This window comes from Desulfonatronum zhilinae (assembly GCF_900182865.1).
GTDB classification, from domain to species: domain Bacteria; phylum Desulfobacterota; class Desulfovibrionia; order Desulfovibrionales; family Desulfonatronaceae; genus Desulfonatronum; species Desulfonatronum lacustre.
Map to the genome: position 1 here is coordinate 57,672 of NZ_FXUJ01000001.1, position 57,671 is coordinate 115,342.

At 57.4% G+C, this 57,671-nt stretch carries 50 protein-coding genes and 1 pseudogene (2 of these 51 cut by a window edge); 24 read left to right on the plus strand and 27 right to left on the minus strand.

The features are described from left to right. From AC559A_RS00275 to AC559A_RS00285, 3 genes are all read left to right on the plus strand, one after another. Window positions 1-260, plus strand: the 3' portion of a protein-coding gene (locus tag AC559A_RS00275) for a hypothetical protein (RefSeq protein WP_028572905.1). The gene continues 13 nt to the left of window position 1, outside the view; the window shows 260 of its 273 coding nt (coding positions 14-273); its start codon lies off the left edge, out of view; it ends in the stop codon at window positions 258-260. A gap of 104 nt (window positions 261-364) precedes the next feature. Next, window positions 365-1,588 (plus strand): efflux RND transporter periplasmic adaptor subunit, encoded by a 1,224-nt coding sequence (locus AC559A_RS00280; protein WP_498815475.1) that lies wholly within the window; start codon window positions 365-367, stop codon window positions 1,586-1,588. After that, window positions 1,588-4,725, plus strand: a complete 3,138-nt coding sequence (locus AC559A_RS00285) for an efflux RND transporter permease subunit (RefSeq protein WP_498815476.1) — start codon at window positions 1,588-1,590, stop codon at window positions 4,723-4,725. The genes AC559A_RS00280 and AC559A_RS00285 overlap by 1 nt, the downstream gene beginning before the upstream one ends. A 405-nt stretch (window positions 4,726-5,130) precedes the next feature. Here the strand turns inward: AC559A_RS00285 and glnQ are convergent, their stop codons facing one another. The 3 genes from glnQ to glnH all read right to left on the minus strand — a co-directional run bounded on the left by glnQ (window position 5,131) and on the right by glnH (window position 7,400). Beyond that, complete coding sequence (glnQ, locus tag AC559A_RS00290; protein ID WP_498816043.1) at window positions 5,131-5,853, minus strand: glutamine ABC transporter ATP-binding protein GlnQ; 723 nt, start codon at window positions 5,851-5,853, stop codon at window positions 5,131-5,133. A 2-nt stretch (window positions 5,854-5,855) separates the two neighbouring features. Continuing rightward, complete coding sequence (glnP, locus tag AC559A_RS00295) at window positions 5,856-6,512, minus strand: glutamine ABC transporter permease GlnP (RefSeq protein WP_028572908.1); 657 nt, start codon at window positions 6,510-6,512, stop codon at window positions 5,856-5,858. 132 nt (window positions 6,513-6,644) lie between these two features. Further along, on the minus strand, window positions 6,645-7,400 hold the full coding sequence (gene glnH, locus AC559A_RS00300) for a glutamine ABC transporter substrate-binding protein GlnH (protein ID WP_498815478.1): 756 nt from the start codon (window positions 7,398-7,400) through the stop codon (window positions 6,645-6,647). 431 nt (window positions 7,401-7,831) lie between these two features. Here glnH and AC559A_RS00305 point away from each other — a divergent pair, with 431 nt between their 5' ends. From AC559A_RS00305 to selB, 8 genes are all read left to right on the plus strand, one after another. Further along, entirely contained in the window at window positions 7,832-8,848 is a 1,017-nt protein-coding gene (locus tag AC559A_RS00305; RefSeq protein ID WP_498815480.1) for a 4Fe-4S dicluster domain-containing protein, read from the plus strand. After that, window positions 8,841-9,317, plus strand: a complete 477-nt coding sequence (locus tag AC559A_RS00310) for a FeS-binding protein (protein ID WP_498815481.1) — start codon at window positions 8,841-8,843, stop codon at window positions 9,315-9,317. The genes AC559A_RS00305 and AC559A_RS00310 overlap by 8 nt, the downstream gene beginning before the upstream one ends. A 192-nt stretch (window positions 9,318-9,509) precedes the next feature. Continuing rightward, a complete protein-coding gene (locus AC559A_RS00315; RefSeq protein WP_498815483.1) occupies window positions 9,510-9,917 on the plus strand; it encodes a secondary thiamine-phosphate synthase enzyme YjbQ in 408 nt (135 codons plus the stop codon). Between the two features lie 24 nt (window positions 9,918-9,941). Then, a complete protein-coding gene (locus AC559A_RS00320) occupies window positions 9,942-10,832 on the plus strand; it encodes a hypothetical protein (protein WP_051434691.1) in 891 nt (296 codons plus the stop codon). Further along, a complete protein-coding gene (mrtJ, locus tag AC559A_RS00325; protein ID WP_156932970.1) occupies window positions 10,820-11,224 on the plus strand; it encodes a JDVT-CTERM system glutamic-type intramembrane protease MrtJ in 405 nt (134 codons plus the stop codon). Before AC559A_RS00320 ends, mrtJ begins: the two co-directional genes overlap by 13 nt. A 21-nt stretch (window positions 11,225-11,245) precedes the next feature. Further along, window positions 11,246-12,052, plus strand: coding sequence for a glutaminyl-peptide cyclotransferase (locus tag AC559A_RS00330; protein WP_051434693.1), 807 nt, complete (start codon window positions 11,246-11,248; stop codon window positions 12,050-12,052). 2 nt (window positions 12,053-12,054) lie between these two features. After that, window positions 12,055-12,519, plus strand: a complete 465-nt coding sequence (locus AC559A_RS00335; RefSeq protein WP_028572912.1) for a metallophosphoesterase family protein — start codon at window positions 12,055-12,057, stop codon at window positions 12,517-12,519. 47 nt (window positions 12,520-12,566) lie between these two features. Beyond that, the gene (selB, locus tag AC559A_RS00340; RefSeq protein WP_498815486.1) at window positions 12,567-14,468 is read left to right on the plus strand and encodes a selenocysteine-specific translation elongation factor; all 1,902 of its coding nucleotides are present in this window, start codon (window positions 12,567-12,569) and stop codon (window positions 14,466-14,468) included. A gap of 163 nt (window positions 14,469-14,631) precedes the next feature. Here the strand turns inward: selB and AC559A_RS00345 are convergent, their stop codons facing one another. The 13 genes and pseudogenes from AC559A_RS00345 to AC559A_RS00405 form a co-directional block, all read right to left on the minus strand. After that, complete coding sequence (locus tag AC559A_RS00345; RefSeq protein ID WP_051434694.1) at window positions 14,632-15,189, minus strand: hypothetical protein; 558 nt, start codon at window positions 15,187-15,189, stop codon at window positions 14,632-14,634. A 107-nt stretch (window positions 15,190-15,296) separates the two neighbouring features. Beyond that, on the minus strand, window positions 15,297-16,517 hold the full coding sequence (locus AC559A_RS00350) for a PAS domain S-box protein (protein ID WP_498815488.1): 1,221 nt from the start codon (window positions 16,515-16,517) through the stop codon (window positions 15,297-15,299). 134 nt (window positions 16,518-16,651) lie between these two features. Further along, window positions 16,652-17,338 carry a Vat family streptogramin A O-acetyltransferase gene (locus AC559A_RS00355; protein WP_498815490.1) on the minus strand — a complete coding sequence of 229 codons (687 nt, stop codon included), beginning with the start codon at window positions 17,336-17,338 and terminating at the stop codon, window positions 16,652-16,654. A 68-nt stretch (window positions 17,339-17,406) separates the two neighbouring features. Further along, complete coding sequence (locus AC559A_RS00360; RefSeq protein WP_498815492.1) at window positions 17,407-18,303, minus strand: alpha/beta fold hydrolase; 897 nt, start codon at window positions 18,301-18,303, stop codon at window positions 17,407-17,409. A gap of 151 nt (window positions 18,304-18,454) precedes the next feature. Further along, window positions 18,455-18,657: pseudogene (locus AC559A_RS00365) on the minus strand (chloramphenicol acetyltransferase); the annotation flags it as partial. Window positions 18,658-18,799: 142 nt separating this feature from the next. Continuing rightward, the gene (locus tag AC559A_RS00370; protein WP_498815493.1) at window positions 18,800-19,684 is read right to left on the minus strand and encodes a hypothetical protein; all 885 of its coding nucleotides are present in this window, start codon (window positions 19,682-19,684) and stop codon (window positions 18,800-18,802) included. 16 nt (window positions 19,685-19,700) lie between these two features. Next, window positions 19,701-20,363 (minus strand): hypothetical protein, encoded by a 663-nt coding sequence (locus AC559A_RS00375; protein ID WP_498815495.1) that lies wholly within the window; start codon window positions 20,361-20,363, stop codon window positions 19,701-19,703. A gap of 79 nt (window positions 20,364-20,442) precedes the next feature. Further along, window positions 20,443-21,114, minus strand: coding sequence for a hypothetical protein (locus AC559A_RS00380; RefSeq protein ID WP_498815497.1), 672 nt, complete (start codon window positions 21,112-21,114; stop codon window positions 20,443-20,445). After that, entirely contained in the window at window positions 21,081-21,473 is a 393-nt protein-coding gene (locus tag AC559A_RS00385; RefSeq protein ID WP_498815499.1) for a hypothetical protein, read from the minus strand. The genes AC559A_RS00380 and AC559A_RS00385 overlap by 34 nt, the downstream gene beginning before the upstream one ends. Continuing rightward, the gene (locus AC559A_RS00390; RefSeq protein WP_498815501.1) at window positions 21,454-23,694 is read right to left on the minus strand and encodes a DUF1156 domain-containing protein; all 2,241 of its coding nucleotides are present in this window, start codon (window positions 23,692-23,694) and stop codon (window positions 21,454-21,456) included. Before AC559A_RS00390 ends, AC559A_RS00385 begins: the two co-directional genes overlap by 20 nt. A 398-nt stretch (window positions 23,695-24,092) precedes the next feature. Next, window positions 24,093-26,573 carry a radical SAM protein gene (locus AC559A_RS00395; RefSeq protein WP_498815503.1) on the minus strand — a complete coding sequence of 827 codons (2,481 nt, stop codon included), beginning with the start codon at window positions 26,571-26,573 and terminating at the stop codon, window positions 24,093-24,095. 547 nt (window positions 26,574-27,120) lie between these two features. Beyond that, complete coding sequence (locus AC559A_RS00400) at window positions 27,121-28,344, minus strand: MFS transporter (RefSeq protein ID WP_498815504.1); 1,224 nt, start codon at window positions 28,342-28,344, stop codon at window positions 27,121-27,123. 125 nt (window positions 28,345-28,469) lie between these two features. Beyond that, window positions 28,470-28,859: a hypothetical protein gene (locus AC559A_RS00405; protein ID WP_498815506.1), complete on the minus strand. Its 390-nt coding sequence runs from the start codon at window positions 28,857-28,859 to the stop codon at window positions 28,470-28,472. Window positions 28,860-29,098: 239 nt separating this feature from the next. On the opposite strand from AC559A_RS00405, the gene AC559A_RS00410 reads away from it, so the two are divergent. Beyond that, window positions 29,099-29,521, plus strand: coding sequence for a hypothetical protein (locus AC559A_RS00410; protein WP_028572924.1), 423 nt, complete (start codon window positions 29,099-29,101; stop codon window positions 29,519-29,521). 25 nt (window positions 29,522-29,546) lie between these two features. On the opposite strand, the gene AC559A_RS00415 is transcribed toward AC559A_RS00410, so the two are convergent. The 3 genes from AC559A_RS00415 to AC559A_RS00425 all read right to left on the minus strand — a co-directional run bounded on the left by AC559A_RS00415 (window position 29,547) and on the right by AC559A_RS00425 (window position 32,030). Next, window positions 29,547-29,984: a FlxA-like family protein gene (locus tag AC559A_RS00415; protein ID WP_498815507.1), complete on the minus strand. Its 438-nt coding sequence runs from the start codon at window positions 29,982-29,984 to the stop codon at window positions 29,547-29,549. A gap of 286 nt (window positions 29,985-30,270) precedes the next feature. Then, window positions 30,271-30,828 (minus strand): hypothetical protein, encoded by a 558-nt coding sequence (locus AC559A_RS00420; protein WP_498815509.1) that lies wholly within the window; start codon window positions 30,826-30,828, stop codon window positions 30,271-30,273. Between the two features lie 98 nt (window positions 30,829-30,926). Then, the gene (locus AC559A_RS00425) at window positions 30,927-32,030 is read right to left on the minus strand and encodes a GGDEF domain-containing protein (RefSeq protein WP_498815510.1); all 1,104 of its coding nucleotides are present in this window, start codon (window positions 32,028-32,030) and stop codon (window positions 30,927-30,929) included. A gap of 258 nt (window positions 32,031-32,288) precedes the next feature. Between AC559A_RS00425 and AC559A_RS00430 the strand changes: the two genes are divergently transcribed. Next, window positions 32,289-33,758 carry an MBOAT family O-acyltransferase gene (locus AC559A_RS00430; protein ID WP_498815512.1) on the plus strand — a complete coding sequence of 490 codons (1,470 nt, stop codon included), beginning with the start codon at window positions 32,289-32,291 and terminating at the stop codon, window positions 33,756-33,758. A 2-nt stretch (window positions 33,759-33,760) separates the two neighbouring features. Then, entirely contained in the window at window positions 33,761-35,470 is a 1,710-nt protein-coding gene (locus tag AC559A_RS00435; protein ID WP_498815514.1) for an alginate O-acetyltransferase AlgX-related protein, read from the plus strand. Between the two features lie 39 nt (window positions 35,471-35,509). Here AC559A_RS00435 and AC559A_RS00440 read toward each other — a convergent pair whose 3' ends face one another. Next, window positions 35,510-37,618 (minus strand): hypothetical protein, encoded by a 2,109-nt coding sequence (locus AC559A_RS00440; RefSeq protein ID WP_498815516.1) that lies wholly within the window; start codon window positions 37,616-37,618, stop codon window positions 35,510-35,512. 66 nt (window positions 37,619-37,684) lie between these two features. Continuing rightward, window positions 37,685-38,011 carry a hypothetical protein gene (locus tag AC559A_RS00445; protein WP_498816062.1) on the minus strand — a complete coding sequence of 109 codons (327 nt, stop codon included), beginning with the start codon at window positions 38,009-38,011 and terminating at the stop codon, window positions 37,685-37,687. Between AC559A_RS00445 and AC559A_RS00450 the strand changes: the two genes are divergently transcribed. The 10 genes from AC559A_RS00450 (at window position 37,919) to AC559A_RS00495 (ending at window position 50,999) form a co-directional block, all read left to right on the plus strand. Then, window positions 37,919-38,794 carry an alginate O-acetyltransferase AlgX-related protein gene (locus tag AC559A_RS00450; protein ID WP_498816044.1) on the plus strand — a complete coding sequence of 292 codons (876 nt, stop codon included), beginning with the start codon at window positions 37,919-37,921 and terminating at the stop codon, window positions 38,792-38,794. The genes AC559A_RS00445 and AC559A_RS00450 overlap by 93 nt on opposite strands. A 51-nt stretch (window positions 38,795-38,845) precedes the next feature. Next, window positions 38,846-39,961 (plus strand): glycosyltransferase, encoded by a 1,116-nt coding sequence (locus AC559A_RS00455; RefSeq protein ID WP_498815518.1) that lies wholly within the window; start codon window positions 38,846-38,848, stop codon window positions 39,959-39,961. Between the two features lie 103 nt (window positions 39,962-40,064). Further along, a complete protein-coding gene (locus AC559A_RS00460) occupies window positions 40,065-42,239 on the plus strand; it encodes a LamG-like jellyroll fold domain-containing protein (protein ID WP_498815520.1) in 2,175 nt (724 codons plus the stop codon). Beyond that, the gene (locus AC559A_RS00465) at window positions 42,239-42,922 is read left to right on the plus strand and encodes an HAD family hydrolase (RefSeq protein WP_498815521.1); all 684 of its coding nucleotides are present in this window, start codon (window positions 42,239-42,241) and stop codon (window positions 42,920-42,922) included. Before AC559A_RS00460 ends, AC559A_RS00465 begins: the two co-directional genes overlap by 1 nt. A 95-nt stretch (window positions 42,923-43,017) precedes the next feature. Then, complete coding sequence (locus AC559A_RS00470; protein WP_498815523.1) at window positions 43,018-45,531, plus strand: hypothetical protein; 2,514 nt, start codon at window positions 43,018-43,020, stop codon at window positions 45,529-45,531. A gap of 55 nt (window positions 45,532-45,586) precedes the next feature. Next, complete coding sequence (locus tag AC559A_RS00475) at window positions 45,587-46,822, plus strand: glycosyltransferase family 2 protein (protein WP_498815525.1); 1,236 nt, start codon at window positions 45,587-45,589, stop codon at window positions 46,820-46,822. Continuing rightward, the gene (locus AC559A_RS00480; protein ID WP_498815527.1) at window positions 46,823-47,647 is read left to right on the plus strand and encodes a glycosyltransferase family 2 protein; all 825 of its coding nucleotides are present in this window, start codon (window positions 46,823-46,825) and stop codon (window positions 47,645-47,647) included. 45 nt (window positions 47,648-47,692) lie between these two features. Next, a complete protein-coding gene (locus AC559A_RS00485) occupies window positions 47,693-48,964 on the plus strand; it encodes a phosphoribosyltransferase family protein (protein ID WP_498815529.1) in 1,272 nt (423 codons plus the stop codon). Continuing rightward, the gene (locus tag AC559A_RS00490; RefSeq protein WP_498815531.1) at window positions 48,949-49,956 is read left to right on the plus strand and encodes a lysylphosphatidylglycerol synthase transmembrane domain-containing protein; all 1,008 of its coding nucleotides are present in this window, start codon (window positions 48,949-48,951) and stop codon (window positions 49,954-49,956) included. The genes AC559A_RS00485 and AC559A_RS00490 overlap by 16 nt, the downstream gene beginning before the upstream one ends. A gap of 101 nt (window positions 49,957-50,057) precedes the next feature. Continuing rightward, on the plus strand, window positions 50,058-50,999 hold the full coding sequence (locus AC559A_RS00495) for a UbiA prenyltransferase family protein (RefSeq protein WP_498815533.1): 942 nt from the start codon (window positions 50,058-50,060) through the stop codon (window positions 50,997-50,999). On the opposite strand, the gene AC559A_RS00500 is transcribed toward AC559A_RS00495, so the two are convergent. The 6 genes from AC559A_RS00500 to AC559A_RS00525 form a co-directional block, all read right to left on the minus strand. Beyond that, window positions 50,985-52,871 (minus strand): hypothetical protein, encoded by a 1,887-nt coding sequence (locus AC559A_RS00500; RefSeq protein ID WP_498815534.1) that lies wholly within the window; start codon window positions 52,869-52,871, stop codon window positions 50,985-50,987. The genes AC559A_RS00495 and AC559A_RS00500 overlap by 15 nt on opposite strands. Window positions 52,872-52,952: 81 nt before the next feature. Continuing rightward, window positions 52,953-54,131 (minus strand): glycosyltransferase family 4 protein, encoded by a 1,179-nt coding sequence (locus AC559A_RS00505; RefSeq protein WP_035263247.1) that lies wholly within the window; start codon window positions 54,129-54,131, stop codon window positions 52,953-52,955. Between the two features lie 23 nt (window positions 54,132-54,154). Then, complete coding sequence (locus AC559A_RS00510; protein ID WP_498815536.1) at window positions 54,155-55,822, minus strand: glycerol-3-phosphate dehydrogenase/oxidase; 1,668 nt, start codon at window positions 55,820-55,822, stop codon at window positions 54,155-54,157. Window positions 55,823-56,185: 363 nt separating this feature from the next. Then, window positions 56,186-57,289 (minus strand): SGNH/GDSL hydrolase family protein, encoded by a 1,104-nt coding sequence (locus tag AC559A_RS00515; RefSeq protein WP_156932975.1) that lies wholly within the window; start codon window positions 57,287-57,289, stop codon window positions 56,186-56,188. Window positions 57,290-57,391: 102 nt separating this feature from the next. Beyond that, window positions 57,392-57,556 carry a DUF5989 family protein gene (locus AC559A_RS00520; protein ID WP_169732633.1) on the minus strand — a complete coding sequence of 55 codons (165 nt, stop codon included), beginning with the start codon at window positions 57,554-57,556 and terminating at the stop codon, window positions 57,392-57,394. Window positions 57,557-57,626: 70 nt separating this feature from the next. Then, window positions 57,627-57,671, minus strand: the final stretch of a protein-coding gene (locus AC559A_RS00525; protein ID WP_498815538.1) for a carbamoyltransferase family protein. Its footprint extends 1,788 nt past the window's final position; the window shows 45 of its 1,833 coding nt (coding positions 1,789-1,833); its start codon lies off the right edge, out of view — the gene reads right to left on this strand; it ends in the stop codon at window positions 57,627-57,629.

The window sequence follows — 57,671 nt, forward strand, 5'->3', positions numbered from 1 at the left end:
AAGTCATCTACGTCTGCCCGCTCAGTCGCGAAGAGGGGTTGCGAGCGAAACAAAGCGCGGAGGAACTGTACCTTTCCGGCGAGGGGGCCGTGAACTGCATTGACGTCTGGGCGTGTCCGGAACGAGAAGGCGACATCGTCATTTTGCTGTATAAAGACCAGGAACCGGGGATGGAGGAGTTGTCTCCGGAAGGAGCCAGAATCGCGGACTTTTTTTCACGGTTCGGCTGGGTTTCGCATACCCGGTGGTCGAGGGTGTGAGGGGGCGGCAATCGATCGATTTCGATTTTGAGCATGCACTGAATGGTTGTGTCGTGTTGAATGGAAAACAGAGAGAGAACGGCATGAAGATATGGAGGGTCGGGATGCGAAGGGATGTTTTTTTTGTCCGGTATGGCGCGGCCATGATGGTCGTTTTGTTGTTTGTCCTCGGGCTGGCGGCGTGCGGCGGCTCCTCGGAGCCCCAAGGACGGCCCGCGCCTCCCCCACCGCCGGTGACCGTTTTGACCGTGCAGGCGCGGGACGTGGAGGTGGTTCGGGAGTATCCGGCCAGGGTTCACGGTTCGCGTCAGGTTCAGATTCGCTCCAGGGTGGAGGGAATCCTGCGCGAGCGGCTGTATGAGGAAGGCAGGGTGGTCAAGAAGGATGAGCTGCTGTTTCGCATCGATCCGGAACGCTATGAGATCGCCCTGCGGCGGGCCGAGGCCGATCTGGCCGACGCCCGGGCCAACCTGAACCATGCCCAAAGGGAGTGGGACAGGTATTCCCGGCTGTTCGCCGAGGCCGCGGTGAGCGAGCTGGAGCGGGACAAGGCCCTGACCGTCCTGGAAACGGCTCAGGCCCGTTTCGCCCAGGCCCAGGTGGCCGTAACCGACGCCCGGCGCAACCTCGGCTACACGGAAGTCCGCGCCCCGGTGGCCGGAGTGACCGGCCTGGAGAACCTCTCCGAGGGCAATCTGATCGAATGGGGCGGGCTGTTGGCCACCATCACCCAGCAGGACCCGGTGCATGTCCGCTTCGCTCTGCCGGAAACCGACTCCGCAATGCGTGGCGGCGGTCGCTCCCGGCGCGCGGAACTGCTGCTGCCGGAAGGGCTGAAGTATCCCCACCCCGGAGAGATCGACTTCACCGCCAGCGTGATCGACGCCCGGACCGGCACGGTCACGGCGCGGGCCGTTTTTCCCAATCCGGACCAAACGCTGATCCCCGGACAATTCGTCCGAATTCGAGTCGCTCTGCAAAATTTGGAAGGTGTTTTCGCGGTGCCCGAGGCCGCCGTGGGCCAGGGCCGCGAAACGCCGCACCTGTTTGTCCTGGACGACGAGGACGCGGCCGGGATCAGGCCGGTCCGTCTGGGGCCGGTGAGCGACGGTCGACAGATCGTCCTGGAGGGACTGAACAACGGTGACCGGGTCGTTATCAACGGTCAGGTCGCCCTGCGCGACGGCGCGCCCGTGAACGTCGTGGAGACCGTCCATGACGATGCCGTAGGGGACACTCCCGAGGGTGATCAAGTGAGCGATCAAGTAAGCGATCAAGTGACCAACGGCCAAATTTCCGGGGAGAATCCGGAGCCGGAGGAACGCTGATGTTTCGCTTCTTCATCGATCGACCGATCTTCGCCTCGGTCATTTCCATCATCATTATTCTGGCCGGAGGGGCCGCCCTGCGCGTGCTGCCCGTGGAGCAGTATCCGAACGTGGTTCCGCCGCAGGTCGTGGTCGCGGCCATGTACCCGGGCGCCAGCTCCGAAGTCATCGCCGCGGCCGTGGCCGCTCCCCTGGAGCAGGAAATCAACGGCGTGGACAACATGATCTACATGGAGTCCAGCGCCACGGACTCCGGGATGCTGCAAATCACGGTCTCCTTTGAAATGGGCACGGACCCGGACCAGGCGGCCATCAACGTGAACAACCGGGTTCAGGCCGCCGCCTCCCGGTTGCCCCAGCGGGTCCGGGATCTGGGGGTGCGCGTGGAGGCCCGTTCCACGAACATCTTGATGGTTCCAGTGCTCTACTCGCCCGACGACAGCCGGGACACGCTGTTCATCAGCAACTACGCCCTGCTCAACGTCCTGGACGAGTTGGTCCGGCTGCCAGGCGTGGGGGAGGCCTCCCTGTTCGGCTCCCAGGACTACTCCATGCGCATCTGGTTGAACCCGGACAAGCTGGCCCAGTACGACCTGACCCCGTCGGACGTGGCCGCCGCCGTCCGGGAGCAGAACGCCCTGTTCGCCGCCGGTCAATTGGGCGCCGAGCCTTCCCCGGCGGACCAGGCCTTTTCCTTTGCCGTGACCACCCGAGGCCAACTGGCCGACGCCCAGGAGTTCGAACGGATCATCCTGCGCTCCTCCGAGGACGGGGGCGTGCTGCGTCTGGGCGACGTGGCCCGGGCCGAGCTGGGCTCTCAGAGTTACGCCTTTTCCGCGACGTACAACGGCCAGTCCGCCGTGCCCATCGGGGTTTATCTCCAGCCCGGGGCCAACGCCCTGGATACGGCCAATCGAATCCACGACACCCTGGAGGCGCTTTCCCAGCGCTTCCCGCTCGGCGTGGCCCATACCGTGGCCTACGACACCACCGAGTTCGTGGAAATCTCCATCCGCGAAGTGATGATCACCCTGGTCATCGCCGTGGTCCTGGTGGTGCTGGTCACCTTCGTCTTCCTGCAGCGCTTCCGGGCCACCCTGGTCCCGGCCGCGGCCATTCCAGTCTCCCTGGTGGGCACCTTTGCCGGGATGCTGGCCATGGGCTTTTCCGTGAATCTGCTGACCCTGTTCGGCCTCGTGCTGTCCATCGGCATTGTGGTGGACAACGCCATCATCGTCCTGGAAAACGTGGACCGGTTGATGCGCGAACAGGGCCTGCGGGCCCGGGAAGCAGCCATCGAGACCATGAAGCAGGTTTCCGGAGCCGTGGTCTCTTCGACCCTGGTTCTTGTGGCGGTATTCGTGCCCGTGGCGTTTCTCGGCGGGATGACCGGCGAACTCTACCGCCAGTTCGCGGTGACCATCTCCGTTTCCGTGGTGGTTTCCGGCGTAGTGGCCCTGACCCTGGCCCCGGCCATGTGCGCTCTGCTTTTGGACCGCAAGGTCCGCAAGACGTCCGGGCCCTTTGCGCTGTTCAACTATTTGTTCGACAAGCTCACCGCCGCCTTTGCCTGGATCGTGGAGAAGATGCTGCGCCACGCCGTGATCAGCATGCTGCTCTTCCTGGCCGTGACCGCCGGGACGGTGTACGCGGTCACGCGCCTGCCCTCGGGCCTGGTCCCCCAGGAAGACCAGGGCGTGGCCATGGTCGTCTTTCAACTACCCCAGGGGTCGGCCCTGCCGCGCACCGAGGCCGCGCGGGAGACCATCACGGGCATGCTCACCGGCCTGGACGAGATTCAGGACTTTACCACCGTGGCCGGGTTCGACATCTTTGACGGAGCCTTGCGCACCAACGCCGGACTGGGCTTCGCCAACCTGACCGACTGGAAGGACCGCCGAGCCCCCGGTCAGGACGCCATGTCCCTGGCCGGACGGATCATGGGCATGGGCATGAGCGTCCCGGAAGCCAACGTGCTTGCCTTCACCCCGCCGCCCATCCAGGGGCTGTCCCTGACCGGAGGCGTACAAGGCTACCTGGAGGTCCGCGACGGCTCCTCGCCCCGGGAGGTCGAAACCCGGGCCGGACGCTTCATCGCGGCGATCAACGCCCGTCCTGAAGTGACCAACGCCCGGGTCACCCTGGACACCACCATCCCCCGCTACCACGCCGAGGTGGACCGGGAAAAGGCCCGGGCCGCGGGCGTGCCCATCAACCAGATATTCGAGGCCATGCAGAGCACCTTCGGCGCCCTGTACGTCAATGACTTCACCCTGGCCGGACGCAACTGGCAGGTGAACATGCAGTCCGAGGGCGAATTTCGGAGCCGGCCCGAAGACCTGAACCGGGTCTTCGTACGCTCGGAGCACGGCCAAATGCTGCCCCTGAGCGCCCTGGTCACCCTGGAGCGCCAGCCGGGCCCGGACGTCATCAACCGCTTCAACGGCAACGCGGCGGCCAAATTTTTCGCCGATCCGGCCCCGGGCTTCACCACGGGCCAAGCCAAGGAGGCCATCGAAGAGACGGCCCTGGACGTGCTGGACCAGGCCACGCGGATCGGCTGGGTGGGGGAGGCCTACCAGTTGGACGCCGCAGCCGGGGCCGGAGCTCTGGCCTTCGGGCTGGGCCTCTTGATGGTCTTTTTGATCCTGGCCGCCCAGTATGAACGCTGGTCCCTGCCTTTCGCCGTGGCCTCGGCCGTGCCCTTCGGCGTGCTTGGCGCGGCCCTGTCCGGCCTGTGGCGCGGCTTTCCCAACGACATCTACTTCCAGATCGGCCTGTTGGTGCTCATCGGACTGGCGGCCAAAAACGCCATCCTGATTGTGGAGTTTGCGGCCCAGAACCGGGAACGCGAAGGCCTGTGCGCCTTCGATGCGGCCCTGGCCGCGGCCCGACAGCGCTTCCGGGCGATCATGATGACCGCCCTGACCTTCATCATCGGCTCCCTGCCCCTGGTCTTCGCCACCGGCGCGGGCGCCAACAGCCGTCAGGAGATCGGCACCGTGGTGGTGGGCGGCATGATCCTGGCCAGCTCCCTGGCCTTGCTCTTTGTCCCGGTGTTCTACAAACTGATGGACGACTCCTCGTTTTGGTTCCACAACCGGAAGATGCTCCATCCGGAGAAGGAGTGCTCTTGATGCGCGGATGAATGACCGGCCTGTTTCGAACAGTTACTGGCCAGCTGGCCTTTCGCGGGAATGACGTGTTTTTCAATGCGTTTCCGAGTCAGTTATACTCGCAAAGGCGGTATCCATGCTGCTTTTACTCGGAAGAGTGCGAGTAGTTATACCAATTCTACTTCGGCAATGCGTTTTTCGCTTGAGAAAATGCAGTTATCGGGGTCGGCGTCGGTATCGGTATCGGTATCGGTATCGGGATAGATACTGTTTGTTCGCCAATAATTCTAATTCGATCCCGATACCGATACCGAAAGAGAAGCTTTGAATTAGAAATGGTATTACAACCATTTTTTGTTTCGATGGACTTGCCTCTTCCAGGTCCGACATCCTCGTCGCGATTCGGCTGTGCCGGAGAATTGGGATTTACTGAATATGACGCAAAAAATCCCGCAATCGTTCCGAGGGAGGGTTTTCGTAGAGATTTTTGGGCGGTCCGTCGTGGATGATCCGGCCTTCGTCCATGAAGATGAGCCGGGTGCCCACGTTGACGGCGAAATTCATTTCGTGGGAAACGATGACCATGGTCATGCCTTCCTCGGCCAGAGAGCGCATCACGGCGAGCACCTCACCTTTCAATTCCGGATCCAAAGCTGAGGTGGGCTCGTCGAAAAGCATCAGCTTGGGCTTCACCGCCAAGGCGCGGGCAATGGCCACGCGTTGCTGCTGTCCGCCCGAAAGCTGTGACGGATAGTGGTTCCCACGTTCCTCCAGGCCCACTTTGCGCAACAATTCGGCGGCCAGTTCCCGAGCTTCGGCGCGAGATAAGCCGCGCACCTTGCGCGGTCCGAAGGCCACGTTTTCCATGGCCGTCATCTGAGGAAAAAGGTTGAACTGCTGAAAGACCATGCCCGCCTCCAGCCGGATCAGTCGGACATCGGTTTTGGAATCCGTGACGCTTTTGCCGTCCACCAGCAGCTCTCCGGAGGTGATCTTCTCCAACACGTTGATGCAGCGCAGCAAAGTTGACTTGCCCGAGCCCGAGGGGCCGATGACCACAACCACCTCGCCTTGATCAATGTTCAGGTCGATGTCCCGCAATACCGTTACCTTGCCAAAATTTTTACAGACCTTCCGGCACTCGACCATGCTCATAGGATTTTCATCCTTCGTTCCAGCAGACGCAGGGACAGCGCCAGGGTTGTCGTCATAACCATGTACAGGATGGCCACCGCGGTCCATACTTCCAAGGCCCGAAAGGTGGAAGCCATGATCTCCTGCCCCTGCCGGGTCAGCTCGCCCACGCCGATGACGATGAACAAAGAGGTATCCTTGAGGCTGATGATGAACTGGTTGCCCAATGGAGGAATCATCCGCCGGAAGGCCAGTGGACCGACCACGGACATGATGACTTGCAGCCTGGACAGGCCCAATGCAAGACCGGCGTCCACCAAGCCCTTGTTGATGGAGAGCACGGCCCCGCGGACGATCTCCGCGATATAGGCTCCGGCATTGACGGAGAGCACCATGATCGCCGCGTTCAAGGCGTTCATGCGGATTCCCAGGGCCAGGGGCAAGGCGAAATAGACGAACATGGCCTGGACCACGATGGGTGTTCCGCGAATGAAGGCCACGTAGGTAAAGGCAATCCAGTTCAGCACCGGAACCTTGTAGGCCTGGAACAACCCGGTAAGAATCCCGAGCAGAGTCCCCCCGATCAAACCGTAGAACGTGATTTCGATGGTCAGCTTCACGCCCTTCATCAGTTGGGGCATGGAGTTGAGGACCACGTCGTATTGAAATTCCATTGGATGTATCCTGATGGTTAAAGGTGTCGGCAGGCGTGAAAAAGACCTCGGTGGCGAAACACCAACCGGAGGTCTCCGCGTTGGAGCGCGGTCCAGAGATTGGACAGCGCTCCAACGCGGCGCGAGGACGGATTAACGGGGACTGGGGTCCTGGCCGAACCATTTGCGGTAGATTTCCGCATAGCGTCCGTTTTCCACCAATTCCAGAAAGGCGACGTTGACGTCGTTGCGCAGCTCGCTGCCCAGGGGAAAGCCGATACCGTAGGACTGGGCCTGCATCCGAGGGCCCACGGCCTTGACCGCGCCTTCACCAGCGGTGGTGATATAGTACAGCACGTTGGGCGTGTCGTGCATGGCCACGTCCACGCGACCGGTGCGTAATTCCATGTAGGCTTGTTCGATGTTGGGAAACTTGATGATTTCCGACGGATTCAGCGAGGGGGCGTGGTTGTCGCTGGTGGTTCCCGTGCGCACCGCGATCCGTTTTCCGGCCACGTCCTCCGGACCCTTGATCTCCTCATTGTCCGAACGGACCATCAGGGTCAGGCCGCTGTCGTAGTAGGGATGGGAAAAATCCACGACTTTTTCTCGTGCGGAAGTGATGGTGATTCCGGCCAACGCCGCGTCAATGCTTCCGGTTTGCAGGGCCGGGACGATACCCGCAAAATCCATGGGCTGTAGTTCGTACTCCACGCCGAGCTCCTCGGCGATGGCGGCCCAGAGGTCGATGTCGAATCCAGTGTACTCGCCTGTTTTTGGGTCACGAAACTCAAAGGGAACAAAGGCCGTATCCACGGCCACAACAAGCTTTTTTGCCGCCGCCGGGCCTGAAAGAAGACCGAGAGTCAGCAACAGCGCGACCACGACGCATCCAATCAATTTTTTCATAAACACCTCCGGTTAAAGTTTTTACAAGTTCAACAACTCGCCTGTCGGGCGTATACAATACTGGAGACCTATCCAATAAAAACAAGGAGTGTCAATTTTATTCCATGTCTGATCGGCAATTCGGGCCGTAATGTGAAGTGGTCAAAACGTCGCGGACGGCGCATTGACCCGCGCCGCTGTCGATGTGTGATTAATCACGTGTAGATATCGCGAAAAGAAAAAACTCTTTCTCCTGACAGGCAGTTAAAAAAGACCATTTTTTAAGCCGGATGGAAGACAATGTTTTTGTGGCATGATTCATGCTAAATTTGTGCTGTTAAACAATGTCCGATTCCGCGGACTGCTCACCGAAACTTGACGGCGCATTGAGCAACGTGGCTGACGAGTTTTCAACGGCCCGCCGCGGAAGAGGAGAGCGACCGGGAGGTCTTATGCACAATGGCGACGATGGTGATGGTGCTGTGCCGCGATCCGCAACCCTTTCCAGACGAAATTTCCTGAAAGCCGCGGGGGTGGCCGGCGCGGCCGCGGTTTTGCCCCTGAAAACGAATCCTGGCGAGGCTGCCCAGCGATCCGACCAGCACCCCGAAGAACTGGCCACGGTTCTGGACATCAGCCAGTGCATCAATTGCGGGGCCTGCGTGGAGGCCTGCCGGGAGGTTAACGGGTTCAAGCATCCCAAGCCGGAGAAGCCCTTTCCGGAGATGTTCCCCAAGCGGGTGCAGGCCGAGGACTGGACGGATCGGCGGTTCACGGACGACCGGCTGACCCCGTATAACTGGCTGTACATCCAAACCGCCGCCGGAGAGTGGAACGGCAAGCCTTTTGAGCTGCACATCCCAAGGCGGTGCCTGCACTGCCAAAACCCGCCCTGCGCCAATCTCTGCCCGTGGGGCGCGGCCCTGCGCCAATCCGACGGCATCGTGCGGATCAACGAAAAAATCTGTCTGGGCGGGGGCAAGTGTCGCGACGTCTGTCCGTGGGCGATCCCGCAGCGCCAAACCGGGGTGGGTCTGTATCTGGACCTGATGCCCAGATTCGCCGGGAACGGGGTGATGTACAAATGCGACCGCTGCTACGACCGTGTAGCCCAGGGCGAAGAACCGGCGTGCATCGAAATCTGTCCCATGCGCATCCAGCACATCGGCCCGCGATCCGAAATGCTGGATCTGGCCCGCAAGCTGGCCAAGGACATGGATGGGTACGTGTACGGGGCCGAAGAGAACGGCGGGACGAACACCTTTTATGTTTCCCCGGTTCCGTTTGACGTGCTGAACGGTGCGATGCAGACCGGTCCGGGCCGACCGCATCTGGAGCCGGTCCAGGACGTGATGGCCAAGGCGGAGAACCTGACCTGGGCCCTGATCGCGGCGCCCCTGGCGGGCATCGCCGCCGGGCTGCTGACCGGCGCACGGGCCATGACCCAAAAGGAGTCCGGCCATGAATAGCCCGAAACCTCTCATCTCCCCCTGGCAGACCCGGCTCTTCGCGGTCAGCGTGTTCGTGCTGGCCGTTTCCGGGTTGGGCCAGATGCCGCTTTTCAAGCGATACTATATCGCGGATATTCCCGGCCTAGCCTGGACCGCGGACTTTTTCGTCCAGCATGTCCTGCATTACGTTGCCGCCGGGATTTTTCTGGCCCTGGTCGCCTATTGGGCCGTAATCCATCTCCGGGTTCTTTCCCGGACATGCCGGATCACCCTTTGGGGCCGGTTGCGCATCGCGGCCGTCGCAGCCCTGATCGGATCGGGCTTTTTCCGGGTACTCAAGAACCTGCCTGAGTGGTCCTTTTCCCCGGAAGCCGTGATGTTCATCGGCTGGTCCCACCTGGCAGCGGCCCTGCTGTTCGGGGTTCTGGCCCTGCTGGCGCGAATCAGCGGAAATTCCGCATACATGGCTCCCCGTTTCCCTGAGTAACGACTTTCTCGGGCGCGAAACGCTGTTTCGCGCCCCCCTTCTTCCTGTTTTTCCTCTCTGCCCCAACGCTTCGTCTCTCTTGTTTGTTCCCCGGTTTTCTGTCAGTCTTGGCCCTGTTTTTTCGGACTCCGGCCATGCCGGAGCGATCACTCCGGCGACCGAGAATCCCCTGAGCGACAACGGAGGGAGCGCATGCAGGAACTGACCATCCAGACCCCGCAACGCGAAGCCCTGGTGGACGTCACGGCCCAGGTGCAGGACGTCGTCCGCAACCATGAGTTTCTGGACGGCATGCTTGTGCTGTTTTGTCCGCATACCACAGCCGGGCTGACCATCAACGAGAACGCCGATCCCACCGTGCCTCGGGACATTTTAACGACCTTGCGGCGTCTGGTCCCGCATCAGGGCGACTACCAGCACTCCGAGGGCAACAGCGACGCCCACGTCAAGGCATCGCTGCTCGGCTCGGACTTGCGCGTTCTGGTTGAGGAGGGGCGGTTGCTGCTGGGCCTCTGGCAGGGTGTCTTTCTGGCGGAATTCGACGGTCCGCGTTCCCGCAAAATCTGGCTGAAGTGGTTCCCTTCGCCGGGGTCGGCCTGACCGGCGTTTTACGGGGTTGTCATCGTGCCCACCACGGAGGTTCTTCTGGAAACCATGCCCGATCCCAACCTGTTCCTTCGCAAGTTGCTGATCTGCGTCAGCGAGGATCCGGCCCTGCTCCACGGAGCACGTTTCGTGAGCAATTTTTTTCAACCTGCCGAGGATTTGCTGATCGATCTTGTCCTGACGCCCCAGACCGATCTGGCCGGGGACGACCCGGACCGGCTTTCCTCGCCGGACGCCCTGCACTGGGCCGTGGCCGTGCTGGAGGAAAAGGGCTTCTCGGTAGCAAAAACGTGCCCGGACGCATCCGGCAAGCCGTTTCTCCGCATTTCCGACATCGCCGAAGTGGCGGATCACCACCGTTATGACGCCGTGGTTCTCGGCTGCCGGGGCATTCGTCGCCTGGAAGAGCATCTGAATACCGCGTTCAAGGAAACCGTTTTCGACCAAAACCTGGACTTTCCCTTTTGGATATGTCGGGAGCCGGATCTGACCCGATCCGGCGTCTTGCTCTGCGTGGACGGCTCCAAGCCCGGCCTGTGCGCCGCTGACCATGTGGGCATGATGTGCGCCCCGGAGCCGCGCCATGCCATTTGCGTGGCCTACCTGGCCGACCCGAATCGGCGGGACCATCGGGACGAGGCGTTGATTCTGGACAATGCCGTGCGCATGCTGCGGGCCAACGCCGTTGCCGAGTCACGGATCTCAACAAAGGTGCTAACCGCGGCGGACCATGCTCAAGGAATTCTCGAAGAAGCGGAGCGGGGGCGTTACGCCGCCGTGGCCGTGGGGCGAGCCGGAGCCGGACGGGGGATGATGGCCGATTGGCAGTTCGGTTCGGTCAGCTTGCGGTTGTTCCGCGAATTGTGCGGCGCGAGTCTGTGGGTTTGTGGCTATCCGTGCAAGCTGTAGAACGGAAAGCATGGTTTCGGGACCCCTGGTTCTACGCCGTCCTGGCCCTGGCACCCGCGGCATGGCTTCTACCCGAACCCGCGGTTGCCGTGGCCCTATGGAGGCTGGGGGTGATGGCCCTGGCCGAGGAAGTGGTATTCCGGGGACTGCTGCAAAAGTGGCTTCGCGGGCGTTCTTTTTATTTACGGAGCTGGGGGCCGCTGACCCTGGCCAATCTTGTCGCCTCGATCTGTTTCGCCGCGGCGCACCTGTTCGCCCAGCCTCCGCTCTGGGCCGCGGCCGTGTTTTTTCCCTCCCTGATTTTTGGATGGATCTGGGACAGACACGGACGCATCCTGCCCTGCGTCCTGGTGCATTTCGGCTATAACCTTTTCTTTTTCCACCGATTTTAACGCCCCGCGACCTCGAATACCATGCACAGACGACGGTTTTTAGCCCTGGCCGCCGGCATCGCCACGCTGACGGGCATGGGGGCCCTGAAGCTGTTCCCCTCCCGGCTGCTTGCCCAGCCTGAATTTCCCATCCCTCGCCAAAAAACCTTTCGGGTGATCAACACCTACCCCCACGACCCCGCGGCCTCCACCCAGGGGCTGCTGTTTTATGACGGGCATCTCTACGAAAGCACCGGAGGCTGGGGCACTTCCTCGCTGCGCAAGGCCGAATTGACCACCGGGCGCGTGCTGCGCAAGCGGAACCTTGCGCCGCAGTACTTTGGCGAAGGCCTGGCCCTCTGGGACGACCGGCTGATTCAGGTCACCTGGAAGTCCGGTACCGGCTTCGTCTACGATCTGGATACCTTCGACCAGTTGGAGACCTTCACCTACCCCGGAGAGGGCTGGGGGCTGACCCAGGACGACCAGGGGCTGATCCTCAGTGACGGCACCCATATCTTGCGCCGCCTGGACCCGTACACCTTCCAGGAAACCGGACGGATCGCGGTCCATGACCAGGGTCGGCCCCAGCGCGGCCTGAACGAGTTGGAATACATCGAGGGCGAGATCTGGGCCAAGATTTTTCCCACGGACGAGATGGTCCGCATCGATCCAGACGACGGGCATGTGGTGGCCCGGGTCGATCTGAACGGAATCCTCGGGCCGCGGCGGAGATCTTCGGAAGCCGTGCCCAACGGGATCGCCTACGACTCGGAGCAAGGGCGGATATTCGTGACCGGCAAGCTGTGGCCGGTGTTGTTTGAAATCGAAGTCGTTCCAAGGAGTTGAAAATGAGTCGACTCGTCGGCGTGATATCGGACACCCACGGCCTGCTGCGCCCCAGCGCCCTGGCCGCACTGCAAGGCTGCGACCTGATCCTCCATGCCGGAGATGTCTGCGGCCCGGAGATCATCGCCGCCCTGCAGGGCGTCCAGCGCACCGTGTTCGTCCGGGGCAACATGGACCGGCCCGCTTCGGGCAGCCCGATGCCCAAAACCGAGGCGGTGGAATTCGCCGGAAAGCGCTTTTACGTGCTCCACGACCTGTACGAACTGGACCTGGACCCCAGGGCCGCGGGCGTGGACGCCGTCATCCACGGCCATACTCACACCCCGGACATCACCTACAAGGACGACGTGCTCTATCTCAATCCGGGCAGCATCGGGCCGAAGCGCTTCACCTTGCCGGTTTCCATGGCCGTCATCCGTGTCAAGGATGACGCCATGCATCCGGAACTGATCACGTTGCCGGAGTAACGGGGCGACACGTCAACCAACCGAGTTTTTACGGAGGAAAAATCCGCATGGCGATCATCATGGGCACCGCGGGCCACATCGATCACGGCAAGACCAGTCTGGTCAAGGCTCTGACCGGTATCGACTGCGACCGACTGCAGGAGGAGAAGAAGCGCGGCATTACCATCGAACTGGGCTTTGCGTTTCTGGATCTGCCCGGCGATGTCCGTCTGGGCGTGGTGGACATGCCCGGTCACGAGCGGTTCGTGAAGAACATGGTGGCCGGGGCCGCGGGGATCGACTTCGTGTTGCTGGTGATCGCCGCGGACGAAGGCGTGATGCCTCAGACCCGGGAACACCTGGAAATCTGCACGCTGCTGGGCATCCGACGCGGATTGGTGGCCCTGACCAAGGTGGACATGGTGGAGGAAGAATGGCTGGAATTGGTCCAGGAGGACGTGCGCGCTTTTTTGGAACCCACGTTTTTGGCCGAGGCCCCGTTGATGCCGGTTTCCGCGCACAAGGGGATCGGGCTGGACGATCTGCGGCTGGAAATCGCGGGGCTGGCCGGAGAGTTTCACCGGGAGCCCCGCTCGGACGTGTTCCGGCTGCCCGTGGACCGGATATTCACCATGCGCGGTCACGGCACCGTGGCCACGGGGACCTTGATTTCCGGGACCCTCAAAGTGGGCGACGACCTGGAGATCGCGCCCAGGGGCCTGAAAAGCAAGGCCCGCGGCCTGCAAGTCCATGGCGACTCCCCGGAACGGGCCGAGGTGGGCCAGCGCACGGCGGTGAACCTGCACGGCCTGGAGGTGGAAGACCTGGAGCGGGGCATGGTCCTGACTCATCCCGGCACTCTGTTTCCCAGCACCACCTGGGACCTGGAGCTGACCTGCCTGCCTTCCACGCCAAAGGCCCTGAAACACCGCACTCAGATCCACTTTCACCACGGCACCCGGGAAATCCTGGCTCGGATCTACTTTTTGGACCGAGACAAGCTGGATCCGGGCGAGACGGCCATGACCCAGGTCCGGTTCGAGGAGCCCATGGTCGGGATGTACGGGGACCGCTGCGTACTGCGCTCGTTCTCGCCGCTACGCACCGTGGCTGGCGGCAAGCTGGTCAATCCCCTGGGCCGCAAGGTCAAGCGCCATTCGGCGACCGTTGGTCGGCTGGGAGAACTGGCCGGGGCTCAGGGAGATCAACGCATCCTGCTCCAGCTCGAACTGGCCGGATTGTCCGGACTGACGTTCGGCCAACTGCGGGCCGTGACCTGCCTGGAAACCAAGGAACTGGAGAAGCAGCTTCAACTCTTGGGCGGTAGGCAAGAGGCCTTTCTGTTCGAGCGGGAAGACCGGACCTATGTCCATGGTCGGCTGGCCCAGGAACTCGGCGCGGGCATCGTGGAGCATGTCGGGGAATTTCACCGCAAGGAGCCCATGAAGCAGGGCGTTTCCCGCGGAGCCCTGGCCTCGGGCTGGGGACGGAAACTGCACCCTAAGCTGTTCCATTTTGTCCTGGAGCGGACCCTGAAGCAGGGTGCTTTGGCCGCGGACGGCGACCTGTTCCGCCTCCCCGGCCACAAGGTATCCCTGGCCTCGGACCAGGCCAAGCTGCGCGAGACGATTCTGCAAGCCTACGACCGGGGCGGCCTGACCCCGCCCAACGTCAAGGACGTCCTGGCCCCCCTAAACCTGGAAATGAAGGAAGCCGCCCCGGTCTTCCGCCTGCTTCAGGAACAGGGCCAATTGGTCAAGGTCAAGGAGGACATGTTCTTCACCTTCCAGGCCCTGGAGCGAATCAGGGAGATGGTCAGGGGCTTTTTCCGCGACAACCCGGAAATGGAACCCTCGGATTTTCGAACCGTCACCGGCTTGTCCCGCAAATTCTCCATCCCGCTGTTGGAGTATTTGGACAAGGAGAAGATGACCGTACGGGTAGGGGACAAGCGGCGGCTCCGGTCCTGACAGTCCCGTTGAAAAACTCCCAATTGTTGCGTCGCTGCAAAAAAATCAAACTCTCGCGTATCAATAAATACGCTTCGATCTTGATTTTTTATTGCTCCTTGCACTTGGGGTTTTTGAACGGACTGCCGACAAAGCATTTTTTCAGCACTCAGCTAAACGAAGCCTACTGCACTCCCCCGTCTCCGGCCCGCTCGTCTTCGCTGACCGCCTTGGCCAGATAGGTCCGGGTGTGGGCCATGGTGTTGGCAAAGAGCTTGGCTCCGGCCAACACGGCGAAGGGATCGTCCTCGCGGCCGCAGCATCGCGCAAAGGCCGGGCCGATGGCCTGGGTCGGGTCGGCGTCTCCGGTCAGCGCGGTCATGGCCTGAACGTAGGTGTTCAAGCGGGCCTTGATCGCCTCAAAATACTCGATGTCCTTGCCGATGAGCAGGGACGTGGTCTGGGAGAGGTTTTCGGCGAACTCCCGGACGGCTTGCCAATACGGCTCCAGAATTTCATCCTTAAGCGGGTCCTCCTGCAAGAAGTAGGAGATGCCCCAGCCGATGCTCACGATCTTGAGCAATTGCAACTCATACTCCGCCGTATTCGGGTCCACGCCACCCTCTTGAGGCAGCCCCTGCACCAGCCACTTGATGTCCTCGCGCTCCAGGGCGAAGCCGCACAGCCACTGGACATGGCCTTGAGGGCCGCCGGTATCGTGTTGGTCGGTGTTGTTCTCCACGTTACGTTCTCCTTGTTTTTCTTGCTGACTTACGCGCAACTGCGCCCTCTCCTTCGTAATCTTCGACGTTGGATGTGGAATTGACCTCCAACGTCGAAGAATCACTATTATTCAAAAAAGTTATGCTGTTGGAGGAAGGAGGAAAGAGAAACCCTGCGCCCCTTGAGGGCCAGCTTGCGGCGGATATTTTTGCGGTGGGTCTGGATGGTGTCAAAGGAGGTGTTCAACAGCTCGGCCACCTGCTGGGTGCCCGCGCCCATGCGGATCAGTCGGCAAACTTCGATTTCCCGGGGAGTGAGCTTGAGCAGGAGATTCGCCGATGCGTCGGTTTGGGCGTTCAGGCCGTCGGCGGAACCGGACTCGGAAAAGGCGGTGATGCGTTCCTCGATCATCACCTTGAGGGCGCTGCGCAGCTCCGGGGATTCCTCCCTGGCCATCCGCTCCACGGCCGGCAGTATCGCGGCCCGGACCTCCCGGAGCATGGCCTCCCGGACTTGTTCCTTCTCCTTTTCCGTGGAGCGGACCACGTTGCGCAGAGCCAGGCTCATGCCCTCCACTTCGGCCCGCTTGCGGCGAAGGCCCTTTTCCAGCAGGGCCTGGGCGGTCAGGTCGCGCAATACCATGTGATAGAGAGTGAAGCCCTGCAAATCGATCCGCCAGAGAGCCACCTCCACCGGAAGGGTGTCGCCATCCGGGCGCAGACACGTCCTACGAGACGTCCATCGTCCCCCGTCCTTGATGCGGGCCAACTTTTCAGCGATCACTTCCCGGTCCTCGACCTGGAACAGCGTCGTCACCGAACGCCCGACAAGCCCGTCGCCCCGCGGGTCCAGCAATTTCGCGGCCCGGGGATTGGCGGCGTGGACGACCCGGTCCTGAGCCAAAAGCAGCATGGCGTCCTGAACCCCGTCGAACATGGCCCCGAACAGATGGATCGAGTTCTCCAAAGCCTGAATGTTCTCCCCGATCCGTTCTTTGTATATTTCCCGTAACTGGACGATGGGTCGATTGTCCGTGGCGATGATCACGTAGGCGGGGCGAGTGGACGCGGAAGCAGGGCGAGGGGGCGGGCCGGACTCCGCGGAGGGCCCGGCATGGATGTCGGGTCGAGGCTGTGATTCGAGGGGTGACGGACAACCGGGCAAAGCAATAATCCGCAACGCAAAGGTACCCTTCCCGCCCGGCGCATGAACCTCGTGCACCCGTCCGGGCGGGAATCGCTCCAAGGCCTGCTCCAGACTCCGAACCGGTAGCTTGAGAATATCCCAGAACGTTCCGCCGGCACTTTCACGCGACGAGTCCTCCACTCCGCCCTGACCAACACTCAAAACTCCGCCAGCGGCGTCCGCGAACAATACTCGGTCGCTGAACGCGCGGACAACGGCGGAGAGGTTGCGAGGGCGGCGATGGACTGAGTTTTTGGGGGCGATGGCGGTTGCTCCTTCAGATGCAAGTCACTCAATTAGCCGAGATCATTAAACGTGGCGTGTCCAGTGTCTTCAAGGACTGGGAGCCGGTCATCGCGACAGGCGCGGAGTGCTTCGATGTCCGCCGAAACAATGATGGTCAGATGCTTCGTGATCTGCTCAACGGGCCAGTCCCACCAGGCGATGGCTTCGAGTTCCGCGACGACCTCGGGAGAAAAGCGCCGCCTGATCTGCCTTGCCGGATTTCCTCCAACGACCGTGTAGGCGGGAACGTCGGAAGCAACCACGGAGCGCGCGGCGATGATCGCGCCGTTGCCGATCTGTACTCCCGGCATGACCAGACTGTCGTATCCGATCCAAACATCGTTCCCAACCACCGTATCGCCTTTGTACGGCTGGTCGTCCCGGTCCGGGCCCGTGTCCCAGCCGTTGCCGAAAATTTGGAAGGGATACGTGGAGAACCCCGAAAGCTTGTGGTTCGCCCCGTTCATGATGAACTTCACGCCGCTGGCCAAGGCGCAGAACTTCCCTATGACCAGTCGGTCGCCCATGAACGGGAAATGATAGAGCACGTTGCGCTCGAAGTTCTCCGAATCGTCCGGATCATCGTAATACGTGTAGTCCCCGACGACGATGTTCGGATTCGTCACCGTGTTCTTGATGAAGCAGACCCGCGGAAATCCTTCCATTGGATGTTTTGTTGATGGATGTGGCCCGTTCACGGTGTTTTTCCTTGTTGTGGTTGAGCGTTTTCCAGTTCCGGAATGCTCCCTGGGGCCAGCTGCCTAGGCTACTCCGCTCCCTTCCTCGTCTCAACCATGCCCGCGATCACGCCTTCCAGCTTCCGGTTGAACGCTTCAGGCTCGGCCATGTGCAAAAAGTGGTCGGTCCCTTCAATGATCACTACATCGAAGGAATGGATATGGTGACGGTTGGCCTCCACGTTGGTCGGCCAGAGGTCCGCGTTGATCGCCACGATGGGCAACTCCAACCCGTCGAAGGCGGAAAGCGCGACGCCGCTGACCACGTCCGAAAGCATGTGTTCCATGGCGCTGAGAGCCACTTTCGGCGGCGCGGCCGATATGTCCGCCACCACCCAGTCGCGCAGGACAGGATCCGTCTTCTCGATGAACATCTGCCGCACGAATTGGGCCGCCCCGGCGGGGAAGTCGGGCTGGAGCAATCCCATCCAGGAATCGAATTCCTCCCGCGTCATCGGGTGGGAGACGTCATGAAAGGTATCCACCCCAATGGCCCCGATCACCCTGCCCGGCATCAGCCGAGCTGCCGCCACGCTTACAGGCCCGCCCATGGAATGCCCGATCAGGATCACCTGCTCGGCCCCCACTTCCTCGACCACGGCCTGGACATCCTCGCCAAAAGCGTCCATGGCGTAGTCCTCGCGTCCCAGCCCGGAATGCCCATGTCCCGCCAGGTCGATCACCACGACCCGATGATTTTTCGAGAAGTGCGGGACCTGCATCCGCCAGTAACGCCCATCGCAACTCCAGCCATGCACGAACACCAGAGTCGGTTCGCCGGTCCCATGCACCTCATAGGAGATCGGCACCCCATCGGCTGATCCAACCATGCTCGGCCAAACCGAATCCGCCAGTACCTGGGCGTTCAGCATGGAAAGCAGAAAGCAGGATAAAACGGCACCAAACAGCAAATTCTTGATCTTCATTATGTCCTCTTTGTGAATGATAGGGTGTTTCGTGTCCGCATTGGTCAAGTTCTTGGATTCAGTCGCGACGACACGCGCGAAGCGCTTCGATGTCAGCCGAAGCAATAACGTCCAGATGTTGGGAGATCTGCTCTACGGGCCAGTCCCACCAAGCGATGGCCTCGAGTTCCGCGATGACCTCCCGGTCGCCCATAAACGGGAAATGATTGAGCACGTTGCGCTCGAAGTCCTCCGAATCGTCGTAATACGTGTAGTCCCCCGATGACGACGTTCGATTCGTTACCGTGTTCTTGATGAAGCAGACCCGCGGAAATCCTTCCATTGGTGTTTGGTTGATGGACTTGGGCCGTTCACGGTATTTCCTCTTGTCTCCGCTTTATTTGGCACTCCAGCATCTCTGTCTCCCAAGCAAACCCCGTGCTCTCGTACGGTAGAATCATCGGCAGTTCCAGGATAAACCCATCCGCTTTCGGGCTTTGCCCTGAAAATCAAACAGTCAGCGGGTTCCCAGTATCCAGCCCTCGATTCCGGCAATTTCGCGCTCTCTGAGAGAAAGATCCGGACTGAAGAAGTCGCGAAGCCTGCCGTCCAAATCAGTTTGGCGCATCCAGGCCGCGATGCTGTAGGCGTCATGCTGGTCCGCGGTGCGTCCCTCCTTGGGAAAGCCTCGGCTCCACAAGGCGGGATAAACCTCCGCGATGACCGAACGACCGGGAGGCGCGTCCCAGCCGTCAAACGGCCAGAAATGCACCTTTTCGCCAATGCTGTGCCGCAAATACCGCAACCAGGGCAGACCGGCATGAGTGGACTTGGCCACCGAGCCGGGCACGTCGAAGTGGAAGACCGACTTGGCCGATCCGGCCCGCTCTTCGGTCAAACGCCGCCACTTGGGACTTCCCAGTCGGGCCGCGCCGTTGCCCACGCTCCCATCGCGGACGAAATTAACGTACACGTAGGTTTCATCAGTGGGCCAATGGGCCTGGAAATCATCCAGAAAGGAGGGCCAGTCCAGGGGAATACGATGGATCTGAAAATAGTTGAGCGGAAAAGAAAAGCCGTGGTCAATGCCCACCAGCGCTTGGCTGTTCCCGGCAAAGAGTTCCGCCAACCACTGCGCTAACCCGTGCCGGGTCCAGTATTTTCGAGGGCTGGGAGGCGGCAGAACCTCCCACGGCGGATTGCCGTGGGAGGCCATATACACCCGCAGGCCCTTGAGGCTGGCTTCCGGCGTCTCAGCGCCGGAGTAGTCGATGCCGATGTAGCGTTGGAAAAGCGGGCCGACTTGTTTCAAGCCCGACGACACGGAAAGATCACGATCATAACCACTTGACTCACTGCATTGTGAGTTGCGTTCCGGAAAGAGCGGGATGACCTTGCTCATGCTGATAGTGATCGTTTTATGTGATATCAAATCCAATACGCAGAAATTCTCTGCCAAGCCTTGTCTGTACGTACATCGCATTTCCAGCTATGGTTCCAGAATCCCTTAGTGATATGGTGATCAGGCCAGAAAGACTCATTTCGTGGATTATTTCTTCATGTAGTTCAATTTTAAGATTTGATAGCATTTCAGAAAAATAGTATTTTTTAAGAGCCGGCAATAGAGAAATATTGAACACCTCCAGAGCCTTGGATAAACGACTAAACAGCGTATAGTCAATCTCTGATTTAATATATGCAGAAAAGAATTTTGCTAAAATTACAGGCTTTACCATGTTGTCTAAACGATCTAAAGTCAATAATAAATTTTCGCCAAGATATTGTTGGTCGATCGAATCATCTGGATATTTTTCCAACAAATACTTTCTTTCTTTATCTGATATTTGACCAATTCCTTGAAGAAATCTAATCAGTTTCTGTATAAATATTTCGTCACGTATTGCTAATCCAGCACGTTTCAGATTTACTAAGGTTCCAAATATAGGCAATTCTTTAATAATACCATCAGAAAGCATGCTATCTGCAGATACTTCTGCTACATCAGATATAATATCTACAAGTCGATCTCCGACAATGGTCCTCATCATCTGTCTACCAAGCGACTGCTTATCACTATCCACAACATCCTCTTTATAAGTAAAATATGATAATGTATCCATCCTTCCGTACTACACCGTTTGCAATAACTGTAGGCACACGTCACCTGCTCTGAAACCCGGCCAACCGCGTATTCGCGACAAGCTGATCCAGGGTTTTGAGGGTAAAGACCTTGCCTCGGGTGGCCAGGATCATCTTTTTCATGTCCTCGCGGCGCACGCCGAAGCCTCGTCCTCCGATGCAGGCGATGACCTCGTATTTCGGGTTGTCCGGCGTTCTTCCCGCGAGACTCAAGGCCCCGAGGTGCTGAATCCGGGTGACCTTGTCCCTGGCCGTGCCGTCGTCCTCGGTGATTTTCGCCTCAATGATCACCTGGGGATTGAACTCGCTGGGCACGATGAAATCCGGTGTCTGGTCGAACCCTTCGATTCGCTCGGCTCGCTTGGTCTTGCGAAAGCTGATCCCCGCCTTGGTCAAGACATCTTCTATGGCCGTCTCCAGACTGTCGCCGATCAGTTCGCTGACCGAGTCGCGATGCCCCGCGAAAGGCCTGCCCAAAAAACGTTCGTACAGCAGCATGGCATAGGGCGCTCCCATGTCCGCCATGCTCTTCATGCTGTCGATTCCGGCTCTGGTGTCCGCTTTGTTCAATCGATGCAATTGATCGTCTTGAACCCGCGGTGCGCCTTCGGCCAGCATCAGGCAGGCCGTCTTGATTAAAGCCTCCACTCTTTCCCTGGTCACGCCATTGGTGCGAAGCGAGGTGACGGGCACATTCGGATCTTGCGGTCCAGACTCCTGACAAAACCTTGGGAAACGGCGATGCCGGTTCGCTGGGTCGCCAGATACGCCCATTCCGGAGGGGTGAGGCCGAGCATGGCGCGAAGAATTACGATGACCATAGGCTCGGTCATGGCCAGGGCCAACACCTTATGCGGATCGAAGAGTGAAAAGCCCGTGGTAGCGGCCTTGAGTGCCTCATATCCGTGTTCAAAAACGGGATACTCCACGAACCCAACGCCCTTGGGCATGACCAGAAATTCCGACTCCAGACAGGAGAAGACGGCATCGACATAAGAATCGGCGTGTTGCAACAGTTCGACGAAAGCAACCTCAAAAGGATATTTCGGCATCAGCGTCTCCAAATCCGGCGGTGGGCTCGTGCATCGCGAACAGGGGTGCGGTTTGCGTGGGGTCGTTGGTCTGTATCCGGCCGAGTTCAATGCCGTTCCAGGCGCCGAAATCGCGCAGCCACAAGGTCACCGCGGCCAGGCGGCGATCAATCTCGAGAGTCTTGTCCCAGGCTTCACGCAGGTTCCAGACCGCCAGACGAATGAGGTGCCCGTAGGCCACGCAACGAACGTCGCCCGGAGTCGGCTTGACGTTTCCCCGGCGCAGTTGGGCCATGTCCTCGCGGACCAGATCCGCAACCTGGTCCATGGAATCGACGATCCATTTTCGGGGCACGGAGCCGGTGGAGCGGCATACGAAAACCGTGTCGATGATCGAGGAACCGGTACCGTTGATGTGGATGGAAGCCCCCATTTCAGCCGGACACGGCAGGGAGGCCGAGCAGGTCAGGCCGGCGTCCAGGATGGCCACGGCCAGGGGGCAGTACGCGCCGAGATCGTTGTGGTGGTAGGTGAAAGCGAGCGGGGCTCCTGGCTTGAGGGCCGTGGCCATTTTTTGAAAGACCTCGGACAAGCCTTGGGCGAAATGGTCGATCCCCCGGCCCATGTCCTCGTTGCCCGTCAGTTCCTCGGGGTTGCGGGTCGAAAGCGCGGCAAAGGCCTCGGATTCGGTCCGGATCAGGCGGCGCAGCCACACATAGCAAAAATCCATCAATTCCGCGTACTGCACGTTTCCAAAGTACGGCGGATCGGTCAGGACAGCGTCCAGTGAGCGCGGCTGCATTTCGGCCCGGGCCGCATCCGCGCAGTGCAGGACAACGCCGCGCTTCTCAGCTCCCGGTCTGCCGTTGGGCGTGTCGCCGATCCATTCTTCGCGGATGGGAACGATTTCCTTCCCTGCCTTGAGCGGCCTGATCTCGAACGGGTTGACGCAGTAGGCCTTGGCCTTGCGATACTTCTCGATGATGTTGGCCCAGCCCCCGCTACCCACGCAGACGTTCCTGTTCGGATCGACAATGCCCAGCAGGTTGGATTCGCACTGCACGAGTCCCACCGGAAAACCGTGCACCGAGAAGATGTCCAGGGACTTCAAGGCGGTGGTGTCGTAACGGCAAAGCATATTCTGGTAGCGCAGCAGGTCGGAAAGATTGGTGGCCAGGGCGTTGCGCACGCGCCCGTCCGGGTTCTCCGCGACGATCCGGGCCGAAAGTTCCAGACCGAGCAGTTGCCTGGCGTTGAACATTTCCCGGTAGGACGTATAGCCCCAGCGATGCAGCCGGTTTGTCTCATCGCCCGTAGGGATCGCATCCTCTGGGACAAACCGCGTCTCCATCCCGGCCAGCCGTTCCTCGGCTTCGCGCACGTTGGCAAGGTCCCGCTGGTCCGGAACCTTGAAAAACCTGCCGGAACGGCCCGGCTTGCAGGCGGGGCAATGGTATTCCAGGGCGAAAAGACGATGTCGCGGCGCCCCCCGGTTCTTGTCGGGAAACGCATTGACGGCGTGACACGTCGGGCAGGGGCAGCGACCACGTTTGGCGGGGCCGTCCAGCATCAAGGGGGCTTTGCAGTGGGTGCAGTCGCCGGGGGCTTTGCGATCGTCCGTTTCCGTCAATTGTCCGCAGCAGCGGCAGATCATGACGTTTTTGGGGTGCCTGGAATCCGCGGCCAGGAGCCAGCCGGGGAATAAATCAATGGGATTTGAGCATTCCCGGCAGGTGGTGGTCTTCACCCACAGAAAATATTTGACTTGGGCTTGATCGGTTCCGCAGAGCAGGCATCGGGTTCGGTGAAGGTGGCCGATCTCCTTTTCCAGATGCTCGCGCAAGGCCTGGGCGCCGTGCATGTATGCGGCAGGATCAAGGTGTTCGATCTCCTGCTTTACGATCCAGTAAGCCATGGGATTGATGTCGAAACCGACCACGTCGCATCCCGTCCTGTTGGCCTCGATGAGCGGGGTGCCCCCGCCCATGAATGGATCGGCCACTGTGCGCCCGGACAAGCTGTTCGATTCATAAAACGCTTCGGGCAGCGGCTTGCCCTGGAACTCGGCCAGCAACAGACCGCGAAACAGCGTGCCCGGCCTGCGGGCGAACCATTTGTGGACCGCGATGATCGGCCTGTAGTTCTGCTGAATCTGCTTCTCGCGCAGAGCCAGGTTCGCGATGAACGGGATGTCGAAGTTTTTTTCAATACCCATCTGAAGACGGGGGAGGGAGTGATGCATGGTTCATAAGTGCTTATTCCAAGCTGAGTAATTTGGCCAGGCCTGATCCAAACCGGAAAGGACCCAGGAGGCCGGCAGCCAGCTCACCGTCTCACGTCCCGGGTTGGGGAGTCGTCGCGTTCGAGACACAAATCACTTTCCGAATCCCATTCCTTCAGCGGAGAAGAACGGAACAGCTCGACAAGAGGCGGAAGCGGCTTCACCAAGCGTTCGCATTCCGTTTTCGGGAGCACCTCGATTCTCGGTTCGCCATGTTCGGTAATTTCCCGTAGCCCGTCATTTCGCGCTCTTTGAGCCACCTCACTAAACTTGGCTTTGTCATCCTGACCCTGCCAGCCTTGCATGCTCCCCTCGCTTTTACCGGATTTCCTTTCCACTATCCCCCACGGCGTCCCGGGTTATCCACGCAGAAAAAAGTCCCGGTTCGTCCGTGCCGTCAGCCCGCGCACCGGCACCACGGGATGTCCGTCCCGTTCCTCGACTCCTTCGGGCCAGTCAAAATCCGGATCAATATCGCGCATGGCTTTTTTGGTCACGCAGAGCAGGCGCATCAGGACGTGGTCGTCGTGGGCGGCGACGATGCGGGCGTTGAGGTTGAAGTCCGCGTCGCCGAGGATGGTTCGGACCACGTAGACCGGAACCTCCCGGCCGCTTTCGTGGCGGCGCAGGTGGGTGGCCAGGTCGATCACCGTGGTGGCTTCCACGGGGTTGTCCCGGTTCCATTCCTCCTGCACCGGCAGTCCGGCGACGTAGAGGTTCTGGAGCTCGATGCCGATCTGGCGGCAGTTGTAGCAGATTCGCTTCATTTCCTCCGGGGAGTCGTTGATCCCGGAGAGCAGGGCGATGTTGTTGTACACGGTCACGCCGTGGGCCAGGAGGCGGCGGATGATTTCGCCGTGGACCAGGCGGAATTCGCTGGAATGGACGAACTGGGTTTCCAGTTCCAGGCGGGTCGGGCGGGCGGGGTCGAGGTGGTTCAGGGCGATCAGTTCCTCGATCACGTCGTCGGTGTAGGCCTCGGGCTCGTAGGCGAACATCAGGCTGCGCACCCGCAGGGCGGTGACCTGGGGCAGGGAGCGCAGGGCCTGGGCATAGGCCTGGACCTCGGGCAGGTGGTTGAGGATTCTGTCTTCCGCGGCCAGGACCACGTCCGAAATCTCCGGATTGGCCTGGATGTACTCCAGAATGGCGGGCATCTCCCGGTTCGCGGCCACGTCCACCTCCACCTGGGTGCGGTGAACGCGCTGCAGGGCCTCGATGCCCGTGGGGACGATGCTTTGACGGATGCGTTGGTCTTGGCAGATGAGCTGCTGGACCCGGCCCAGTTCCTGGGGATCAAAGTCCCTGGCCGGGGGCGCGTCCTGGGAAAGGGAGCCGAAAAAGAGGGACTCGTCGCCGATCCGGGCCATGAACCGGGAGTCCAGGGTCCCTTCGTGGTTCACGCGGCTCTTCTCCAGGGAAAATTGCGGGGCGAACGACTTGAAGTAGCCTTCGGTGTAGGGGGTGCGGATCCAGATCATATCCGGTTCCTCCCCGCTTTGCTCCACGGCCCAGCCGCTGGTGTTCCAGTCGATCTTCCCGATCTTGGTGGCCGTGCATAGAATGGGCATGGCCCGGTCCGGCAGGTGACCGCGCAGATGGGCCAGGGCCGCGTGACCGGCGGAAATGGGCGTCCAGTAGATATTGTTGCCCTGGATGGGGCTGCACGGGATGTAGATATAGTGCAACTCGGAGCCCACGGCCCGCAGCTGGGCGTAGAGCTCGGCCAGCTCCGCGCCGGTGTCGTTGCAGTCCTTCAGGAACGGGGTCTGGGTGTAGACGCCGACCCCGCCCCGGACCAGCCGGGAGATGATCTCCAGGCTGTAATGGGAGATTTCGTCCGGATGGATGAAGTGGGTGGCGATCTCGATCTTCTTGTTGGTCTTTTGCAGCTCCCGGTTCCGGTCGATCAGGTAGTTCAGCCAGAATTCGTTCTCCGCGAAGAACAGGGACGGGTAATAGGAAATGCACCGGGAGGCGATGCGGATGGTCTGGACGTGGGGAATCCCGGCCAGACCGGCCACTGCCGTGGTCAAGGTGGCCTTGTTCATCAGCGGCTCCCCGCCGGTGAGCACGATCTCCTTGATCTGGGGCGAGGCGGCGATGTGATCCACCGCCTTTTGGACGTCCTCCACCGTGGGCGCGGGGAGGTTGCGACAGTCCTTGTGCTTGCGGAAGCAGAACCGGCAATAGACCGGGCAGCTCATGTGCAGGACGAAGATCGGCCGGTTCTGGTACATCTGCTCCAAAAGCCCCTGGTGGAACTGCCCAATCCAGGTGTTTTTCAGGCCGGTCTGGTCCAGCTCCTGGACAAAGGGCATGAACTGATAGGCCACGTGCCGGGACAGGCGGGACTGGCGCAGGACATGCCGGGACAGCCGCACCGGGTAGGTGTCGATGACCTGTTGCAGATCATCGCGTTGTTCCTCCGGAACCGCGATGTTGGTCAATTCCGCGTACTGTTCCACGGAATGCACCGCCACGAACCCGTCGCCGGGAAGCATCTGCTCCAGAAAGACCAGCAACAACCGCTTGGGCAGGACGATCCCGGAGACGCGCACCTCCGGACCTTCGTGGTCGTCCATTTCGTGATCCGACTGGTGGTTCGCTTGGGCCAGTTGCCGCAAGACCTCCTCAAAAAACGCCGCCTCATCCATTCCACAGGCTCGAAGCAGGTTCGCGAATCGGTCGCCATGGCCCAGAAGCGTTCCAAAGTCCGGCCCCAGATAGAACCGCGTGCCCCAGCGCTCCAGAAAATCCACCACCACCGCCCGCAGCGCGTCGTGGGAGATGTTTGCTTCGTTTCCTGAATGACAGAATCGTACGGAATAGGTCTTCATGCCCGCTGCTCCAAAATGTTGTCGTCCATCACCCCAACAGCGGCAAATATTTAGGCCGGATCGATTCCGGTCGTACCGCGTGTTCGCCCCGGAGAGAGGTGCCGGACGCGGGCTTTTTCGTCAATGGTTTTGGGCGGACGGGCGATAGCTTGGCACTACAGCGACACTTCCATTTCCATCGTCTGTCCAGGATGTTTGTTCAACCACGGGGCGCACGGGGAGCACGGGGAAGGAACTCCTCAATTTGTATTTACTCAGCACATTTTGTGTTCGCCCTTGCTCCGGCAATCGGAGTCGGGGTCGCTATCGGAATCGGAATCGGAACAGGAATAATTATGAACGCTTCCCAGCGTTTTCGATCCCGATAGCGAAGCGCCGATCCCGACTCCGACCCCGGTAACGGTATTACTCAATGCTGAATAGTTACCTCAATTTTACGAAATATCTTCCCTGTGCCCCCAGTGATCCCCGTGGTGAAATTTTCAGCAAGATCGGCTGTTGCCCAAAAATGTCGGTGTCGTGTTCGGCTTCGCGAGGCAAAGGCGGATCAGGGCGTGGGCTGATCTTGTGACGGCGACGGCTTGAGGGCCGTGGTCAGGAGGGTGCTGAGCAGGATCGCCGCGCCCAGGAGGATGAAGCCCAGGGCGAAGAGGTCGTGGTCGCCGAAGATGCCGAGTCCGGCCGGAATCAGTCCGCCGCCGGCCAGCACGGCCATGGGCACGACCAGGGAGATGGCCAGGGGCCGGACGGCCGCGGGGTAGACCAGGGAGAGCACGGCGAACCCGGCTGGGAAAAAACAGCCGCCCATGGTCGGCTGGACCAGCACCGCCAGCATGACCCAGCTCCCGGGCAGCAGGCCGAAGGTGATGGTCGCGATGCCGGTCAGGGCCACGAAAATGCGCAGGGCCCGAATGGGACCGAGGCGATCCACGATCATTCCGGCCCAGAAGACCAGAAACAGCCCGGAGACCCGGGACGCGGCCAGGAGGTAGTTGACCCAGTCCGCGGGCAGATCACGAACGCTGACCAGGTACAGCGGCGTTTGGGCGTAGACGCCCTGGGTGGCCCCGATGGCCATGGTGAAGAAGACGGCCAGAATCCAGAAGCGCCGGTCCCCCAGGGCGGTCAGGTAGGCCTTGGGGCGGGGAGGAATGCTTTTTTCCCGGCCCGCGGAACAGTACCGAAGGAACAGAACCAGGGCGACCAGTGCCAGGAGAGCGTTGCCGGTCAACGCCGTCCTCCAGCCCAGCCCCAGACCAATCGTCATTTCCGCCAGCAGCGGGGCCAGGATAAAGCTGAGGTTCGGGGCCAGCTCATGGATGGCCAGGGCCTTGCCCCAGTTGGTGTGCGGGACCATGGACGTGAGCACGGCGAAACCGGACGGAAAGTACAGCCCGCCGAAAAGGCCGACCACGAGCAGGCTCGACCGCAGCCAGAGCAGGTTCGGGCTGAGCGCGGCCATGACCAGGGCCAGGGCGATGCCCACCGCGGAAACCACGATCACATGGCGGTGCTCCAGACGGGAGGAAAGGAGGCCGGAGCAGAGCAGGGCCACGCTGTAGCCCAGGGAGACGATGAAGAACAGCTCCCCGGCCTGGGCCTTGGTCAGATCGAAATCGTCACGGATATGCAGTAAAAACGGAGCAAGGACGACCCGGCTCAGAAAGTTGGCGAAAAAAATGCCCATTAGGCTGAGCAGGCCGGGAACTACGGATCGAAAGGCCGGATAGCCGGCGGCATCCGTGCCGGGAGAGACAAAGGGCGTGGGCATGATCAAGAAAGTGGAGTGAAAGGGAATGCGTCAAGAGGATGGACGAAACACGCCCTGCGAGGGGTGTGTCGCGTACCGTTACGGGTCGCCCGGATCAGGGGCGGGGCCGGATATTGCTCGGTCCGTTACGGGCCCGAAGCCGAGGTTGCTCCGGTTTTCAACTCATTGGCGTAGAGGATCGCGGGAATGGCGAAGAGGCCGTAGATGACCACCGCCATGCCCAGGTCGATGGGCCAGAACGGCGAAGCGGACTCGTCCAGGGTGGACAGCACCAACAAGACGTGGACCCCGCCCAGGATCAACGTCAGCCGCCCGGGCCAGACCCAGAATGACGGCGAGAAGTAGTGTCGTCCGAAGGCCAACCCATGGCAGGCCAGCAGGCAGAGGGCGAAAAAGGCGATGTCGGCCAGGATTTTCACGGTGAGCGCGGGTTCGGCGGTGATGGCGAGCAGCAACAGCCGAGTGACCGTGGTGGCCAGGAAAAGTATCGCCAGCAGGAAGAAATAAATTTTCATGGGTCAACCCCGAGTGGATGGAAAAGCGCCGGGCGTGCGTCCGCTTTCCACGCACGGTTGTTGGGATGTATTCAGGAACGTTCTGGGATGTATGGGGCTTGGCCGGAAATGTCAAAAGGCAGCGCGGGCGCTGCAATGGTCTCGCCCTTGAACGGCGTTCCGAATTGAGTCAGTATCCAGCCCGCCTTTTGCGGCGAACGCCCATTGTTGTACACCTCGATCAATTATAAGGAGAAAGCATGCTGGAAGTCGTCCAGGCCTATCTGACGAGATGGCAGGCGGACCCGAAGCGAGTCCGTCCTTTTTTCGCGCGCTTGCTGGAAGCGTTGCGCGACCCTGAAAACGAGATGGAGTTCGTGGAACGGGACGGAGTGAGCGCCAGTCTGCGGGCAAAAATCGCGGAGCCGGACAAGGGCGCTGTCTCGGGAGAACTGTTCTGTCTGGTAGATGTGGTCGAAGACGTGGACGGGCGGTGGCTCTCGGTCTGTTTTTACGCGGACACGGTCAGTGACCCGGAAGAGCGCGGCAATCTCGTGCCCCTGGGGCTGCTTGGCGAGGACGGTTATTGCTTCGACGTGGAAGAGCCGGATTCCGTTCTCGAGGATTATGTTCTGGAGAGAATTGACGAGGCCCGGAAGCGCGTTGGGACGGAACGGCGATAGCTGATGGAGCTATTTAGAGCTCCGATCATGCCGTCTCCGAGGCTTGCGCCTCAAGTTCGGCGATTTGGGCGGAAATCTGATTAATTTCAGCCTGGATTACTTGGATCATGCTGTTTTTCGTCTGCTCCGGCATAGACTGGTTGGCGGCGATGGCGGACAGTTTGTTCGTCAGGTCCTTCAGCCGGGCTTGCAGCGCCTCCAAGGGGCCGCTTGAAGAGGAATCGATCCCGCCTCTGGCCTTGTGCATGTACTTCCTGAATGCTTCCGCCGCGTCATTGTCGCCGGTGTCTTCGGACTTTGCGGCTTGCTGAGCCTCCCTGGCCGCAGGTGAAATGCTCACGGTGTCGCCCCCGACGGAAGTCGAAGCGCCCCGGAACCAGTCCGTTTCCTGATTTTCCCGGACAATGGGCTGTCCCACAAACTCTCCTGCCCGCAAAAAATTCTGATAACCGTCTATGCGCATGGCTCACTCCAATTGGGAAATAGTTGCCGTGCGCAGTATCGCAGCAAAAGGCATGCCTCGGTAGCGACTCTGGCCAGAGGTATCCGGCAAGACGTATCTGGCCGGACGCATCTGCTGACATGAAGCGGCTTCGCCTGCCCTATCCAGCGATAAACTGACTTCTTGAAGACGGAAGAGGAAATGAAAAGGGCGGACAGTCCGCCCTCAATGGGAATATTTTTCCAGGCGACGACAACAGGCCGCAAGCCAGCCACAATGGTCGTCACGGCGAAGACGATGCGCAGGTCTACATTATCACGGAAGACTTGCCCATGATGTGCATCAACTCAACCAGTCGGGTGTCTCCCCGGACTCGCTCCATCATTTCTTGACGCAGAGATTCGCTGCGCGACTGGTCAAGCACCAGGGCGTTGTAGTGAGACTCCAAGCCGGTAATGTCGTTTTCAGCAAGCATGGCCCGATAATGCCCGCGCACGAGTTCGGCGTATTCCCTACGTTCAGCGGTGGATGCGGCAGCGGCTTGGGGATATCTTTCAGCGAACCAATCTCCTTTGGCCCCAAGCTGGGTGGAAACTTGAAACCCATATTCAGCGAACCAGGTGGGAATCTGATACATTTCCAGGGGGTAGTCGGCGGCGGATGTCTGCCGGGCATCCCCTGTGGCGGAAATGTCGCCGCGCAGAGCATCCGCAGCCCGCCTGCCTTCGCTGGATATCGTCACGGTATCCGCGCTGTTCGAGGAATTGCCGCCAAGGGAATTTGCCCTGGGCGGAACGGTGTGCACCGAGTTCACGTAAGGCGTGGCGGAAGGGTTGCCGATAGATTGCAGGTTTCCTGTAAGCATGTGCCTTCTCCTGGTCGGTCATGAACGGATACCGGATGACGTCCTTTCGTGCTCGAATGCAAGCGTGAGACCAAAAGGCGACTCGACAACCAGTCTCGTCAAGTTGACTCGGAGGTTCGCGCCCCTTCGCTGGCTGAAGGCTTAGCGCTGTACATGCTCGTGTCTGCCCGTTGGATGAACTGGTGGAGGTTTTCTCCGGGGCGATGCATGGCCAAGCCGATGGAGGCCGTGATCCTGAGTTGCGTGGCGACCGCACAGACTTGGGCGACGGGGAGGGTGCGCAGCGCATCCTGGATGCGGTTTGCGGTTCTTTGAGCCGTTTCCCTGTTCACGTCCGGAAGCAGCAGTAAAAATTCGTCGCCTCCCAGACGGATGAAAATGTCGTAGTCGCGAACGATGTTCTGGATCGCATGCGCCACGGCGACCAGGAGCTGGTCTCCGCAAGCATGACCCAAGGTGTCGTTGACTTTTTTGAATCCGTCCAGATCGATGAACAGCAGCGCGACCGGCATTTTTTTACGATGCGCGAACTCCAGGATTCGCGGCGCGTGCTTCATCAGGTAGGATCGGTTATGACAACCGGTAAGATGGTCTTGAGTGGATTCACGCTGGAGTTTTTCGTGTTCCCGGAGCGTTACCAGGGACCAGGAGAACAGGTCGGCGAAGAACTCGATGAAGTCGGTGGCCATTCCTTCATTGTAGCGCAAAGGATCGCCGTCTTTCAGGGCCAGAAAGCCGATCAGGTTGTCCGGCTGATACTTGTCCCAGAGGGGAAAGACGCATACCGAGCCGAGATAGTCCCGTTGGCCGCGTGTTTGGAACAGTTCCCGGGCGGTAGGAGCCTGGATCGCGATGTCCGCGAAGGAGCCGAGCAGTGGGTGCCTGAAGGACTCGGCCAGGCCCATCTCCCTGAGCATGCGTCGAAGAGAAAGCTGGGATCGGATGGGGATGGAATCGGGGAGAAAACCGGCGTACTGCTCCCGGTCCAAGACGAGATGAATGTCCCGCAATTTGAGGCTGCCGCGCAACGTGGTCAGAAGCGCGGGAAGTTGGTCCAGGGAGGTTATGGCCTGGATTTGAGAGGCGCAAAGTTTGAACTTGTGAAAGACGGAAAGATTTTGCCTGTACAGTTCCAGAGTCCGCTCCAACCTTTCCCGTAGGCAGTGCGCGTCGGCCGCGTTCTGAGCATCGCGACCGCTCATGGAGCTTCCGTTGGAGCCGGGGGGCGCCGGATTCCGGAAAACAAGGCTTGAGCACGGTGGAGAAATGACTGATGAGCCTCTGAAGGGGACATTGTACCGATGATTTTAGTCCGCATGGGTGAAGACCGCAACATCAAACGCCCACAACCTCTCGCCTCTCGGCGGTCTTGATCACCTCAGGCACTCCTGATAGCCTGAAATTCTTGCCTCACCGCGCTTCCCGCGCAACCGAATCACAACGCGTTTTTTCCTGACGACATGGTCTTCAGCTCCCATATTTTCCTTTTCTATTTTCTACCGCTGGCCCTGTTCGCCTATTATCTGCTGCCCCGGCGGGGCAAGCATCTGGGGCTGACGGTACTCAGCTACGCCTTTTACGGCTGGTCCAATCCGCTGTTCGTCCTGATCCTGCTGTCGTCCACGGTGGTGGACTATTTCTGCGGATTGATCATGGCCGGGCGGCGGCCCTTGTTCGACCAGCGGCCCATTCAGGAGTTGGACCCGAAGGGGCCGCGCACCCGCAGCCAGAAAATCGCCCTGGCCGTGTCCATCCTGACCAACCTCTCCCTGCTCGGTTTTTTTAAGTATTTCAATTTCGCCGTGGAGAACTACGACCTGCTGCTGGGCTGGCTCGGCCTGCATGGGTTGCAACTGGAAACGGCCTTGCGGATCACCCTGCCGTTGGGGATCAGCTTCTATACCTTCCAGTCCATGAGCTACTCCATCGACGTCTATCGAGGCCAGGCCAAGGCCCTGCGCAACTTCATCGACTTCGCCTGCTACGTGTCCATGTTCCCGCAACTGGTGGCCGGGCCGATCATCCGCTTCCGGGAGGTGGCGGATCAACTCCTGCACCGCGCCCATACCCTGGAAAAGTTCGCCCGGGGCGTGGCCTTCGTCAGCCTGGGGCTGGCCAAGAAGATCCTTCTGGCCAACCCCTGCGGCAAGGTGGCGGACACCATTTTCGACGCCGCGACCATCACCACGGTCCAGGCCTGGTACGGGGCCGCGGCCTACGCCTTTCAGATATACTTCGACTTCAGCGCCTACTCGGACATGGCCATTGGCCTGGGGCTGATGCTGGGCTTCGTCTTTCCCAAGAACTTCGATTCCCCGTACCTGTCCAAATCCATCACGGAATTCTGGCGACGCTGGCACATTTCCCTGTCCACCTGGCTGCGGGACTATCTGTACATCCCCCTGGGCGGCAACCGCAAAGGTCCCCGGCGCACGGCCATCAATCTGGCCCTGGTCATGCTCCTGGGCGGGCTGTGGCACGGGGCGGCCTGGACCTTCGTGATCTGGGGCGCATTGCACGGCCTGCTCCTGGGATTGGAACGGGTCCGAGGCAAGACCAGCTTTTATCATCGCCTGCCCGGCGGGGTGCAAATCGCGTTCACCTTTGTTCTGATCTTGATCACCTGGGTCTTTTTCCGGGCTGCGGACCTGCCCTCGGCCCTGACCTACCTGGGAACCATGTTCGGCCTGGTCCAGGCAGGGCCAGAAGCAATCGCTGGCGCAGGCCTTCTTAGTGGACTGATCTATCAGCCTTACTACCTGGGCACGTTCCTACTGGCCGCCGTGGTCACCTGGTCCTGTCCCCAGACCTGGGACTGGACCAGGGCCATTACCCCGGCCAAGGCTTTGGCGATCGTGGCCCTGCTGCTGCTTTCCGTGGCCGTGCTGGCGACCCAGGCCTATAACCCGTTCATCTACTTCATTTTTTAGCCATGGCCGATTTTGATCTGCAACGCTCGCGAGAACAGACCGCCCGGGAACAGGTGGGCGTGACTCGGATATCCCGGGCCACGGCCTGGCTGTTGACCCTGGCCCTGCTCCTGCTCATCGGCCTGGTGACCGTGAGCCAGCATATCCATGACCTGCGGGCCGCTTTGCGCGGAGAACGATCCACCTGGCTGCCCCAGTCCTTGGAGATTTTCCCGGCCGTGCCCGAGGCCTTAGATGTCTTCCACACCTCCGACCAGCCTTTTTTCTCCAGGGTTCTGGCCGCCAACCGGCTGCTGCTGCGGGAGATGGGCGCGTTCGAGGACGACCTGGAGGACGCGTCCATTCTGGGACAACTTATCCGCCCCGGCATGCAGACCGTGCTGACCCGTCTGGGCGTGGGCAACGAGCAGGCCTACGTGGGTCGGGACGGATGGCTTTTCTACCGGCCCGGCCTGGATTACCTCACTGGCCCCGGCTTTCTGGTGCCCCGGCAACTGGCCCGGCGGGCGGCAGCAGGCAACGAATGGCAGCCCGCGCCGCAACCGGACCCTCGCAAAGCCCTGGTGGACCTGCACCGGCAGCTGCGGGCCCGGGACATCGAGTTGGTGGTCATGCCCACCCCGGTAAAGCCCATGGTCCACCCGGAGATGTTCGCCGCAGGCTTGAACAAAGCCGAGCCCCTGAACAACCCTTCCTACGCCGCCTTTGTCCGGGACCTGGAGCAGGCTGGCATCCTGGTTTTCGATCCCCTTCCGATCCTGATGCGGGCCAAGACCGAGACCGGACGCCCCCAGTATCTGGCCACGGACACCCATTGGCGACCCGAGGCCATGCAGCTTGTTGCCCGTGAGCTGGGAGACTATTTGCGGCAACAAGATTTACCGGTTCCTCGCTCCGCGGCCGGACTGCAAACCAGGGCCCTGGAGATCGCCCATACCGGCGATATCGCCACCATGCTGGAGCTGCCCAAGGACAGTCCCTTATTCCCTCCGGAAGCCGTCATGTTGGAACAGGTCCTGGACGCCAGGGACGACTTCTGGCGGCCTGATCTCACGGCCGACGTACTGCTTTTGGGCGACAGCTTCACCAATATTTTCTCCCTGGAGCCCATGGGCTGGGGAGAAGCGGCCGGACTGGCCGAGCATCTCAGTCTGGCCCTGCAACGTCCCGTGGACCGCATCGCCCGCAACGACCACGGGGCCTTTGCCACGCGGGAGATTCTGGCTCGGGAACTGGCCCGGGGCCGGGACCGCCTGGAGGGCAAGCGGGTGGTGATTCATCAGTTCGCCGTCCGGGAACTGGCCGTGGGAGACTGGAAGCTGATTGACCTGGAGTTGGGCGAGCCCCTGCCCTCGCTTTTTTTCCAGCCTGAACCCAACCACCCTCTGGAGGTCCGGGCCGTGGTCGCCGCTGCGTCCCCGGTCCCCCGTCCCGGCAGCGTGCCCTACGCCGACCACATCCTCAGCCTGCACCTGGTGGACCTGGAGCACGACGGGGCCTTGCTTGCCGATCCCCAGGCCGTGGTCTATGTCTGGGGCATGCGGGACAATGTCTGGACTCCGGCGGCCCGTCTGCGCCCCGGAGACGAGGTGGCCATCCGGCTCCAGGCCTGGACGGATGTGGCCGATGCCTACGACGGGATCAATCGCAGCGAACTGGATGATTTCGCCTTGCAACTGGAAGAACCGACATGGGGAGAGATTTTGGAATGACTTGAACCGTCTTGAGTGACTCAGGTTGCAGCTGAACTTTTACCGTATCCTTGTTCTCATTGTACGGAGATTGACACATCTTCGAAGATATTCGATCAGAGTGATCAGGCCCGCGAAAGCGGCAGTCCAAGCGAGAACATTCACCAGCCATCCCGAAGCAGTCATGTTGGGGAGCAAACTGTAGTAGGGTTGTAATGCGGCATGGCCAAACAGTGGGTGATAAGCTCGCCACCAAAAAGCAGGATGTGCCGCCACATGATAACTAATGAGCAGACCTATTCCACCGAAAAATAATGCCGACGACACCAGGGGAGGGAGGGATGTATTTTTTGAGACAGCAACCAACCGAAGCAAGGGGAATGTTAGCAAGCAAGCGATGATGACTTGGTATCTTCCCGCAGGGCAGGTTCCGGCACGATAGTCCGGAAAACAGGCCACAAGCAGAACGGAACCAGCTGTTAGTCCCAGCCAGACAAAATCTATGGCGTCTTTTTCTTTAATGAGTAGATAAATTCCGGCAATTAATCCAACGACTGATAGCGGAGAAAGAAAAAATAACCCGACATCTTGGGAAAAGAAAAAGCGGACTGTTCCGAAGCCGACAAGACGTAAATCCATCTGGCTGGCAAGGTTCGTATTGGGAATTGCCAGCGCTCCCCAAATAGTGAGATGATATATAAAATACCCAAACCATCCACAAATGAGCACCGTTGCCAGCTGATAATCTCGTCGCCTAACGGACTCCCAGAGCAAGGCGACAGTTGCCATGGCTATGGCTAAAAAAACGCGTTGCGTTCCAAAAAGAGCAATAAATAGCAATACTACTCCTATATTTTTCCAAATTCTTTTTTCTTTATGAATAAATGCCAATGCCAGCAGAAGAAGGGCTCCAACAAATATTTCCGGATAGATTTGGGTGGTGTAGTAAGCAATAGGGATTGAACTCATGCAAAGAAATATTATTAGTGCCTGAGCAATTTGAAAGGATGGCTTTTTTTTGTGAGCTACTAGAATAAAAGTCATTGACGAAAGAATGGATGTAAACGCTCCAATAAATAAGAGAGATATCCAGCGAGCGTTATGTTCGCTCAATATGAATGTGGGGGAGAGCATCAGAGGCAAGAGTGGCGGTCGCGGCAATATCTGAGCATCCCTCCAATACTCGGATCTGTCGATCCATGGCTCAATCCCCAAATTTTCGTACCACTTCCAGGTATATTGGGTGTTGCTGATGATTGCCCTATTCCAGTATGCATGGTGTTCAGCGCGTTCATGAACATTGCGAACGTTTAGCCCGTCACCTGCGGCGATAGCTTGAGCGATCAGCAAGTAGCTCGGCTCATCACCGGTAAACAATACTAAAGACCGAGCACTGTCCGCAGCAAAGGGAATCAGATTCTCGCGAAACTGCGAGAAGACAAAAAAGAGGGCGATGCCGCAGACCAATCCGATGCTGATCGTGGCGGACCGCTTTGTCGGCCATATCGTCTCGCTCCCCCCCCTGATCGCCAAAAGAAGTGCGCCAAAGGCAAGCATGAGGGCAATAAAAAAAAGTGATGACCCCGTCAGACCGCTCTGGATTACTTCGCGCATCTGAAATCTCGGCTCACTCATGATTCGAAGCCCGGCCGGAGCGACCCAAGAGCCCTCGAGATTGATGATCGACAAAACATTATCAGTCTCAGCCACGGACAGAGGCAGCCGCAGGGTCAGGCTCGGGTCATGTTGACGGTAAGGTGTTGGACGCCCTTTGCCTTTCTTGAGGCGCACATCTCCGATATGGGTTTTGTTCAACTTGAACTTCAGCAGCGGTGGTACGCTCTCATGAGCGTCGTAGTTTCGGACTTCCAGGACGTATTGCCCCTGAGGCATCGTAATGCGCATGTCGAGCCGGTGGGCCACGCTCCCGGCCCAAGCATCCTTTGGCCCTGGAATGCTCGTCGGCAACGAATCATCGAGTTCTATCGGGCCGGACTGATTCCTCCAGCGCAGGTCCCAACTTTCATGGTCTTCGGAAGCACGGATTTCGAAGTGGACGTCGGCGACGAGGCCGGTGTGATAGAAAAGAAACATGGCCAGAACCAGGCACGCGACGACTCCACCGATAAAGATTTTTTTTCGATTTTTTGCAGGTGATTTCACATCCAAGCCTTACTGATTGAGGAGGGTTTTATGGCGAATATTAGAGGACATATCGTGAGCTCCATTCAACGATCAACATCCAGGAATATGTTCATATTTATGAGCATGCTGCTGTTCTGCATCTGTTTGCTGAGCTTCGTGGCCAAAGAAGCAGCCTCTGCCGAATCTCCCCTTGAGCTTCCGCCATGGAAGGCGTTTCACGCCGAAATACAGACCCAGGTGCAGGATACCGCGCAACGAGGCAACATGGCCCTGCAGGGTGTTGATGGGTGGCTTTTTTTTGACCAAGAATTGGCTCATATCGTTTTGGGGCCGTTTTGGGGTGAGTCGGCGGTCGATGGCAGCAAAGCGACTAATCCGGAATTCGCTGATCCGTTGCCTGCCATTCTCGACTTTCATGCCCAACTCCAGGCTGCTGGCGTGGACTTGGTTATGGTTCCGGTCCCTCCCAAGGCATTAATCTATCCTGACTTCATTTCCAAGGCCATGGTCGACACCTTGTTGACGAATGGCTCCCCTTCACGACTGGACCCTGCGCATCAGGAATTTTACGAAATATTGCGAGATCATGGTCTGAAGGTGCTTGACCTGACCAATGTTTTTCTCGAAGAACGGTTTGCCGACAGGGGCCCGCTCTACTGCCGCCAGGATACCCACTGGTCCGGCTTGGGTTGCGTCGTCGCGGCTCGGGTAATTGGAAATCTTGTCCGAGAAATGCCTTGGTACGCTGAGGTCGCTACCCAGCAGTTTGACCAGCGATGGCGAGAAGTACAAATCAGCGGAGATCTGTGGCGCGCTTTGGACAGGCCGGACCTGGAACGCGAATTCGTAAACCTGCGTCAAATCGGACGAGAAACGTCCTCTGGACTCGAGCTCGTTGAACCGGACCAGGCCAGCTCGGTGGTCCTGCTCGGCGACAGCCACAACCTGGTTTTTCAGGCCGGTGGGGACATGCACGCCCGGGGCGCGGGCTTGGCCGATCAACTGGCCCTGGAACTGGGCTTGCCCGTGGACCTTATCGCCGTACGCGGCTCCGGCGCCACCCCGGCCCGGATCAACCTCTTTCGCCGGGCCCAGCGTAATCCGGACTACTGGCAGGATAAAAAGCTGGTGATCTGGGTGTTCACGGCCCGGGAATTCACCCATTCCGATGGTTGGCGGCTCGTGCCCATCGCTCCGTAAGCCCTCAAGCAGTAACGCGCTCCATCTTCCAACCCTCAACCGACACCTTCTATGACAGAAGTTATTTTACGTCCCGTGACAGTGACCCTGGTCATTCCCTGCTACAATGAGGAACGGACACTGGAGCGCTGCGTGGCACGGGTTCTGGCCATTGCCGACGATCGGCTCGCATTGGAGTTGATCATCGTCGATGATGCGTCCAAGGACGACAGCGTCGCCGTGGCCCAAACGCTGATCCAGCGCCACTCGAACATCCGGCTGTTACGACACGAGCGAAATCAGGGCAAAGGGGCCGCCTTGCGCACGGGCTTCGCCCAGGCCACGGGAGATTTCGTGGGCGTCCAAGACGCGGACCTGGAGTACGACCCACAAGACCTCCGCAAGCTGATCGTTCCTCTGGTCGAGGGCAGGGCGGACGTAGTATTCGGTTCCCGCTTCCTCTACTCAGGAGAACGACGGGTTTTGTATTTCTGGCACAGCCAGATGAACCGCGCACTGACCTTCCTCTCCAACATGTTCAGCGACCTCGGGCTGACGGACATGGAGACCTGCTACAAACTTTTCCGTCGGGAGATCATCCAGTCGATCCAGATCGAAGAACACCGGTTCGGCTTTGAACCTGAGATCGTGGCCAAGGTCGCGGAAATGCGCTGTCGGGTCTACGAAGCGCCTATCTCTTATCACGGCCGGACCTACTCCGAAGGGAAGAAAATCAACTGGAAGGACGGGCTACGCGCACTGTACTGCATCCTCCATTACGGCGCGCATAGGTCGCCGCTGCCTATGCAGATGCTGGTCTATCTGTTTGTCGGCGGCACGGCCGCGCTGTTCAACTTACTGCTGTTTTTGTTGCTCTTGCCGACACTGTCCGTCGGGCCGTCAGCGATCATCGCGTTCTATGCCGCGGCCGGTTTGAATTACTGGCTGTGCATCCACCTTTTGTTCAAAAAGAACATTCGCTGGAGAACCGGGACCGAACAACTCGTATATTATGCATCCGTGACCGGAATCGCTCTGGTGGACGTTGCGACAACCACAGCGTTCCTTGCTTTCGGCCTCGGTGCCGCTGGCGCGAAGCTGCTGGCCTCGGGCATCGGGCTGATGCTCAACTTCGTGGCACGACGCTTTTTGGTGTTCCCGGAAAACAGGCCGGAGGATTGGAGGTAGTCCCGGGGTGAGAAATCAAGAGGATGCCTGTTGTACCGACCAGATCGCAGCAGCCTAGCTTTGGCTTTCTGGTGCGCATGTTTCACGGCCCGGGAATTCACTCATGCCGACGGTTGGCGGGTTGTGCCGATTCAACCTTAACTTTGCAAAGGTTTTTTTGTTCATGATGGTTTTTCGAAGATGGTTGGTTGTTTTTGGTATGTGGTTCTTGGTTTTGACCGGATGCGCCCAGGAGAAGGATTCGCATATCGAGGAGCAAATTGAAGCCGGCTTAGCAGATGAAATACGTGAATTGACAGGAGCACCGGCGCGTATTGTCTGGCTTCAGGACACTTCCGATGGTTCGGATTATCTTGCGCGAGGGGACGAACTGCGTCTGATGGGATTGGACACCGAAGTCCTGCCAAGTGTGCGCATCGTGCTTGACGGCCACGGCAATATGGCCAAACCCTTTTTTACTGTTAATGGCGAGTGGGTTGTGTTTTCTGATCGTTACCAGCAAAGGGTTTTTGTCGTGAGCTGGGAAGGCGGGCAGTTGCGGGACCTTGGACCCGGGTTCGGCCTAACCACATGGGTTGACCCGAACACAGGCATCGAGTGGCTTTACGTGGCCAGGGACCGTTTGGATGATCGCCGCATCCTGCCGGCGTACCTGTCCCTCTGGCGTTTTCCCTTGTTTTCCGCTGACGGTAGTTTTCCAGGAGATGATTCTGATCAGACGGAAAAGCAGGAACAGCTTGTCTGGGACCAGACCCAGATCAGCGAGGACAGTTTTCAGCTTTCGCGAGACGGTCGCTACGCCAGCGCTGCCTTTCCTTGGCCGGAAACGGGCATTCTTGATCTTGAAGCCCGGCGCTGGGATCGATTGGGCCAGGGATGCTGGGTGGCCATGTCCCCTGACAATGACTACCTGTTCTGGATTTTTGACGGCCCGCATCGCAACGTATTCATGTTTCGGGGCGATAACAGGGAGGATCGGTGGACGGTGAACGTGAACAACGCGATCGGCATGGACGGCTATGAGGTATACCACCCCAGGTGGTCCAATCATTCACGTATTATTGCCGTCAGCGGTCCATATAAAGTTGGAGAGGGTTCCTACAGGCTCCCGGGCGGCGGCGCTGGGGTGAAAATATACCTGGGAAGGTTCAACCCTGAGCGGACTGAAATCGAAGCCTGGGTCCAGGCAACGGATGACAGCAACGCTGATTTTTATCCCGATGTCTGGGTTCAACCTCACGCAGATCTCAAGGTTGCAAAACAGGATGTGGTTGCCCGGGAAACAAAACCCCAGGAGGCATCATGGCCGCTTCATCGCGAAGGCTTGCTCTATGTCTGGGAGAATGCAGCCGGGCTGCATGATATTACCGTCGAGCAAACCGGCTCGCAGTACTTTTTCAGACCAGAACCCCGTTTGCTGGCCCGATACACCCGGCATAACGCCATGCACCTGGACGGAGGATTCTTCATCGACAAATCGTTCGGGAAGCATCTTCAACGGTTCCCCCCTTTGGATGCATTCACCCTGGAATTCACGGCCACCCCAGCCCTTGCGCAAACCGAAACGGACGAGGCTTGGGTTTTTGCGGTGGAAAGAGCGGGCTTTCCGGTTCTTATAGCATCCAGTGAAGGGCGGTGGCGAGTGCAAGCATTGGATGCCGACGCTATCCTGCAACCGGTCGTTCCTGGACGCCCTGTGCACTTTGCTCTGGCATATCTCCCAGGCGAGATGAGGGTTTATGTTGACGGGAACCTTGCTGGTGTCCTGTCGGTTGATATTGACTCGGACATGTGGCTCGACGCGACCTTGCTTTTCGGTGGAGACAAAGTCGGGGGCCATGACTGGCAGGGCAGCTTGGAAAAGTTTGCCCTGTATCAGGGGGAACTCAAGGCGGAGGAAATTGCCCAACAGCAGGCATTGATCGTCCATGAGCATGCACAGCGGCCGATTCCGGATACGGTCCTGGTCCGGGCACGAGTGGTTCAGACGTCGTCCGTCCCTTCTCCCGAGGATATTGCCCCGTATCAACGGGGCCTTGTGGTGAACGAGTACGAAGTGACCGAGGTGCTGGAAGGCCAATTCAACGAGAATCGGTTTCTGGCGGCGCACTGGGCAATCCTGGATGAAACTCTTCTGGATACGGCCCATCGCATGCCCGGGGCAGAGCGCGTCATGCTCCTTGAACGCTTTGATCAGCGTAAGGAGCTGGAAGGGGAGCGCCTGTCCCAGGACACGGATAATTTTTTGCTGGAACTGTACTTTGACATGTACCTGTGATGGGACGTCTGCTCAAGGAATTGCCCAAGGCCGTGATCTTCGACGTGGACGGCACCTTGTACGATCAACCTCGACTGCGTCGAAAAATGTGCCGCGAACTGGCTGTGCATTGTATCCGCTCGCCAATAATCGGCCTGGGGACCATAAAAACCCTGGCCGTTTTTCGTCGTTTGCGCGAAAGCATGCCGACAATGGAAGTCGTCAACGTGGCCCATACTCCGTATGCCATGACTGCGCAGCGCTTGAACTCTCCCCTTGAACACGTGCGCCGCATCGTTCATGAGTGGATGTTTCACCGGCCCTTGCGCCATTTGCCGTCCTGCAAGTTTCCCGGACTGGACTCGTTTCTGGAACATTTGACCATGCGCGGTGTCGCTACGGCTGTCTTTTCCGACTACCCGGCGCAGGCCAAAACTCAAAGCATGGGGTTGACGTTTTCCCTGCTCTTGGACGCGGAGGATGAACGGGTCGACCGGCTCAAGCCGGATCCCAAAGGACTCATCGTCTGCTCTGAGCTGCTGAACCTTGATACCGCCGAGTGCCTGTTCGTCGGCGACCGGGACGATCGCGACGGGGAGTGCGCTCGGCGGGCCGGTATGCCGTATTTTTTATATTCCACGTCATCCCTGGCTCGCCCGAATACGTTTCGTTCCTACGGAGAATTGCTTGAGTCGTTTCGGTAAAAACAGTATGTGATCGTCCCTGGGAGCCATGGGCGCGCATCGAAAGTGTTATGAAACCGCCCTGAAGACCTGCTTGATGCGGCATCAGGCAGGAAATGATTCAAACCTGTCTCCTTGCTGAGCCTCCAGGCTTTTCTTTTCGACCGCAAACCGTCTTTCCTGTCAGCATGCAACCTCTAGACGGGCATATAAATCGGATGATTGCCTGCCTCAGACAATTTAGGGTCTTTTTAGCCAAAGCTGACGAGATGAAAATATTTTTCCGGAATTTTCGCTATTTTTTTGCTGCGCTAGTCGGCATCTCTCTCAGTATCTGGTACACCGCTTACTTCCTTCTGCATCCCCCGGTTTACGCCTTTCGTCTCAAAGCCGAGGGGCTTGGTTTCGCGCTCTGGCCATCAGAACAGATCCTTACTCTACGCTGGGTTTTGGCGCTTCTGGCTGTTCTCCTGGCTGGCGTGGCCGTGGCCCTTTGCCTTTGGGCCATGAAAAAAACGCAACATGAACAACCGCGGATTCGGCGGGCCATTGATGTCCTTGCCCCCCTGAGTGTGCTGCCCTTGGCATGTGTTCCGTTGTTCACGGCCGATATTATCCCGCCGATATTGAGCACGAATGCACCGCTGTTCATTCTGCTCGGTGCGCTTTCCCTTTCCCTGGCCAAACTTTTCACTCCGTTGCTTGATGCCGGGGCTGCAAGCAATCAAAAAACATGGCCCTGGGCATGGGGTATCTTTTTGATTGCTCTGATCGGGTATGCGCACGGAGGCTACCAGTTTTCCAAGGCCGTTGGCGAGCATGTCGGCGACGAAGGGCATTATCTGATCCAGGCACAAAGTCTTTATGAAGATGGGAACCTGGATATCACCAAGCAATTGCTTGACCACTTGGGCGCGGATGATCCAGCCCAAGTGGATCGCGGTCACTATCATATTGCCCCCCAATCACGGGGAGACGCCTTTTACAGTTGGCATTCCTTCGGCCTGTCCCTGCTTTTAGCGCCGTCCTGGAAATGGGGACTGGGCGGAAGGCACATTGTACTGGGCATGATCTCCGGGATCGGCTTGGCGGGGCTTTTTCTGCTTTGCCGGCGAGTGGGCGCTGGGAACACCGCTTCCTTGCTCGTTGTTTCGTCCCTGGGAACCAGTGTCTTCTGGGGATTGTATTCGTATCGCGCCTTGCCCGAGGTCCTCGGCGCAACGCTGATTATATGGCCTTTTTGGGCCATTGTCGCGCAAAAACAGCGGCCGTGGTTGTCACTCTTCGTTGCGGCAGCATGCTGTGCGTACCTGCCCTTTGCACATACCCGCTTCATTCCCATGAGTTTGATGGCTATCGGATTTTACGGGCTCTTCGGCCTGCTTGGAGACGAGAAACTACGCCCGAAGCTCATCCGCTTATCCACTTTCACGATTCTTTGCCTAGCCGGATACGCTGTATATCTAGCCGTTCATTTCTCCATGTTTTCAGGAGGAAGCTCTTATCCAATCAGGGAAACACTGTTCTCCTACCCATTAGGTGCTTGGGCGGTGCTCGTCGGAGACCGTGGTCTCATCTCGCTTTTGCCTGTTTTGTTCTGGCTTTTTGGAGCCATGGTTGCGTGGTTTTGGGTGGATCGCGAACATCGCCTTTTTTGTCTGGGCCTTTTCACGACTTTTTTGTCCTGTCTGCTGACGTCAACGACCTATAGCGGTTACACCGGAGGCTCAAGCGTCCCTGGCCGTTATCTTGTTGCGGTCACCCCCCTACTTTTCGTCGGAGCCGCGATAGTGCTTGAGCGGGTCAACTTGGCAGCTCGGACCTGGTTTATATTTCTGACTCTGTTTTCAACAACGATTCTCTTTGTTGTATGGCATCAACTTCCTTTTTTCGGAAGGTCTTTCACTGTTCCTCTTCATGTGCTTTCTTCATTTCCATTGCTCCAGGATTTTTTCTTTCCAAACACCTCTTATTGGCATGGAACAGCAACTGAAATGTTTTGGACAAATATTTATATTGCTACTGCATTAGTGCTAACAACTTTTGTAGTTTTTTCCAGGAAAAAACTTTCGGCATCTTTTTTAGCAATTTTTGTAATTCTTGTTTTCGCCATATTTACCCAATCAAAAATAAACACAAGGGATTTTTCTTTTCAAAGATATACTGATGTGCTACATATCGATGAAAAAGATTTTATTGTAAAAAAAATCGAAACATCAATTAGAAATCCATGGAAAAGTAATTTTGCGCTGCACAGGATGCATTCTTATACAGGAAAAAAAGATTTTTTTGAAGGCGCTGATGTTGTTTATGCTGCAAAAAATATTCATAAAAATGGTGAAATAGTTTTTGGTCGACATGTAAAATTATTTCCCGGAACGTTTTCGGTAAATTTTTATTTTGACAGCATTGCTTGCGATGGTGATCGTGTCGTTGCAACCTTAGATGTTGCAGCTGAGCATGGAGACGTAGTCTTGAAAAAAATGGATGTTCTTTGCGATGACCTCTCAAGAACCGAAAGCCTGCTCATATCGACTGACAAGTTTTTGGTCGCCGAGCCGAGGGTTTACTACCATGGGGGCGGAGACTTGAGGTTGCGTCGAATATATATCGAAGAAGTCATTGAATGAGAACATGTTTGAGCGAGTCAATCTGTTTCGAATGACTTTTTCCGGGAGTGCTGTGATGCCGATACAACAAATGGTGGGTGCGGAAAACAAATGCCATGATCCGGGCATATGCGACCTTTCCATCGTCATGCCCTGTCTCAATGAAGCCGAAACGCTTGGTATTTGCATTAAAAAGGCCCAGCGGTTTCTCAAGGCGAACAGAGTGAGCGGAGAGGTAATTGTTGCTGACAATGGAAGCAGCGACGGTTCTCAGGAGATCGCCCGCGAAAACGGTGCACGGGTTGTGGATATTCTGGAGCGCGGCTACGGCAGCGCTTTGATGGGGGGGATCAATGCGGCACGCGGCAAGTTCGTCATTATGGGAGACGCGGACGACAGTTATGATTTCTCTGCGTTAGATCCTTTTTTGGAGAAGTTGCGTGAAGGGTACGAGTTGGTCATGGGCAACCGTTTTCGCGGTGGCATCAAGCCTGGAGCCATGCCTGCTCTTCATAAATATCTTGGCAATCCAGTGCTGACAGGAATAGGCCGTCTTTTCTTCAGGAGCCCCATGGGTGACTTTCATTGTGGTTTGCGTGGTTTCAGCAAGGAGGCAATTAAGAAGCTGCACTTGCAAACTACGGGGATGGAGTTCGCAAGCGAGATGGTGGTTAAGGCGACCTTGCACAAACTGCGTATGGCCGAGGTTCCGACAACCTTGTCCCCCGACGGTAGGAGTCGCCCGCCGCATTTGCGGAGTTGGCGCGACGGCTGGCGTCATCTGCGCTTCCTGTTGATCTATAGCCCAAGGTGGCTTTTTCTATATCCAGGTTTGGCCATTTTTGCTCTGGGTGTCATTGGAATGCTGGCTTTGCTTTGGGGGCCGGTCACGGTTCTTGGTGTCGGCCTCGATATTCATACCATGCTGTACGCTTCTCTACTGATCATTCTGGGATTGCAGACGCTTTCCTTTGGTGTTTTTTCAAAGGTATATGGCATTTTCGCGGGACTACTCCCAAAAGACCCCCGTATCGATTGCTTATTGCGCCATTTCTCTCTTGAAAAAGGGATAATCATCGGCGTGCTGTTCTTTCTCGCCGGTGTCGTGGGATCTGTTCATGCTTTTGGCCTTTGGGAGGAAACATCCTTTGGTGCCTTGGACCCTCAAAGGATCATGCGTATTACTATACCGTCCCTAAGCCTATGTACTATAGGCGTATATATATTATTTTCTAGCTTTTTCTTAAGCATTTTGACGATTAGAAGTAAACATGGATATGAATCTTTAGCCTCAGGTGAATGTAGTCAATAAATGATTTCTGTATGTATCCCTTCTTATAACTCTGAAAAGTATATTTTTTCAACGATTGAATCTGTTTTAGTTCAGACACATCAGGAATTTGAACTAATCCTTGTGGATGATTGTTCGACTGATAATACGTTTGAAATCGCCAGATCATTCAATGACTCTCGCGTGAGGGTTCTCCGAAATGATGCCAATCTTGGCGCTCAAGATAACTGGAATATGTGTCTTTCCTTGGCCAAGGGGGAGTATGTTAAAATCCTACCAGGAGACGACACGCTTTATCCAGAATGTCTTGCAAAGCAGGCGGCTATCCTCAATGACCCGAAGAATCAACATGTCTCGTTTGTTTATTGCTCCCGTGACGTAATTGACGCTCATGGCAGGTATGTCATGAGGGCGCGGTTTCCTGGTTTGGGTAGAATTTCACGGTCAACAATGATCAGAAAAAATATTCGCCATGGGATGAACGTCATTGGTGAACCTGGTGCTGTTCTGTTCAGGATGTCTGCATCAAAAAAAGTCGGCGGCTTTGATGCGCGTTTGCCGTATCTGATCGATCTAAACTACTGGGTCAGGCTTTTGGACCATGGTGACGCATATGCTCAACATGAAGCGCTTTGTACTTTTCGTCTTTCAGGAACAAATTGGAGTGTAGCGCTTGGAAGAATGCGAAAAGAAAACTACTTGACATTCATAACAATGATGTCGAAGAATCCCGCGAATGAACTTTCTAAGTTTGACGTTCCTTTAGGCAAATCAAGAGCATATCTCAATGAAATACTTAGGTCTATTGTATATCTCTTTTTACGAATAAGAAATGCACGGAAATAAGGTTTTCCTCGTAATGATACACGGATTTCCGCCCGGTCACAATCAATGTTAAGATGCGCTTTTCATATCCATACCATATACTCCGATGACGGTCTGATACGCCTTGAAGGCTTGCGTGATCAGGCGAAGAACCTCGGGATCACCACGCTTTGCGTCACTGATCACAACAGCATTGAAGGTGCACTTCGTTTCCAAAATCAGTTTCCGGAACTGCAGACGGTCGTTGGCGAGGAAATATACACTAAACAAGGAGAAGTGATCGGCCTGTTCCTGAGGGAGTTCATACCTCCAGGCCTCAGGGTAGTGGATACCGTGCAAGCTATTCGGAGCCAGGGCGGACTTGTCTGTCTGCCGCATCCCTGCGATGAACGACGTCCTTCCACCTTGAAGAGGGAAGTCCTCGCGGAGATTGCCAGTGAGATCGACATTGTTGAGGTTTTCAACAGCCGGACTTTCTCTCAGGAATATAACCAAAAGGCGCAGGTTCTTTGTGACCAGACAGGGCGAGTGCCCGTGTGGGGCTCGGATGCTCATTATCCAGAAGAAGTAGGCAATGCCGTCTTTTCCATGGATCCTTTTCACGACGGCGCGTCGTTTCTCACGGCCTTGCGTAACGCCCAGCTAGTAACCCGGAATCTGACGACAATCCCCATGAGGGCGCGTCTACGCCTGAAAAGGAAATGGGGCGTATACGGGCCACTCACCTTACCTGAGCGGCTATTTCTTGCATGGCAGCGTAACGTCTTTCGCCTCATGAAGGGTGGGTTCGTTACTATCCAGGCTGTGGACTTGATGTGCCAAGAGCTAGCCAAACGTCTCAACAAGTCCGCATTCAGGCCGGACGTGGTGGTCGGCATTGCCGGCGGAGGACTTTATCCCGCTTACCGACTCGCCCATCTCTTGGAAGTTCCGTATGACGCCATGCGAATTTCTTATCCTCAGGTGCGCGTGGGCAACATGGATACCGACGATATGATGGGGGCAATTTTTGTACGAAACGCGCTGAAGGGAAACACCCCGCAGTTGCACGCATTCCACTCCTTTGACTGTCAAAATAGACGGGTGTTGCTGGTGGATGACGATTGTACTTCCGGTCGCACCTTACGCATAGGCTTGGGCCTGTTGCAGGCTGAAGCTCGGGAAATCAAAACCCTCACCCTTCGTATTCTTGCCAAATCCGATCCGAGTCCGGACTTTTACTTCGAAGACCGCCGCGGCTCAGTTTTTCGTCATGCCAGGTTCCCCTGGATTAAGTACTCACCGTACTACCAAACATATGCTCGATTCAGAGACAGATGGCTATGCCCAGGCTCCTAGCTCACGCTTTCAAGCTAGGAATAATCGTTGCCTGCTTCGGCTTGATTTATTTTGCCGTTGACTTCGACGATTTCTGGGCCAAGCTGACTATTGCTTCACCTATTCTAGTGGCTGCGGCCTTTGGGTGTGTGCTGGTGGAGCCCCTTTTGATGGCTCACCGGACAAGGCTTCTCTTGCAGCAAAAGGGTATTTTTATCGGCTTTTTTCAGCTCACCCGATTGGTTTTCATAAGCAATTTTTTGAGCGTAGCCGTACCGAGTGGTGCTGGGCCGGACGCGGTACGCATCCTGATGCTCAAGCGCTCGGGGCACAGCGGCACCCACTCAACAAGCACCTTGCTCATGGATCGCATGTTGAGTGTACTTTCCCTGGCGCTTCTTTCCTTTCCAGGACTTATTCTGGTCTGGTCGCACACAACTGAAAGAGCTCTACTCTGGAGTGTGCTCGGCGTGATGATCCTGGTCCTGATCCTGTCGGTCCTGGCGATCTCCCGGGTGCCCGGCCTGGTATTGGGGTGGATGATCAGGCGGCTTTGCACATCAAGGGAAGATGAGCAAAGCTTCGCGCAGAGATTATTGCACTGGGGACGGACGAGTCTCAAACTGCTGGCCTCCGTCCACACTTCATTTCGCGAGTTTAGCGTAAAAAAAGCTGTGCTTGTTCGCATTCTGTTCTGGAACGTGGTGAATCAATTTCTGCGTGTTATTCAGATCCTGCTTTTATTCTCCGCATTCGGCCACTCCCTTCCCATGGCCACCGGCCTTGCTTTTGTACCCGTGATTCTTCTCGTCGTTCTTCTGCCCATCACGTATTACGGACTCGGTGTGAAAGAGGGGGCATTCCTTTTTTTCTTTGTCCAGGTTGGTGTGCCTGCCTCAACGTGCCTTGCGGTCTCTGTCCTTACCTATGCGTTGGTCTTCGGAGCCATGATTCCTGGGGCGGTGTTTCTGCTGTGGAGAGAAAACGTAACAAAAGAGGCTGAGATAGGTTGAGTAGTGTTTTAGAGCACAAGCTTTGCAGCAGCTTGTTTTATTCAAAGACTTATCATGTGAGATTGTCGATCCGACCTAACAAAACCTAGGAACTAATCATCGTGTACACCAGTATCGCACCATACATCCACATCGCTCGACCAGACCACTGGTTTAAGAATATTTTCGTCGTTCCAGGTATTCTTTTGGCCATTTTTTTCGACCGCAGCATTATGGGGCTGGACATCATTCCAGGGGTTCTGCTCGGTTTTTTGTGTGTTTGCCTGATTGCCTCAAGCAATTATGTCCTCAATGAGATCCTTGACGCTCCGACAGACAAGTTTCACCCCGAGAAACACAACCGGCCTCTGCCCAGCGGACAGGCTAAAATTTCCGTGGCATGGATGGTCTGGAGCGTGCTGAGCTTGGTCAGCTTAAGCCTGGGGTTTTTGGTCAATCCTTTCTTCGGTTTTTCCGGGGTGTTGCTTTGGGTCATGGGAATTCTATACAATACCCCTCCCTTGCGATTCAAAGACGTCCCGTATTTGGACGTACTGTGCGAGTCCGTCAATAATCCCATCCGGTTGGCCTTGGGATGGTATGCCACCGGCATGGGCGCCGCGCCCCCATTGTCCATGTTTATTGCTTACTGGATGTTCGGGGCATTTTTGATGGCGGCCAAGCGTTTCGCCGAGTACCGCAAGATCGACGACCCGGACCGGGCCGCCAAGTATCGAAAGTCTCTGGGGTACTACAATGAGCAACGGCTCACCGTAAGCATTTTTTACTATGCCACGCTGTTTGCCTTGATGGGGGGGTACTTCATTGCCAGCTATCGCTTTGAACTGATTCTTGCGGCACCAATGGTAGCCTATTCCATGGCTTTCTACATGCGATTGTCCTTCAAGAAGGACAGCCCGGTTCAGAGCCCGGAACGACTGTTTCGGGAGAACACAGTGATGCTGGTGATCTTAACGACTTTCGTCCTCTGCACTGTGCTGCTATTTTGGGATCTGCACTGGCTAAGAGATATGTTTGCTCCCTGGATATTACCTGGGAGGTAATTCTTTGGAGTCAATGTTTCTTCTCTCCCTGACGTGCACATTTTGAATGACCATACTGCCGCAGGCATGATAGTACGCCCGAGGCTCAATTCTCGCATACGTATCCACGGCTATCCTCACAATTGCTTTACCAGAGGCCGAGGCTTCACCGTAAATTTCCGTCTCGCTCAGTATTTTTTTTCCTCCGTTCATGGCCACATCCACTGTGGCGATTTTCTCTCCCGACTCGCAGTCTGAGACTTGAATATCGAACTCAACATCATATTTGCCGGGATAAACATAAAAAAACCGTCCAAAAGCCAGTAACCCCGGGTTGTGTTCTTCTTGGCGAGCAATCCGGATTATTTCGCCTGATGCCAAGGCGACGTTTGTGCCTGCCTGTCGGAACATTTTGTGCGCTGGAAAAACAAGGTGATACTCCTGGGACGGTTCCAAGGCTGCCAGCCTGGGAAAATCTCCCCCCATGAGCCGAAATGGAACGCGACTATCAAAGAAATGCATTATTACTTTGTTTTGTTCCCCCAAGCTTCTTGCCAAAATCACATCCGAGTCCAAACCTCGAGGATTGAAAATGATTTCGTGTCGTCGGCCGAAGACACTTGGATGATCTTCAGGGTCAATGAACACTATGCTGTTTTTGGGCGCTTCCTGGAGAACATCGAGTAATTTTCTTGTTTCCATGGTCGTTTCTCTGAATTTCGTCGCATTGACAACGTTGAATATGGAAACAACGGAAACAAAGATCGCCATGCATAGTATAATGTACCATGTTTTGGCCTTGGCGATAAATTTTCGGACTCCAAATGACGCGCCCAGGATGAGAAAGGGCAGCGTTTCCAGATAATAGCCCGGTCCTGTATCTTGGGGGCCGGGATACCAGAAAAAAATATGCCCGAAGACAATGCTAGCCAAGACTGCTGCGAACAGCCAGCTCCAACGTTCGGTCCACCCGATGGCAAAAGCGAGCAATGCGACCAGCAGCGATCCCCAAAAACCCCACAGCCAGACATTGAGAAGCTTGAGGTTGACGGCTATATTTTCTAACCCCCCTGCGAGCGTATGCTCGATTCTTCCATAGTACCTCGTTCCAAAGCCCAGCTTGTCGGTGGGATTATGGAAAAGATAGGTCATTGTCCATGGGTCGCCGACGGTGATTGTATTGTAGATCAGCATGGCGATCACGCCAAGGAACGATGAGAAAGCAAAAAGTATCGTTCCAATAAATAAATGCTTGTTCTTTTTTTGGTAAAGGTGAACCAACGAATCCAAGGCAAAGGGAATGGCAATCAAAAAGGCCGTAAAGGTTCTGGTATTGAAAAGATATCCCCACGCGAGCCCGGATAGCGCGGCGAAAATGACGGCATCGGTCCTGCGCCATGCGATGTAGGCCAAAAGCATCAGCGATGTCACCAGCAGGCCGCTGGTGTGGCTAAGCAATGTGCCGTGATAAAAAAGGAAAAACGGGGAAAAAAGCAGGAGCGATCCTGCGGTCACTCCAAGAGCATGGCCGCCCAGGAGAACTCCGGATCTGTAGACCACAACGACGGTAAGACCCGCTGCCAGGAAGACCATAATATGGGCGGAGCCGATGAATACGCCCGGAACGAGGAAAAGTGAGTGGCCGAAGGGATATCTGGACAGCCAGCCCACGTCCTCCCTGAGAATAATCATGAAGTAGTCAAAGGATTCATGAAAAGGCGGGAACGGCCTGGCAATGAGACCGTCAAGGAAATTGTTCGCCTGAAAGAGATAGCTGCATTCATCCGAGGTCAGAAACCACTGGAAAGCGTGCTGGGCGAGAAACAGTGAAAACGTCGCTGCAACGATGAAGAAGAAGGCCGGTACCGCGTATTTTCGAAGATGGAAGGTCATATTGTGCAGACTCCGAATCATGGATACGCAAAGTCCTTCGGCGTTGCGTATGGGATCGACCGGGTACTTTTGGACAGGATGCTAGCGGTCGGCTAAGAGCCTTTGGTAGATCTCTTCAAGAACCTCGGTCCGCGAGGCTTGGCAATGGTCCCTGAAGGCTCGTTCCTTGTTCATTGCGCCAATGCGCGAGGCTTGAGACCCGTCTGCCAGGACATCGGCGATTTTTTCCGAGAGGTTCATGACGTCTCCCGGTGCCGCGAATATGCCGTTGGTACCGAGCAAGGCGCGGTTAGCCGGGGTGTCAAAGCAAACCACCGGCAAGCCCGCGGCCATGTAGTTGAGGATTTTTCCGCTGCCCTCTCCGGAACCTTCCTCTTTCGGGTCGACTGCCACGTCGATCACGGCCAAGTGGGAGAATAACTGAAAATAGTCCACCTTGCCGCAGAGCGTCGTCACGTCGCCGGCACCGATTGCGTCCACACGCCCCCGACAGTCCTCCAGCGGATAACCTGCCAAGAGAAAATGTACATTTTCTACGCGTTGTCGGATAGCGGGCATGGCTTGGATCAAAAGATCAACCCCCTTGGCCTGAATAAGCGAACCAATGTATCCGACGATCTTTTTTTCCTGCGGAATGCCCAAACGCTTCCTGACGCTTTTTGCGTCGTCCACTGAGCAGGTCGATTCGTCGACACCTTCGCGGATCACTCGAATCTTTTCTTCGGGCACGCCGAATTCGGCTTTCATGAGATGTGCCGCGGCCTCTGAACTGCAGATGAAAAAATCCGGCAGTTTGCAGACCAGCTTTTCAAGCCAGGTGAAGAGAAACAGCAGTTTTTTGAGTGGTCCCAAAGAGCCGTAAGCTTTTATTTCACCGGTCAGGCTGCCCTGTACGTCGAATACCACGGGGATTTTGCGGGCCGAGGCAAGCAGGCTTGTTGCCCAGCCGAGAGCGGCGCCTTCATGCAGATGCCCGTGAATGACGTCGGGCTTGAAGTTCAGGCAAGCACGCCAAACCGTGAAGAACAGCAGGACGTCGAGGTATATTTTGTGCCAGGAAAAACCCGCATCAACCTTGGAATACCAGGGCACGCGCAAGCTTCGCCGGGTCGTGATGCCCGGAACATCCCGTCCGTGATGATAGGTCGTCAGAAGTATGTCGTGGCCTTGGCGCTGCAATGCGGCGATCTGATCGTGGATGCGGATATGGCAGCCGCGATCGGAGAAAAAAGGCGTCGGTGCGATATGCAGGATTTTCATGGGCAGGTTCGGGGGCCTGGGACTCATATGGCCAGATAACGTGCATCCACCGCGAGGACTTCCGTTTCTATTCTGGCGTCGTCCCACCCCAGTTCCTCGGCCATGATTCGGGCTAGACCGCGCAGGACTTCGGGAGCAGGTCGCCCAACGCAGGCCAGCGGCAGGCGCCGAAAGACGATATCCTGAAGGGTCTGGGCCATTTCTCGGCGCACGGCGTGTATGACTTGGGCCTTAAGGATGAGGATTTCCGGGGAGATGCCTTTGGCAAGGCCTGGGTCTTGGCCGTATAAATCGAGGATTTCAGTATAGCTCGTGCCGTAGCCGTGAATCAGGTCCGCAACCTGAGATTCGGGAAGCATGCCTTGCCAACACCTAGATTCACGAGCGACGAAGTCCTTAAGGTCCGGGATGTCGCCGCCGAGCACTGGTGCGCTTTTCGTGCGGCAGGGCTTGGCTGGTCGCGCCAGCTTGCGGCATGCCAAGTCTACGATCTTCTGGGCCAGCAGGCGCGCCGTGGTGTACTTCACGCCGATGACCGAGATGAGGCCCTGTATTTTCTGGGAGACGCCGTGATCAATGATGTTATCTTCCCGGGAGCCCTGGTAGCCCGTCCCGGAGGGACGGGACGGGTCGTCGGGATAGAGGCCCCCATAGAAGAATCGGATATCGTCGCGGCAAAGTCCGGCCGACGGATACACCGAATTCACGTCGTCGATCAAACCGTGGATGTCGTCCTCGGTGACGATGTCGTCGTCGGGAGCGCCGTTAAAAGGACTGTTGGTGGTTCCGATCAGGGAAAGGCCCTGCCAGGGGACGATGAAGAAGTGCCGTCCGCCGCGGTCCACCCATGCCCCAGAGTGCTTGTGGCGGGTAGCCAGGGCCAGGGCATGTCCGTTGGTCAGCGAACGGGTGATGATGTGGATGCCTTTGGAAAGGATTCTGGAGGCGCTTTCAGCGGTATCGGCCAACCCCGCGGACTTGAGTACGGAGCTGACCCATGGGCCGGCGGCATTGACCGTGACATCAGCCTTGACGGTCAGTTGCCGGCCCGTAAGGATGTCCATGACGTTCACCCCAGTGACCCGTCCGTCGTTTACAAGTAAATCCTTGGCCTGCACATAGTTTAGTACGACGGCCCCTTCTTGCCGCGCGGAAAGAACGATGGCCAGGGTCAGCCGTTCCGGAAAGGGCATCTGACAATCGTAAAAGCGGATGGCACCGGTGAGCCCGTCGGCGTGCAAATGCGGCTCCAAGGCCAAGGTTTCTTGGCGGGAAAGCCGCTTGTGGCCGGGTAATGCCGTGCGGGAATTCTTGGAGTCCTCGGTCCAGGCAAGCAGGTCGTAGATGGTCATGGCCAGCCCAAGAACCTCCTTGCCCTTGAAGCCGTGGCCGTATGTGGGAATCAGGAACGGTACCGGACGGACCAGATGTGGTGCTGAACGAAGAAAAAAAATTCTTTCATGCAGGGAGGCTTTGACCCTGCCAAGGGCGAGGTGTTGAAGATAACGGATCCCGCCGTGAATCATCCTTCCCGTGGCCGCGGACGTTGCCGCCCCGAAATCGCCCTTGTCTATCAGGGCCACGGACAGTCCGCGCATGGCCGCGTCCCAGGCGACGCATGCGCCGTTGATGCCTCCGCCGATTACCAAGAGGTCAAAACGTCGAGAGGCGATCTTTTGCAGATCCCGCATTATCATTAGTAGTGAAAGGGGCTATCAGTTATTGGTTTCATGTGTACACCAAAAGGCTTTGCGTATGCGTTTGACAAAACGTCAATACGACGGTCGCAAAGGGTCATGTTATAGTTGCGAGGGAGAGAGGTCGCCATGACACCCACCCATGATGGTTTTGATGATCATTCATAAACCCTGCGTAACTACTCAGCTTGAGAGGGAAAAGGTGGCTTTTCAAAAACTTGAGGCAAGCATGACCTGGATTCCGGCCTTCGCGGGAATGACTTGTTTTTCCAATGCCCTCTCCGAGTCAGTTATACCCGCGAAGGCGGGTATCCAGTCCGTTTTACTCGGGTGAGCTGAATAGTTACAACCCTGCTGTCAAAGTAAAGTCAATACATAATGTGCGATATGTTCCGCTTTCTCCCGTTCTCCGGGGGCGTTCAGGTGACAATGGTCGGTCCAGTTACCGGGAGAGACGACTTCAGCAGGGAAAGGGGCAAAGCCGGTGGAATATCTCATGGAGAAATCCTTGAGGATTTCTTCGTGGCGCAGAATTTGAGCAAGTTCAAAATGTTTTTCCTGCCTTTCGTATGCGCCTGGCGCTGCACGAAAAGGGACAAGCAGCGTCTTGACGTCGTCTCTTTGCAGTTCATGAATGAGTGTTTCAATGTTATGGGCGAAGGACAATCTTTCCAGCGGAATTTCTCGCGGCTCGGCGACAAGTTCGCCGTTGATCCGAAACCATGGGGCGTGGGGTATGGCCCCTCCATCGATATGGAACTGGCCTCCGGCGATCAGATCTCGATAGAAGACGTTCAAAATGATGTAGCTGGTAAACCTTGAGCGGGCCATCCAGCGCCATCCTTCCGGCAAAGGGCGCAAATTTCGCATGGGTTGGCGCCAGTTGCTGTTGTCTGGATGGTAGTAAGGGTAGGTGTAGCCGTTGGCGTCGTTGCCGCCTGAGTTGATGACGACGACGTCGGGCTGATAGTAATGATATTTGAAGTGGTAGTGGGTCAGTATCTCGGCGGACGTCCCCCACGGAAGGCCTCCGTTGATCACTTCCACGTCTGTATAGTCCGCGGGGAGATTCGCACGCAACAGTTTCTCCAACTGGGCCGGATAGGCCTGTTCCGGGCGGTCGACGCTCCAGCCGTACGTCGTGGACCCTCCGAGGCATACGATGCGAAGCACCCCGTCGCGTTTTTCCATGGGCGTCAATTTGCCGCGATACCCATCGGCGTTGTGTTGGGGACCGTGGCGAGGGTGCGTGTAGTTCGGTGCGCTGATGTACAGCAGGTAGGGTTGGCCGATGGTGTTCTGCAACCGCGTCAGATACTGATCCTCCTCACCTAACAGAATGCGCCGCCCCGTCTCATGGGTAGGGGTCATCATTCCCTTGGCCGACCACTCGATAAACCATAGTCCGAGGCTCAGCATAAGAATGGTCAGGAGTCCAAGCCACAATTTTGGAGATTTCACGTTTTTTATCCCATTCCGTTGTTCAAATGTCGGTGGCGGATCGAGATCCGCCACCGGCTTTGCTTCAGGGAAAATAACCTGTTCAGGTAGGATCGTGGTCGATTAAAACAATGTGTAGATAAACGGAGCCGTGGACTGGCCGACAACGATCAGCAGGCCCATGGCCAGGAAGACGAGAATCAGGGGGATAATCCACCATTTTTTGTGCTGCATGGCGAATCCGAAAAATTCTCGTAAAAGATTGAGTAGATGTTTGAGAAATATCATCGGGGGACGTCCTTCTGTATTCAATTAAAATGTGTGATTATTCGGGGCAATTGACGCGACAAAACGTCCGTTAATCCAGTACGTAGTCCTTGCGCCAATCGTCGGTTTCCTTCCA

Coding starts and splice junctions, on each gene's coding strand:
- AC559A_RS00280 (WP_498815475.1), top strand. CDS start 365: ATGCGAAGGGATGTTTTTTTTGTCCGGTATGGCGCGGCCATGATGGTC.
- AC559A_RS00285 (WP_498815476.1), top strand. CDS start 1,588: ATGTTTCGCTTCTTCATCGATCGACCGATCTTCGCCTCGGTCATTTCC.
- glnQ (WP_498816043.1), bottom strand. CDS start 5,853: ATGGTCGAGTGCCGGAAGGTCTGTAAAAATTTTGGCAAGGTAACGGTA.
- glnP (WP_028572908.1), bottom strand. CDS start 6,512: ATGGAATTTCAATACGACGTGGTCCTCAACTCCATGCCCCAACTGATG.
- glnH (WP_498815478.1), bottom strand. CDS start 7,400: ATGAAAAAATTGATTGGATGCGTCGTGGTCGCGCTGTTGCTGACTCTC.
- AC559A_RS00305 (WP_498815480.1), top strand. CDS start 7,832: ATGCACAATGGCGACGATGGTGATGGTGCTGTGCCGCGATCCGCAACC.
- AC559A_RS00310 (WP_498815481.1), top strand. CDS start 8,841: ATGAATAGCCCGAAACCTCTCATCTCCCCCTGGCAGACCCGGCTCTTC.
- AC559A_RS00315 (WP_498815483.1), top strand. CDS start 9,510: ATGCAGGAACTGACCATCCAGACCCCGCAACGCGAAGCCCTGGTGGAC.
- AC559A_RS00330 (WP_051434693.1), top strand. CDS start 11,246: ATGCACAGACGACGGTTTTTAGCCCTGGCCGCCGGCATCGCCACGCTG.
- AC559A_RS00335 (WP_028572912.1), top strand. CDS start 12,055: ATGAGTCGACTCGTCGGCGTGATATCGGACACCCACGGCCTGCTGCGC.
- selB (WP_498815486.1), top strand. CDS start 12,567: ATGGCGATCATCATGGGCACCGCGGGCCACATCGATCACGGCAAGACC.
- AC559A_RS00360 (WP_498815492.1), bottom strand. CDS start 18,303: ATGAAGATCAAGAATTTGCTGTTTGGTGCCGTTTTATCCTGCTTTCTG.
- AC559A_RS00370 (WP_498815493.1), bottom strand. CDS start 19,684: ATGAGCAAGGTCATCCCGCTCTTTCCGGAACGCAACTCACAATGCAGT.
- AC559A_RS00385 (WP_498815499.1), bottom strand. CDS start 21,473: ATGCCGAAATATCCTTTTGAGGTTGCTTTCGTCGAACTGTTGCAACAC.
- AC559A_RS00390 (WP_498815501.1), bottom strand. CDS start 23,694: ATGCATCACTCCCTCCCCCGTCTTCAGATGGGTATTGAAAAAAACTTC.
- AC559A_RS00395 (WP_498815503.1), bottom strand. CDS start 26,573: ATGAAGACCTATTCCGTACGATTCTGTCATTCAGGAAACGAAGCAAAC.
- AC559A_RS00400 (WP_498815504.1), bottom strand. CDS start 28,344: ATGCCCACGCCCTTTGTCTCTCCCGGCACGGATGCCGCCGGCTATCCG.
- AC559A_RS00405 (WP_498815506.1), bottom strand. CDS start 28,859: ATGAAAATTTATTTCTTCCTGCTGGCGATACTTTTCCTGGCCACCACG.
- AC559A_RS00410 (WP_028572924.1), top strand. CDS start 29,099: ATGCTGGAAGTCGTCCAGGCCTATCTGACGAGATGGCAGGCGGACCCG.
- AC559A_RS00415 (WP_498815507.1), bottom strand. CDS start 29,984: ATGCGCATAGACGGTTATCAGAATTTTTTGCGGGCAGGAGAGTTTGTG.
- AC559A_RS00420 (WP_498815509.1), bottom strand. CDS start 30,828: ATGCTTACAGGAAACCTGCAATCTATCGGCAACCCTTCCGCCACGCCT.
- AC559A_RS00425 (WP_498815510.1), bottom strand. CDS start 32,030: ATGAGCGGTCGCGATGCTCAGAACGCGGCCGACGCGCACTGCCTACGG.
- AC559A_RS00430 (WP_498815512.1), top strand. CDS start 32,289: ATGGTCTTCAGCTCCCATATTTTCCTTTTCTATTTTCTACCGCTGGCC.
- AC559A_RS00435 (WP_498815514.1), top strand. CDS start 33,761: ATGGCCGATTTTGATCTGCAACGCTCGCGAGAACAGACCGCCCGGGAA.
- AC559A_RS00445 (WP_498816062.1), bottom strand. CDS start 38,011: ATGAAAGTCGAGAATGGCAGGCAACGGATCAGCGAATTCCGGATTAGT.
- AC559A_RS00455 (WP_498815518.1), top strand. CDS start 38,846: ATGACAGAAGTTATTTTACGTCCCGTGACAGTGACCCTGGTCATTCCC.
- AC559A_RS00460 (WP_498815520.1), top strand. CDS start 40,065: ATGCCGACGGTTGGCGGGTTGTGCCGATTCAACCTTAACTTTGCAAAG.
- AC559A_RS00465 (WP_498815521.1), top strand. CDS start 42,239: ATGGGACGTCTGCTCAAGGAATTGCCCAAGGCCGTGATCTTCGACGTG.
- AC559A_RS00470 (WP_498815523.1), top strand. CDS start 43,018: ATGATTCAAACCTGTCTCCTTGCTGAGCCTCCAGGCTTTTCTTTTCGA.
- AC559A_RS00475 (WP_498815525.1), top strand. CDS start 45,587: ATGCCGATACAACAAATGGTGGGTGCGGAAAACAAATGCCATGATCCG.
- AC559A_RS00480 (WP_498815527.1), top strand. CDS start 46,823: ATGATTTCTGTATGTATCCCTTCTTATAACTCTGAAAAGTATATTTTT.
- AC559A_RS00485 (WP_498815529.1), top strand. CDS start 47,693: ATGTTAAGATGCGCTTTTCATATCCATACCATATACTCCGATGACGGT.
- AC559A_RS00490 (WP_498815531.1), top strand. CDS start 48,949: ATGCCCAGGCTCCTAGCTCACGCTTTCAAGCTAGGAATAATCGTTGCC.
- AC559A_RS00500 (WP_498815534.1), bottom strand. CDS start 52,871: ATGACCTTCCATCTTCGAAAATACGCGGTACCGGCCTTCTTCTTCATC.
- AC559A_RS00505 (WP_035263247.1), bottom strand. CDS start 54,131: ATGAAAATCCTGCATATCGCACCGACGCCTTTTTTCTCCGATCGCGGC.
- AC559A_RS00510 (WP_498815536.1), bottom strand. CDS start 55,822: ATGCGGGATCTGCAAAAGATCGCCTCTCGACGTTTTGACCTCTTGGTA.
- AC559A_RS00520 (WP_169732633.1), bottom strand. CDS start 57,556: ATGATATTTCTCAAACATCTACTCAATCTTTTACGAGAATTTTTCGGA.